The 57,671-nt window shown below is 68.5% G+C and carries 51 protein-coding genes and 1 tRNA gene (2 of these 52 cut by a window edge); 32 read left to right on the plus strand and 20 right to left on the minus strand.

Annotated elements, in window-relative coordinates; translation table 11 throughout:
* The 5 genes from R8G01_03575 to R8G01_03595 form a co-directional block, all read right to left on the minus strand.
* A protein-coding gene (locus tag R8G01_03575) for a choice-of-anchor Q domain-containing protein (GenBank protein MDW3213051.1) crosses the window boundary here: on the minus strand, positions 1–5,595 show its 5' portion. 1,743 nt of this gene lie to the left of the window's left edge; 5,595 of the gene's 7,338 nt are visible here — the first part of the coding sequence; it begins with the start codon at positions 5,593–5,595; its stop codon lies beyond the left edge, outside the window.
* A 223-nt stretch (positions 5,596–5,818) separates the two neighbouring features.
* A tRNA-Pro gene (locus tag R8G01_03580) sits at positions 5,819–5,893 on the minus strand.
* A gap of 55 nt (positions 5,894–5,948) precedes the next feature.
* Positions 5,949–6,158, minus strand: a complete 210-nt coding sequence (locus R8G01_03585; protein ID MDW3213052.1) for a hypothetical protein — start codon at positions 6,156–6,158, stop codon at positions 5,949–5,951.
* Positions 6,158–7,516, minus strand: coding sequence for a ribosome biogenesis GTPase Der (gene der / locus R8G01_03590; GenBank protein MDW3213053.1), 1,359 nt, complete (start codon positions 7,514–7,516; stop codon positions 6,158–6,160). The genes R8G01_03585 and der overlap by 1 nt, the downstream gene beginning before the upstream one ends.
* Before the next feature lie 5 nt (positions 7,517–7,521).
* On the minus strand, positions 7,522–8,904 hold the full coding sequence (locus R8G01_03595) for a DUF512 domain-containing protein (GenBank protein MDW3213054.1): 1,383 nt from the start codon (positions 8,902–8,904) through the stop codon (positions 7,522–7,524).
* 57 nt (positions 8,905–8,961) lie between these two features.
* Between R8G01_03595 and ispH the strand changes: the two genes are divergently transcribed.
* From ispH to R8G01_03610, 3 genes are all read left to right on the plus strand, one after another.
* Positions 8,962–9,996, plus strand: coding sequence for a 4-hydroxy-3-methylbut-2-enyl diphosphate reductase (gene ispH, locus R8G01_03600; GenBank protein MDW3213055.1), 1,035 nt, complete (start codon positions 8,962–8,964; stop codon positions 9,994–9,996).
* A 2-nt stretch (positions 9,997–9,998) separates the two neighbouring features.
* A complete protein-coding gene (locus R8G01_03605; GenBank protein ID MDW3213056.1) occupies positions 9,999–10,409 on the plus strand; it encodes a hypothetical protein in 411 nt (136 codons plus the stop codon).
* A gap of 61 nt (positions 10,410–10,470) precedes the next feature.
* Positions 10,471–10,692 carry a DUF2007 domain-containing protein gene (locus R8G01_03610; GenBank protein MDW3213057.1) on the plus strand — a complete coding sequence of 74 codons (222 nt, stop codon included), beginning with the start codon at positions 10,471–10,473 and terminating at the stop codon, positions 10,690–10,692.
* Positions 10,693–10,713: 21 nt separating this feature from the next.
* Here the strand turns inward: R8G01_03610 and R8G01_03615 are convergent, their stop codons facing one another.
* A complete protein-coding gene (locus R8G01_03615; GenBank protein MDW3213058.1) occupies positions 10,714–11,919 on the minus strand; it encodes an acyl-CoA dehydrogenase family protein in 1,206 nt (401 codons plus the stop codon).
* A gap of 82 nt (positions 11,920–12,001) precedes the next feature.
* Here R8G01_03615 and R8G01_03620 point away from each other — a divergent pair, with 82 nt between their 5' ends.
* Positions 12,002–12,634, plus strand: a complete 633-nt coding sequence (locus R8G01_03620) for a hypothetical protein (protein MDW3213059.1) — start codon at positions 12,002–12,004, stop codon at positions 12,632–12,634.
* Between the two features lie 5 nt (positions 12,635–12,639).
* On the opposite strand, the gene R8G01_03625 is transcribed toward R8G01_03620, so the two are convergent.
* Positions 12,640–13,329, minus strand: a complete 690-nt coding sequence (locus tag R8G01_03625) for a transglutaminase-like domain-containing protein (protein ID MDW3213060.1) — start codon at positions 13,327–13,329, stop codon at positions 12,640–12,642.
* 34 nt (positions 13,330–13,363) lie between these two features.
* Between R8G01_03625 and R8G01_03630 the strand changes: the two genes are divergently transcribed.
* From R8G01_03630 to R8G01_03650, 5 genes are all read left to right on the plus strand, one after another.
* Complete coding sequence (locus R8G01_03630; protein MDW3213061.1) at positions 13,364–14,914, plus strand: AMP-binding protein; 1,551 nt, start codon at positions 13,364–13,366, stop codon at positions 14,912–14,914.
* A gap of 15 nt (positions 14,915–14,929) precedes the next feature.
* Positions 14,930–15,670: a glycerophosphodiester phosphodiesterase gene (locus R8G01_03635; GenBank protein MDW3213062.1), complete on the plus strand. Its 741-nt coding sequence runs from the start codon at positions 14,930–14,932 to the stop codon at positions 15,668–15,670.
* 79 nt (positions 15,671–15,749) lie between these two features.
* The gene (locus R8G01_03640) at positions 15,750–16,268 is read left to right on the plus strand and encodes a (2Fe-2S)-binding protein (protein MDW3213063.1); all 519 of its coding nucleotides are present in this window, start codon (positions 15,750–15,752) and stop codon (positions 16,266–16,268) included.
* Entirely contained in the window at positions 16,265–18,529 is a 2,265-nt protein-coding gene (locus tag R8G01_03645; GenBank protein ID MDW3213064.1) for a xanthine dehydrogenase family protein molybdopterin-binding subunit, read from the plus strand. Before R8G01_03640 ends, R8G01_03645 begins: the two co-directional genes overlap by 4 nt.
* Entirely contained in the window at positions 18,529–19,479 is a 951-nt protein-coding gene (locus R8G01_03650; GenBank protein MDW3213065.1) for an FAD binding domain-containing protein, read from the plus strand. The genes R8G01_03645 and R8G01_03650 overlap by 1 nt, the downstream gene beginning before the upstream one ends.
* Positions 19,480–19,498: 19 nt before the next feature.
* On the opposite strand, the gene R8G01_03655 is transcribed toward R8G01_03650, so the two are convergent.
* Positions 19,499–20,449 carry a succinylglutamate desuccinylase/aspartoacylase family protein gene (locus R8G01_03655; GenBank protein ID MDW3213066.1) on the minus strand — a complete coding sequence of 317 codons (951 nt, stop codon included), beginning with the start codon at positions 20,447–20,449 and terminating at the stop codon, positions 19,499–19,501.
* A complete protein-coding gene (locus R8G01_03660) occupies positions 20,449–20,928 on the minus strand; it encodes an ATP-dependent zinc protease (protein ID MDW3213067.1) in 480 nt (159 codons plus the stop codon). Before R8G01_03660 ends, R8G01_03655 begins: the two co-directional genes overlap by 1 nt.
* Before the next feature lie 25 nt (positions 20,929–20,953).
* Between R8G01_03660 and R8G01_03665 the strand changes: the two genes are divergently transcribed.
* The gene (locus tag R8G01_03665) at positions 20,954–22,144 is read left to right on the plus strand and encodes a RimK family alpha-L-glutamate ligase (GenBank protein MDW3213068.1); all 1,191 of its coding nucleotides are present in this window, start codon (positions 20,954–20,956) and stop codon (positions 22,142–22,144) included.
* On the opposite strand, the gene R8G01_03670 is transcribed toward R8G01_03665, so the two are convergent.
* Complete coding sequence (locus R8G01_03670; protein ID MDW3213069.1) at positions 22,107–22,559, minus strand: hypothetical protein; 453 nt, start codon at positions 22,557–22,559, stop codon at positions 22,107–22,109. The two genes, R8G01_03665 and R8G01_03670, sit on opposite strands and share 38 nt — an antisense overlap.
* 34 nt (positions 22,560–22,593) lie before the next feature.
* Here R8G01_03670 and R8G01_03675 point away from each other — a divergent pair, with 34 nt between their 5' ends.
* Together R8G01_03675 and R8G01_03680 are read left to right on the plus strand one after the other, a co-directional pair.
* Positions 22,594–24,162: a gamma-glutamyltransferase gene (locus tag R8G01_03675; protein MDW3213070.1), complete on the plus strand. Its 1,569-nt coding sequence runs from the start codon at positions 22,594–22,596 to the stop codon at positions 24,160–24,162.
* 58 nt (positions 24,163–24,220) lie between these two features.
* A complete protein-coding gene (locus R8G01_03680; GenBank protein MDW3213071.1) occupies positions 24,221–25,915 on the plus strand; it encodes an aminotransferase class V-fold PLP-dependent enzyme in 1,695 nt (564 codons plus the stop codon).
* Between the two features lie 16 nt (positions 25,916–25,931).
* Here the strand turns inward: R8G01_03680 and R8G01_03685 are convergent, their stop codons facing one another.
* The gene (locus R8G01_03685) at positions 25,932–27,161 is read right to left on the minus strand and encodes an amidohydrolase family protein (protein ID MDW3213072.1); all 1,230 of its coding nucleotides are present in this window, start codon (positions 27,159–27,161) and stop codon (positions 25,932–25,934) included.
* 35 nt (positions 27,162–27,196) lie between these two features.
* Between R8G01_03685 and R8G01_03690 the strand changes: the two genes are divergently transcribed.
* Positions 27,197–27,967: a creatininase family protein gene (locus R8G01_03690; GenBank protein MDW3213073.1), complete on the plus strand. Its 771-nt coding sequence runs from the start codon at positions 27,197–27,199 to the stop codon at positions 27,965–27,967.
* Between the two features lie 93 nt (positions 27,968–28,060).
* On the opposite strand, the gene R8G01_03695 is transcribed toward R8G01_03690, so the two are convergent.
* The gene (locus R8G01_03695) at positions 28,061–29,215 is read right to left on the minus strand and encodes an LLM class flavin-dependent oxidoreductase (GenBank protein ID MDW3213074.1); all 1,155 of its coding nucleotides are present in this window, start codon (positions 29,213–29,215) and stop codon (positions 28,061–28,063) included.
* Between the two features lie 26 nt (positions 29,216–29,241).
* Between R8G01_03695 and R8G01_03700 the strand changes: the two genes are divergently transcribed.
* Positions 29,242–30,045, plus strand: a complete 804-nt coding sequence (locus tag R8G01_03700; GenBank protein MDW3213075.1) for an LLM class flavin-dependent oxidoreductase — start codon at positions 29,242–29,244, stop codon at positions 30,043–30,045.
* On the opposite strand, the gene R8G01_03705 is transcribed toward R8G01_03700, so the two are convergent.
* Positions 30,046–30,336, minus strand: a complete 291-nt coding sequence (locus R8G01_03705; GenBank protein MDW3213076.1) for a TIGR03792 family protein — start codon at positions 30,334–30,336, stop codon at positions 30,046–30,048. It lies immediately after the preceding gene.
* Between the two features lie 37 nt (positions 30,337–30,373).
* On the opposite strand from R8G01_03705, the gene R8G01_03710 reads away from it, so the two are divergent.
* From R8G01_03710 to R8G01_03730, 5 genes are all read left to right on the plus strand, one after another.
* A complete protein-coding gene (locus tag R8G01_03710) occupies positions 30,374–31,177 on the plus strand; it encodes a phosphodiesterase (GenBank protein ID MDW3213077.1) in 804 nt (267 codons plus the stop codon).
* Positions 31,178–31,374: 197 nt separating this feature from the next.
* Positions 31,375–32,076, plus strand: coding sequence for an ABC transporter ATP-binding protein (locus R8G01_03715; GenBank protein ID MDW3213078.1), 702 nt, complete (start codon positions 31,375–31,377; stop codon positions 32,074–32,076).
* The gene (locus R8G01_03720) at positions 32,073–33,002 is read left to right on the plus strand and encodes an ABC transporter permease subunit (GenBank protein MDW3213079.1); all 930 of its coding nucleotides are present in this window, start codon (positions 32,073–32,075) and stop codon (positions 33,000–33,002) included. The genes R8G01_03715 and R8G01_03720 overlap by 4 nt, the downstream gene beginning before the upstream one ends.
* A gap of 61 nt (positions 33,003–33,063) precedes the next feature.
* Positions 33,064–34,398, plus strand: a complete 1,335-nt coding sequence (locus R8G01_03725) for a hypothetical protein (GenBank protein ID MDW3213080.1) — start codon at positions 33,064–33,066, stop codon at positions 34,396–34,398.
* A gap of 108 nt (positions 34,399–34,506) precedes the next feature.
* Positions 34,507–35,730: a Rieske 2Fe-2S domain-containing protein gene (locus R8G01_03730; GenBank protein ID MDW3213081.1), complete on the plus strand. Its 1,224-nt coding sequence runs from the start codon at positions 34,507–34,509 to the stop codon at positions 35,728–35,730.
* A 21-nt stretch (positions 35,731–35,751) separates the two neighbouring features.
* Here the strand turns inward: R8G01_03730 and R8G01_03735 are convergent, their stop codons facing one another.
* The gene (locus R8G01_03735) at positions 35,752–37,353 is read right to left on the minus strand and encodes an NAD(P)/FAD-dependent oxidoreductase (protein MDW3213082.1); all 1,602 of its coding nucleotides are present in this window, start codon (positions 37,351–37,353) and stop codon (positions 35,752–35,754) included.
* Between the two features lie 10 nt (positions 37,354–37,363).
* A complete protein-coding gene (locus R8G01_03740; protein ID MDW3213083.1) occupies positions 37,364–38,647 on the minus strand; it encodes a Zn-dependent hydrolase in 1,284 nt (427 codons plus the stop codon).
* Between the two features lie 84 nt (positions 38,648–38,731).
* Here R8G01_03740 and R8G01_03745 point away from each other — a divergent pair, with 84 nt between their 5' ends.
* The gene (locus tag R8G01_03745) at positions 38,732–39,808 is read left to right on the plus strand and encodes a site-2 protease family protein (protein ID MDW3213084.1); all 1,077 of its coding nucleotides are present in this window, start codon (positions 38,732–38,734) and stop codon (positions 39,806–39,808) included.
* 11 nt (positions 39,809–39,819) lie between these two features.
* Here the strand turns inward: R8G01_03745 and R8G01_03750 are convergent, their stop codons facing one another.
* Genes R8G01_03750 through R8G01_03770 form a run of 5 tightly spaced genes read right to left on the minus strand, consistent with a single transcriptional unit; the run spans position 39,820 to position 44,862 of the window.
* Positions 39,820–40,317 carry a phosphoribosyltransferase gene (locus tag R8G01_03750; protein ID MDW3213085.1) on the minus strand — a complete coding sequence of 166 codons (498 nt, stop codon included), beginning with the start codon at positions 40,315–40,317 and terminating at the stop codon, positions 39,820–39,822.
* A 34-nt stretch (positions 40,318–40,351) separates the two neighbouring features.
* Positions 40,352–42,649 carry a xanthine dehydrogenase subunit D gene (gene pucD, locus R8G01_03755; GenBank protein ID MDW3213086.1) on the minus strand — a complete coding sequence of 766 codons (2,298 nt, stop codon included), beginning with the start codon at positions 42,647–42,649 and terminating at the stop codon, positions 40,352–40,354.
* Positions 42,646–43,122: a (2Fe-2S)-binding protein gene (locus tag R8G01_03760; GenBank protein MDW3213087.1), complete on the minus strand. Its 477-nt coding sequence runs from the start codon at positions 43,120–43,122 to the stop codon at positions 42,646–42,648. The genes pucD and R8G01_03760 overlap by 4 nt, the downstream gene beginning before the upstream one ends.
* The gene (locus tag R8G01_03765) at positions 43,119–43,988 is read right to left on the minus strand and encodes an FAD binding domain-containing protein (protein MDW3213088.1); all 870 of its coding nucleotides are present in this window, start codon (positions 43,986–43,988) and stop codon (positions 43,119–43,121) included. The genes R8G01_03760 and R8G01_03765 overlap by 4 nt, the downstream gene beginning before the upstream one ends.
* 55 nt (positions 43,989–44,043) lie before the next feature.
* Entirely contained in the window at positions 44,044–44,862 is an 819-nt protein-coding gene (locus R8G01_03770) for a polyphosphate kinase 2 family protein (GenBank protein MDW3213089.1), read from the minus strand.
* A 136-nt stretch (positions 44,863–44,998) separates the two neighbouring features.
* Here R8G01_03770 and R8G01_03775 point away from each other — a divergent pair, with 136 nt between their 5' ends.
* The 12 genes in view from R8G01_03775 to R8G01_03830 are tightly spaced (at most 46 nt apart) and all read left to right on the plus strand, a layout consistent with a single transcriptional unit that may run on beyond the window.
* The gene (locus tag R8G01_03775) at positions 44,999–46,873 is read left to right on the plus strand and encodes an ABC transporter substrate-binding protein (protein ID MDW3213090.1); all 1,875 of its coding nucleotides are present in this window, start codon (positions 44,999–45,001) and stop codon (positions 46,871–46,873) included.
* 46 nt (positions 46,874–46,919) lie between these two features.
* The gene (locus R8G01_03780) at positions 46,920–47,876 is read left to right on the plus strand and encodes an ABC transporter permease (protein MDW3213091.1); all 957 of its coding nucleotides are present in this window, start codon (positions 46,920–46,922) and stop codon (positions 47,874–47,876) included.
* The gene (locus R8G01_03785; GenBank protein MDW3213092.1) at positions 47,873–48,796 is read left to right on the plus strand and encodes an ABC transporter permease; all 924 of its coding nucleotides are present in this window, start codon (positions 47,873–47,875) and stop codon (positions 48,794–48,796) included. Before R8G01_03780 ends, R8G01_03785 begins: the two co-directional genes overlap by 4 nt.
* Positions 48,793–49,866 (plus strand): ABC transporter ATP-binding protein, encoded by a 1,074-nt coding sequence (locus R8G01_03790; protein ID MDW3213093.1) that lies wholly within the window; start codon positions 48,793–48,795, stop codon positions 49,864–49,866. The genes R8G01_03785 and R8G01_03790 overlap by 4 nt, the downstream gene beginning before the upstream one ends.
* The gene (locus R8G01_03795) at positions 49,866–50,870 is read left to right on the plus strand and encodes an ABC transporter ATP-binding protein (GenBank protein ID MDW3213094.1); all 1,005 of its coding nucleotides are present in this window, start codon (positions 49,866–49,868) and stop codon (positions 50,868–50,870) included. Before R8G01_03790 ends, R8G01_03795 begins: the two co-directional genes overlap by 1 nt.
* Positions 50,871–50,884: 14 nt before the next feature.
* Positions 50,885–51,823 (plus strand): hypothetical protein, encoded by a 939-nt coding sequence (locus tag R8G01_03800; protein MDW3213095.1) that lies wholly within the window; start codon positions 50,885–50,887, stop codon positions 51,821–51,823.
* Between the two features lie 30 nt (positions 51,824–51,853).
* Positions 51,854–52,228, plus strand: a complete 375-nt coding sequence (locus tag R8G01_03805; protein MDW3213096.1) for a hypothetical protein — start codon at positions 51,854–51,856, stop codon at positions 52,226–52,228.
* Positions 52,225–53,664, plus strand: coding sequence for a GMC family oxidoreductase (locus R8G01_03810; GenBank protein MDW3213097.1), 1,440 nt, complete (start codon positions 52,225–52,227; stop codon positions 53,662–53,664). Before R8G01_03805 ends, R8G01_03810 begins: the two co-directional genes overlap by 4 nt.
* Positions 53,661–54,716 (plus strand): NAD(P)-dependent oxidoreductase, encoded by a 1,056-nt coding sequence (locus R8G01_03815; protein ID MDW3213098.1) that lies wholly within the window; start codon positions 53,661–53,663, stop codon positions 54,714–54,716. The genes R8G01_03810 and R8G01_03815 overlap by 4 nt, the downstream gene beginning before the upstream one ends.
* Positions 54,717–54,727: 11 nt before the next feature.
* Positions 54,728–55,765 (plus strand): NAD-dependent epimerase/dehydratase family protein, encoded by a 1,038-nt coding sequence (locus tag R8G01_03820; GenBank protein MDW3213099.1) that lies wholly within the window; start codon positions 54,728–54,730, stop codon positions 55,763–55,765.
* Positions 55,762–57,009, plus strand: coding sequence for a glycosyltransferase family 39 protein (locus tag R8G01_03825; protein ID MDW3213100.1), 1,248 nt, complete (start codon positions 55,762–55,764; stop codon positions 57,007–57,009). Before R8G01_03820 ends, R8G01_03825 begins: the two co-directional genes overlap by 4 nt.
* Positions 57,006–57,671, plus strand: partial view of an alpha-(1->3)-arabinofuranosyltransferase family protein gene (locus R8G01_03830; GenBank protein ID MDW3213101.1) — the start only. Its footprint extends 3,588 nt past the window's final position; the window shows 666 of its 4,254 coding nt (coding positions 1–666); the start codon lies at positions 57,006–57,008; the stop codon falls past the right edge of the window. Before R8G01_03825 ends, R8G01_03830 begins: the two co-directional genes overlap by 4 nt.

The following is a 57,671-nucleotide window of genomic DNA, read 5'->3' on the forward strand; positions in this document are numbered from 1 at the left end:
CAACTCGAGCGCCGCGAATGCCCCTGTTTCGTCGAACGCCGTCACGACATGGTCGCCGGTGTCGACGATGATCGCGTTCGAGGTCGTATCCGAATCCGACAGGGTCAGCGCCATCGTGTACTCGGCGAAGGGGCCCGCGTCGACGCGATACTCGACGCGCTCGCCGCCGCCGGAAGCCGTGACGACGACGTCACCCCGGTACCAACCGTTCGATTGCGTGCCATCGGCGGTGAGGACCAGGTTCGACACATCGCCGGGGCTCGATGCGAGGAAGTAGCGGGACTTGCTGTTGCTCATCGCGACGTTGCCGGCATCGTCGACCGCTTGCACGATGTACTCGACCCGCGTCTCGGTGTCGGTGGGCTCGAACGGTCCGACGCCGGTCCATGTCCCGTCACCCAGGTCGACCAGGTCGACTCCCGACCAGATGTTCGCGCCTGCTGCGCGGTAGAGCACGTACACGCGCTCCGCCGTGGTGTCGACCTCGATGTCGAACCGGATCGCGTCGTCGTCGAACCGACCACTGCTCGTCGCGATCGCGGGAGGGGTGAAATCGTTCGACGGGCTGTAGTACACCTCGGCCACCACGCGGGTGTGGAGTCGCTGGGTGCCGCTGTCGGGTTCGTCGTCGCTCGCCCGGTACTGACCGGCGGCGACCAGGATCTGCTCGTGGCGCTCGCGGCCGAGTTGGTATCGGCGCACGGTCGACATCTCGGCGGGGAACGATCCGTCCAGGTACTCCGGGCGTGGATCGCCGAAGTTCGGCGAGGCCCGGAAGAAGACCGGGTCGAACGGGACGGGAGCGTCGACGGTCGTCAGTTCGGTGATCAGGGCGTCGCGTGCCTGCAGCCCGTCGAAGGACGGGACGTCGGCCGCGTACAGGGGTTGGATCGGATGGCCGTTCACCGTGATCGCTCGACCATCGACCTGGTAGTACGACCCGTCGGGCGTCTCGACGAGCTCGAACTGGGGAACGGAGGGATCGGTCGCCGGCGGATTCCGCCGGAACTCGACTGCCGCGATCGGCTGCCCGGTGATCGGATCGGTGTCGGGCACCGCCGCGGCAGCCGCCGTCAACGGGGCGACGGCTTCGACCGCTCGCGTCAGGTCGGGCGGCGCCGTGTTGACGTGGAACATCGGGAGGCCGTACAGCACGAACTGTTGCAGCGCCTTCTCCTGGTACGCGTCGAGCACCAGCACGTCGCGTGCCATCCGTTGCTTGGCCGCCGCCCAGGCAGCGCCGATCGAACCGTGTCCGCCGACCTCGTCGGCGAAGATCGCCGTCAGCATCTCCGTCAGCGCGATGCGGTCGGTGTCGCCGTAGCCGTAGCCGGTGTTGCCGCCGAAGACGGTCGTTCGCCCTCGCGCGAGTTCCTGCGCCCAGTCGTTGGGCGCGGCCGTCGGGGCGACGCCGATCTGGACGTCGCTCACGCTGTAGCCAGAGTGGCATCCCATGCTGTAGACGACCGACCGGTCGACGGTCACAGGCAGTTCGTCGGTGCTGAACAGCCCGTCGTCGCCGCCCTGCGGATTGAAGTTGTCGAACGCCGGCAGCGCGTTGTTCTCGTCGAAGTGGGCGTGGATGCCGATCACGTCGAGGTGCTCGCCGCCTGATGTGTCGAGCGCGTCGGCGAGATCGCCGTCGGTCCACGATGGTCCGATCAGCGAGTCGTCGACGGTGTAGCCCGCATCGGCGAGGTTGGAGGCGTTGAGTTCGGCCCCGTCGGTGAGGAACTCGTAGCCCGTCTGGAGCGCGTTCCTGCTCTCGGTGGTGGGGTCGAGGCGACCACCGAACTCGACGAAGTTCTCGAGTGCCCCGATGATCTCCGATGGGGTCTCGACCAGGCGGCCGACCGCTCGATCGGGCACGAACAGCTCATGGTCGCGGATCCGGATACCGGCGTCCGACCCGTACGGATCATCGGTGCGGTACCGCCCGGCAGCGAGCGCAGCGTTGCTCTCGTTGTCAGCGTCGGCGGCGAAATCCTGGCTGAACGTGCGCTCGTTGGCGAAGTTCGCGTCGTCGACGACATTGGCCATCGGCACCTGACGGTCGTCGCCCACGATGACGATGTACTCGATGCCGGGGCGAGCGGCGGTGTAGCGATCGATCACGTCGCCGATCGCTCGCACGATGTCGTTGGATCGCTCGGGGTCGCACGGGTCCGCGGCACGCGCCTCGTACGCGGCGCGGACTGCGCTGTCGTCGTCGACCGGCAGGACAGCCCCGACCACACCGCTGCTCGCCGCCGCGGCGACGTCTTCGGCGGCGGCGAGGACGTCGGCGGCGACGGGCCCGTACGTGAACTCGAGCAGCTGGGAGTTGGTGATGAACAGGGTGTTCAGTTCGGTCGGCAGGGTGCTGTCGATCGCCGGGAGCGGCAGTGGTGCGATCTGTTCGACGCCGGGATACGGCAACGGGTCGCACGGACCACGTGCGATCGTGGCATCGGTCCGGATCCGCAGCGCGTACGGCGTGTCGGCGACGGCACCGTTGTAGCCGGTCACCTGGATGAAGTACCGGCCGGCACGCAATGTCCCGGTGCGGATCCGCTCGCTCCCCCGGGCACGGTTGGACGAGATCGCGGTGACGGCGTAGTCCGAGGCGGTGACGCCGGCGGCGGTGAGCACCTGCGGGATGTCCTGGACGGTGTCGGTCTGGACGATGTCGTCGAACGGATTGAGGTCGAGGGTGACGTCGTCGAGGTAGGCGATCGATTCGGTCGGCGCCCCACGGAGCGGTTCCGACTTCTCGCCGTACAACACGACGTCGTAGTCGGCGGGCAGGTTGCTGAGGAAGACGTCGGCGCGGACACCACAGCGCGCGGCCTCTTCGCTGATGTCGAACTGGTACAGGTCGATGCCGTCGGTGGTCGACGACACCCAGCCGAGGTTCACGTCGCCGGGCCCGCTCGTCGCGCAGACGCCCCCGGTCTCGATCACGACCGGAACGGTGGGTCCACGGTCCGGCGCGGTGACGGTCACGTCGAACGTCGACGGTCCGGTCGTCGCCGGATCGTCGCCCGGTGACGAGGTCCCGCTCGCCGATGCGGACGCCGTGAAGGTACCGAGCTCGAAGCCGGCGCGAGTGTCGATCGCCAACGTGTGCTCGCCGCTCCCCACGTCTGCCAGCCGGTACGTGAGCGTGATCGGGGTCGGCTCACCCGCCGGATCGACGCACGAACCGCCAGGACAGCTCAGTTCCGGGTCGGCGACCGGCGTGCCGTCGAGCGATGATCCCCCGGGGACGTACGAGAAGCCGGGCGGGATCGCCACGGAGACGGTGAGTTCGGCAGCGGCGGCGGTCAGATCGACAGCGGCGAGGTACTGGAACGTCGAGTCGTTGACGGTGTCGGCGTTCTGGATGCCCGGCACCGTGAGGTCGACCTCGTTCCACGGGATCGACTCCGGCGGCATGATGCCGACGAGCAGATCGGCCGTCGAGTAGTCGCCGAGCAGTTCGAACGCCTCCGGGTGGTCGAGGAAGAGGGCCCCGAGATCTCCGAGTTCGGCGCCATCGGCGATGGCGCCGGCGAGGAAAGCGTCACCGAGGGTGCTGCCGTCACAACCACCGGGCACGAGACTGCAGTCGATGACGCTCAGGTCGTCGAAGGCGTTGAGCGGGAACGCGTTGAGCGGGAAGGCGTTGAGCGGCGACGACTGCCAACCGAAGGCGTTCAGCGGGAACGCGTTCAGCGGGAACGCGTTCAGTGGGAACGCGTTCAGTGGGAAAGCGTTGAGCGGGAAGGCATTCAGTGGGAACGCGTTGAGTGGGACCCCGGCGAGGGCAAGGGAGGCGAGTGTGTACGAATCATCGGTCGGGTCGACCCCGCCGGCCTTCGACGCACAGAAGTCGGGAACCAGGTCACACCAGGTCTCGGCGGTTCCGAACGCGTTGAGCGGGAACGCGTTGAGTGGGATCGAGCCGAGGAGGAACGCGTTGAGCGGGAACGCGTTGAGCGGGGTGCCTTCGAGATTGATGTCGCCGACGGAGATGGCTTGGACCGAGGTGAGATCGCGGACGTCGCCGAGGGTCAGCGAGTGGATCGGCACGCCCTCGAACTCGCTGTCCGCCAGCACCTCGTCCCAGGAGCTCTCGGTCAGCACGAGGTCGGACAGCGGGAACGCATTCAGCGGGAACGCGTTGAGCGGGAATGCATTCAACGGGAACGCATTCAGCGGTGCGGCGGCCGTGAAGAACGCGTTCAAGGGGAACGCATTCAACGGGAACGCGTTGAGCGGGAACGCATTCAACGGGAACGCGTTGAGCGGTGCCGCCTCGAGCGGGAACGCGTTCAGCGGGCTGGCGTCGAGCGTGCCGGCGAACAGCGTGTCGGTCTCGACGACCGACGCGGAGATCGCCGAGCTGGGAAGGAACTGTGCGCCGACCAGCGGGGTCGTGGTGCTGGCGGTGAGGGTGAGGTCGATCGCGAGTGGCGTCAACTCGTAGGCGCCGAGATCGCAGCCGGCGCCCGACGGTCGCGCCAGACCCCGCTGATCCGTGGCGACCTCGGTGTCGTTGGTGTCGAGAACACCGTCGAGCCCGACCGACCGGCACGTCGCTGCGGTGCCCCGGTCGAGCACGAGGCTGTCGGCGGTGAGCGGCATCGTGAGCGTCGGGCCGCCGAAGTCGCCGAGCGTCCCGACGCCGGCGGGTCCGTCGACGGTGCCGACCAGGGTCGCGGGCGTCGGTTGGCAACCCTGCGCATTGCCGACGAAGTTCGGTCCGATCAGGTCGGGGTTCCCCGAGCAGTCGGACCCGTCGGCACTCTGCTGATTCGCTCGTGTCAGCACCGAACCGGTGACGTACACGTTGCCACCGTTGCTGTCGACGCCGCCGCCCTTCTGGTTGTTGGACGTGTTGTCGACGAAAGTGGAGTACGAGATCGAGGCAGTGCCCGCGACCGAGATGGCACCGCCGCTCTGGGCCGTGTTCTCGTTGAACGTGCTGTTGACGAGTTCGAGGGTGCCGTCGACCCGGATCGCGCCACCCTTTCGGCCCACCTGGTTGGACACGAACGTCGACCCGGAGATCGTCGCCGAGCCTGCCACGTAGACGCCGGCGCCTTCGCGGGCAGTGTTGTTCTCGATGGAGCTCGATGCGAGGTGGAACCGCTGTGACGTCTCGGTGACGGCGATGGCGCCGCCGCTGACGTTCGGCCTGCCTGCTCCCGTGATGGTCACGCCGCGGATGGTGACGTCGTCGGCGTCGACGATGATCCCCTGCTTGCCAGCGGCGTCGATCGTGTGGTCGCTCGCCCGACCGCCACCGCTGACGCTCGCGCCGATCACGGACGTCCCGGCTCCGGTGATCGTGATCGACTTGTCGAGCCGATAGACGGCCGGACCGAGCCGCACGGTCGACCCGGGATTCGCATTGGCGAGATCGACGGCGCTGCGGAGCGAACACGTCGCGGTCGACGGGTCGGCCGAGGGACAGACGCCGGCGACATCGGCCGGATTGTCGACGATGATCTGCAGCGGTTCACCCGCCGCCGTGACCGTCGTGGTCGCTCCGAAGCAGAAGCTGGTGATCGCCAGCACTGCTGCACTCGCGCACGGCGCGAGCCGTCGTACTCCGTGGTCTGGTGACATGTCGCCCTGATTTCGCCTGTGGTCAGCAGTAGCGCTGCTGCCCGGAGCATAGGCGGTTCAGGGCAGGGCGGTCACAACGAGTTGCCGATCGGCGACTATTGCCACGGAGCGTGACGAACCGGTCACGCGGCACCCTCTGCTCGATCCGAGCGATGATGATGTCCGCGGGTGACCTCCGGGGACGAACCAGGGGCGGGAATCCCACGAGGAGATTCCCGCCCGGTCGGGCTGACAGGATTCGAACCTGCGACCCCTTGTCCCCCAGACAAGTGCGCTAACCAAGCTGCGCTACAGCCCGTGACGACATTCCTGTCGTGTTTGTGCCCGGCGATCCTATCGACCGCCGACCGTTCTCAGACCACGAGCTGGACGAAACGCCAACCGAGGTAGACGACGGTCGCCCCGACGAGCAGCTTGAAGTGCCACGGCGTCGACTCGTCGTGCGCCGCACGACCGCCCGGCCCCTGGGCCGCCCCGACCTCTCCCCCACACACGGGGCAGGTGCCGTCGTCGTTCATCGCGGTGGGTGCGTGATACTTCGCGCACTCCTCGCACCACGGCATCAATCGACCTTCTTGCGGATTCGCAACTTGATCGGTGTCGCCCCGAACCCGAACGCCTCCTTGATCTTGCGCTCGAGATAGCGGACGTGGTGCTGTGGCAGCTCACGGTTGACGAAGAGGGTGAACGTGGGTGGGTCGGTCGCACCCTGCACCGCGTACAGCACGCGAGCGCCCTGGCCGGCCGGCGACTCCTGCTGCGCCTTGATGATCACCCGGTTGACGTCGCGGGTCGGGACACGGCGGTGGTACTGCTCGATCGCCTCCTGCAGGCGGGGTCGCAACTTGTGCACGTTCTTGCCGCTGAGCGCCGAGATCTTGATGACCGGCGCATCACCGAGGAACGACAGCTTGCGGGTCAACTCGGTCTCGACCTCGTGGCGACGTTCGACATCGCCGACCAGGTCCCACTTGTTCAGCAGGATCACGATCGGGCAGCCGGAGGCGTCGACCCGCTCGGCGAGACGCTGGTCCTGCCCGGTGACACCTTCGGTGGCATCGATGATCAGGAGCGCGATGTCGGCGTCGTCGATCGCCCGGAGCGCCCGGACGAGCGAGTAGTACTCGGCCGAGTCGTCGATCTTGCCCTTCTTGCGCATGCCGGCCGTGTCGATGAAGACGATCGGGCCGTCCTCGGTCTCGACCAGCGTGTCGATCGCGTCGCGGGTCGTGCCGGCCATGTCGTGCACGACCGACCGGTCGGAACCCACCAACCGGTTGAACAAGGTGCTCTTGCCCACGTTCGGGCGACCGACGATCGCCACGCGAGGCGGGCGGGCGTCGTCGGGGGTCCAGGGTTCGGCGTCTTCATCGGACACCCAGTTGCCGTCGTCGGTGGGCTCGACGTACACGGCCTTGTCGCCGAACCGCTCGAGCACGACGTCGAGCAGGTCACCGGCCCGCCGCCCGTGGAGCGCGCTGACCGGCACCGCGTCGCCGAGACCGAGGGACAGGAACTGCCACAGGTCTTCTTCGCGGCGGTTGTTGTCGGCCTTGTTGGCCACGACCACGACGTTGTGTTCGCCGCGACGAAGCCAGTCGGCGACCGCTTCGTCGTCCTGCAGCGAACCGACGCTGGCATCGACGACGAACAGCACCAGATCGGCGCCGGCCACGGCCTGTTCGACCTGCCGCGACACCTTGTCGTCGAGGTCGGAACCCTTCGGCATCCATCCGCCCGTGTCGATCACGTTGAACGAGACCCCGAGCCAGTCGGCCTCGAGTTCCTTGCGGTCGCGGGTGACGCCCGGCTGGTTCTCGACGATCGCCGCCTGTTCACCCACGATCCGGTTGAACAGGGTGCTCTTGCCCACATTGGGGCGGCCGACGATGACCACCGTCGGCAGATCGGTGGATTCCATGGTGCTCATGCTGCCTGCTCCAACGCGTTTCTCAACGCAATACCGTCGGTCGGGACGATCTCGACCGGACGCGGGAGGTCGCCGACCGAGAGTCCGTCGAGGAATCTGCCGTCGTCGGACAGACACACGTCGGGCAGCAGATACCGGTCACCCTCCGGTTCGGCGCCGAGGACACGGGTGAGGTCGTCGCCGGTCATCAAGCCGGTCACGCCGGTGTTGCCACCGAAGAACCGGTTCTCGACCGGCAGGATCCTGACGTCGTGGCGGCCCAGTTGGTCGATCAGTGGGCCGATGACCTGGGCGCCGAATGGTCCGGTCAGCACGCCGACGCGAGCGTTGCGTCGAGGGCGCAACGACACCGACTGCACGACGTCGTTCGACGGCGACCGCAACCCGGTGTAGGCGGCGGGGTTGGAGGGGAGGTCGACCGCAGCGAAGAAGCCGCTCCGGACGCCGGTCGCCTCGTCGGTGATGCCGTGGAACTCTCGCTCGAACGTACGAGCCATCCCGATGCCGTCCTCGTGCATCGAGAACCCCTCGTAGGTGTCGGCCTCGGGGAACTCGCGGCCGGTCATCAGGTAGTACTCGTCGGCCGCGAACACCATCCGTCGACCGAGCACCTCGAGGAACCTCGCCTGCCACGCCTCGATGATGTCGACGACGCGGGCGGCTTCGTCGGGCGTGTGGAGCCGCATCGCCGACTCCTTGTTGAACTTCGACAATCCGAGTGGCACGACCGCCACCGACTCGAGCTCGGGGAATCGGTCGAGCACACCGGCGAGGGTGTCGTCGAGGACGTCGCCGTCGTTGACCCCCGGGCACACCACCACCTGGCCGCGGACCTCGATGTCGTGGTCGAGCAGCGCACGGACCCAGCGCAGGCTCATCCCACCCCTGGCGTTCTTCAACATGCGGTTGCGGACGTGGTGATCGGTGGCATGGATCGAGACGTTCAGCGGGGAGAGGCGCTCGGTGACCACGCGCTCGAGATCGGACTCCGTGAACCGGGTGAGCGTGGTGAAGTTGCCGTAGAGGAAGCTGAGCCGATAGTCGTCGTCCTTCAGGTACAGGCTGCGGCGCATGCCCTTGGGCAGCTGGTAGATGAAGCAGAACTCACAGTGGTTGTCGCACGTGCGTACCCGGTCGAACACCGCCGACTGCACCTCGACGCCCAGCGACTCGCCGGCCCGTTTCGGTACGTCGACGTCGAGTTCGAGCCCGTTGCGCAGCACGTCGAGCACGATGTCGGCCTCGTCGGTGTACATCTGCCACTCGATGACATCGCGCGGCACCTGTCCGTCGACGCGCGCGATCTCGTCGCCGGGCTGGAGCCCGGCGAGCGCGGCCGGTGAATCGGGCGCGACGGCGACGACGAGTGGTGCGGACATGGCCGGACCAGGCTATCGGCGCCGTGTCCAGGGGCTCGCCGGTACTCTGTCGGGCAGATGAACGTCGACCGTGTCCTCCTCGCCGAACCCCGCGGGTTCTGTGCCGGTGTCGAGATGGCGATCAAGGCGCTGGCCTGGATGGTCCGCTCGTTCGAGCCGCCGATCTACTGCTATCACGAGATCGTCCACAACAAGATCGTCGTCGAGCGGTTCGAGCGCCAGGGTGTGATCTTCGTCGACGACGTGTCGGAGGTGCCGGAAGGCCGCCCGATCATGTTGTCGGCGCACGGTTCGGCACCCGAGGTCGTGGCGGCCGCCCAGGCCCGTGGCAGCTTCGTCGTCGACTCGGTGTGCCCGCTCGTCACCAAGGTCCATCACGAGGTCAAGGTCCGCGCCGGCAAGGGTTTCCGGATCCTGTACGTCGGCCACGAAGGCCACGAAGAAGCGGTCGGCACGATGGCGGTCGCCCCCGAGTCGATCAGCCGGGTCGAGTCCACCGACGAGGTCGACGCACTCCCCGAGTTCGATCAGCCGGTCGCGCTGCTCGCGCAGACGACGCTGTCACATAGGGATTGGGAGGGGGTCGCGGTGCGCGTCCGCGAGCGGTTCCCCGACGTCTGGACCCCGGGACGCAGCGATCTCTGCTTCGCCACCACCAACCGGCAGTCGTCGCTCCTCGCGATGGCCGAGCGGTGCGACGCGATCATCGTGATCGGTTCGTCCAACTCGTCCAACACCCGTGCGCTCGAGCAGCTCGCACGCGAAGCGGGTTGCGAACGCGTGTATCGGGTCAACGTCGCCGAGCAGGTCCCCGACGACCTGACCGGCACGGTCGGCGTCACCGCCGGCGCATCCGCCCCGGAAGAACTCGTCGAGAGCGTGCTCGCCCGTCTGGCGCCCCGCCACGGGGTCGACGTGGTGCGCATCACCGAAGAAGACGAGTACTTCCCGCCGCCCCGGAACATCCGCGAACTCCAGGGCTCGATCGAGCAGGCCAGCACGGCCATGCTCGGCGGTTCGCTGCTCGCCCGGCCGGGGATGGACGACCGGAGCCTGCCCGCCAGCGAGGTCCTGGCCGCCCTGGCCGACTGATCATGCTCTCCCCCACCACCGACACCGTTCGCCTCTTCCTGCATGTCGTCGCCGCATCGATCTGGGTCGGCGGTCAGGTCGTGTTGGCCGGGCTCGTCCCCGGCCTGCGGCGGGTGCACCCCGACGCCACCAAGGTCGCAGCCAGGGCGTTCGCACGCGTGGCGTGGCCGGCGTTCGCCGTCGTCGTGCTGACCGGGCTCTGGAATCTGGGCGACATCGACGTCGCGAACACCACGACCACGTACCAGATCACGTTGTTCGTGAAGATCGCGCTGGCGATGGCGAGTGGTGCCGCGGCGGCGGTGCATCAGATCGGCAGCTCGAAGCTCGCTCTCGCCCTCGGCGGAGCGATCGGCTTGCTGGCTGCGCTCGGGGCGATGTTCTGCGGCTATCTCCTCACGACCGGCGTGTGAGGCTCCGGATCGAGGGTCCGTCCCGACGGTTCACGTGGTGACCGCCGGGTACTGTCGGGTCATGAGTGACATCGAGGAGCATCCCGAGCCGCTGGTCGTCGCGACCTATTCCGATCGCGGCGAGGCCGAGGTCACGAAAGCCCACCTCAGCGACAACGGCATCCGCGCCGAGATCGTCGACGAGGTCGAGGGTGGAGCGCTCCCGGTCGATGGTGAGTCAGGCGTCCGGGTCGTGGTTCCCGCCGCCGACGCCGAGTTGGCTCGCGCCATCCTCGCCGGCTGACGCCGGGGCCGAACCCGGCGATCAGTTCCGCGGGACCTGACTCCACGGCACGTCGCGATCGACCCGCACGTCTCCGGGCAGACCGAGGACGCGCTCGCCGAGGATGTTCTGCATGACCTCGGTCGTGCCGCCCTCGATCGAGTTCGCTCGCGACCTGAGGAACTTCTTCTGCAGTGAGTCGGCGCCCATGGTCATCTCTGGCCGCACCATCTCGTAGCTGCCGTACAGCATGCCGTCGGCACCCATCAGGTCGACCATCGCCTCGTAGATCGCCTTGTTGAGGTTGGCCGACTCCATCTTGCCGATCGACCCCTCGGGGCCCGGGTCGCCGAGACGACGATTCTGGTTGGCGCGGATGTTGGTGAATCGGTGCACTTCGGCGCGCACCCAGAGTGCCGTGACTCGATCTCGCGTCGAAGCGTCCTTGCGATCGTCGGGGAGACCGTTCCACACGTCGAGCAGGTCGGCGATCGTCCCCGACCCACGTGAAGGGATCGACCCACCGATCGAGGTGCGTTCGTTCATGAGCGTGGTGAGTGAGACACGCCACCCGTCGCCCGGATTGCCGAGCATCTCGGAGTGCGGGATGCGGGTGTCGGTGAAGTACACCTCGTTGAACTCGGCCTCGCCGGTCATCTGCCGCAACGGCCGGGTCTCGACCGTGTCGGCCTGCATGTCGACGACGAATGCGGTCAGGCCGGCGTGCTTGACCGCTTCCGCGTCGGTGCGGACGACGAGCAGGCCCCAGCGCGAGACGTGGGCGAGCGTGGTCCACACCTTCTGGCCGTTGACGATCCACTCGTCGCCGTCACGGACGCCCTTCGACGAGAGTCCGGCGAAGTCGGAGCCGGAACCGGGCTCGCTGAACAGCTGGCACCAGATCTCCTCGCAGGTGAACAGCGGACGGAGGTACCGCTGCTTCTGCTCGTCGCTCCCCCAGGCGTGGACCGTCGGACCACACATGCCGTAGCCGATCGGGTTGCGGGCCATCGAGAACGGGCCTCCGGCGCTGCGGACTCGCTCGTTGACCAGCCGCTGCAGCTTCGGGTTCAGGCCGAGGCCTCCGAAGCCGTCGTCGAAATGGACCCACGCCAGACCGAGGTCGTACTGGGCGCCGAGGAACTCGACGGGCGACGTGGTCGCCGGCGGATGCGTTTCGATCAGGTGCTCGACCAGGTCGCTCACCCGCTGCTCGTCGGCCGTCAACGTGCTCTCGATCACCGTCATGGCCTCAAGGTATCGACCCGTCCGCCTGCACGACGAAGCCGCGCCGAGGATGCGCGGGTACCACCTGCCACACTCTGGACCGATGACGAACTCGATGCGAGCGATCGGTGTCGGCCTGGCGGCCGCTGCGCTGCTCACGGGTTGTGTCTCCGACGGTTCGGACCCGGGATCCGACACCGGCGACGCGGCCGACCCGGCACCCGGCATCTCGGTCGAGGTGCCGCCGGATCGTCTCACGCCGTTCTGCCAGGCGATGATCGAACTCACCGACCGGGTCAGGTCGGGTGAAGCGGTCGGCGACGAGGCGATCCTCGAGACGTATCGCTCCGTCAGCGACGACGTCCCTGCCGCGATCGCCGATGATTTCGATCGTGTGCTGACCGCCCTCGAGACCGGCACTCCGAGTCCGACCGATCCGCCGCGCGACACGATCCAGACCGTGCCGCGACCCTCGCCTCCGGCGAGCGGCGAGCCGACCACGACGACGAGCGCACCACCCCCGGCTGACACCACCGTCACCAGCACCGACGCCAGCGACGGTGAGGACGAGGCATCGGTGCCGGACAGTTCGGTGGTCGACGAGCGATTCGACCGCGACGGCAGCCCCGCCGATCGGATCAACAGCTACGTGACGTTCGTCTGCCGATCGGCCGACAACAACCCCGGCCCACCGGCCACACAGCCGCTCGACGGCCCGCCGGACGACGACGGCTGAGCGGCTCAGTTCAAGGGCGCGAGGGCCTCGAGCGACGCCGCTCGCTCGGCAGCGAACTCGGGTAGCGCCTGTCGCGCCTGCATCACGATCGCGAGCCGCACCGCGTCGGAACGTCGTTCGCACGACACCTTGAGATTGTTGAGGATCCGCGCGACGACGAGGCGCGGCGGGATGGTCTCGAGGAAGCGGTCCGACCAGCGCGACACCCCCTGGATCACGAGCAGGTTCCGGCACGCATCACGGGTGAGGTCGGTGTGGCCGTGGAACGGGTCGGCGAACCAGCGCGGGTCGGTCGGGTCGCCGACCAGGAAGTGCCCCGGCATGCCGACGCCCGCCAGCCGGACACCCACCCGACGGGCGACCTCGATCGCGACCACCGACAGCGTGATCGGCATACCCCGCCGGGTCGCGAGCACGTGGTCGATGCACGAGTTCTGCCAGCGGTGATAATCGGTGCGATCGCCCTCGAAGCCTGCCTCGCCGGTGAGGAACCGCATGACCCCGTCGCGGGTCGGCGTCGGGCAGTCCGCCGCCAGCACGTCGAGTTCGGTCATCACCCCGATCACGTCGAGCTCGGGCTGGAGCGCCTTCGACAGCCAGAGAACCAGTTCGTCGAGCGTGGCGTCGGGCGACGCCACGGCGTCGGCGAACGGTGCGATCCGGTCCCCGATCTCCGATCGCTGCGTCCGACCCACACCGTGACCGTACCGTCGGCTACCGTCCGCGCCCATGTATCCCGGAGCGCACCTCGAGACCCACGCCGACCGCCCCGCCGTCATCATGGCCGAAAGCGGCTGGGTCCAGACCTTCGCCGAGCTCGACGCGGCAGCGAACCAGCTGAGCCACCTGCTCCGATCGGCCGGTCTCCGACCAGGCGACCACATCGCACTCTGCATGGAGAACCACCCGCGCTACCTCGAGATCCTGTGGGGGCTCGACTACGCGGGGTTGATCTACACGGCGGCGTCGTCACGCCTCACCACCGAGGAGTTGGCCTACATCGTCGACGACTGCGGTGCCCGCGCCTTCATCACGTCGAAGCAGCAGGCCGAGCAGGCGGCCGAGTTGATCGCCTCGACCCCTGCGGTCGAACTCCGGCTGATGCTCGACGGCACGATCGAGGGCTACGAGTCGTTCGAGTCGGCGGTCGACGCGCAACCGACCGAACCGCTCGCAGAGCGCACGGCCGGTACCGACATGCTGTACTCGTCGGGGACCACCGGACGCCCCAAGGGCGTGCTCCCGGCGTTCGTGCCCGAGCCGCTCGAGACGCGCGTCACCGGCGTGGCCGGCATGTTGAGCATCCTCTTCGGGTTGAACGACTCCAGCGTCTATCTGACACCGGCGCCGATGTACCACGCGGCGCCGCTCCGGTTCTCGATGTCGGCGCTCGCCAACGGGGCAACCGTCGTGGTCATGGAGCACTTCGACGCCGAGCGCTACCTCCAGGTCGTCGAGCGGTACTCGATCACCCACAGTCAGGTCGTGCCGACGATGTTCGTCCGCATGTTGAAGCTCCCCGACGAGACTCGCGCCCGGTACGACGTATCGTCGATCGAGTGCGTGATCCACGCCGCTGCGCCGTGCCCGGTCCCCGTCAAGCAGCAGATGATCGATTGGTGGGGGCCGGTCCTGCACGAGTACTACGCCGGCACCGAGGGGAACGGGTTCGTCTACTGCAACAGCGACATGTGGCTCGCTCACCCCGGCACCGTCGGTACGCCGATCAACTGCGTCGTCCACATCGTCGGTGACGACGGCGAGGAGGTGCCGAACGGCGAGTCGGGCACCGTGTTCTTCGAAGGTGGTGCCAGCTTCGAGTACCACAACGACCCGGAGAAGACCGCCGGCTCCCGCCATCCCGAGGGGTGGTCGACCCTCGGCGACATCGGGTACCTCGACGACGACAACTTCCTCTACCTCACCGACCGCAAGGCGTACATGATCATCTCGGGCGGGGTGAACATCTACCCGCAGGAGGCCGAGAACGTCCTGACGATGCACGACGCCGTGCTCGATGTCGCCGTGTTCGGCATTCCCAACGACGACTTCGGCGAGGAGGTCAAAGCGGTGGTGCAGCCGCGCGAGATGCCCGTCGACGACGATGCCGCTGCCGCACTCGCGAGCGAACTGATCCGGTACTGCCGCGAGCACCTCGCCGACGTCAAGTGTCCCCGATCGATCGACTTCCGTGAGGAACTCCCCCGCCACCCGACCGGGAAGCTGTACAAGCGGCTCCTCAAGGACGAGTACTGGGAGGCGGTCGAGCGTTCGATCTGAGCGTACGCTCCGGTCATGCATCCGTTTTTGGACTGGCCGGGGCCGATCCCGTTCGCACATCGGGGCGGGGCGTCCGACAATCCGGAGAACACGATGCCGGCGTTCCAGCATGCGGTCGACCTCGGCTACACGTATCTCGAGACCGACGTCCACGCGACCAGCGACGGCGTGCTCGTGGCGTTCCACGACGACTCGCTCGACCGCACCACCGATCGAACCGGCAAGATCAACGAACTGCCGTGGAGCGAGGTGCGGCGTGCCCGCGTCGACGGGCGCGAGCCGATCCCGCTGTTCGACGACCTCATGGAGCAGTTTCCCGACGCTCGGGTCAACATCGACTGCAAGGCGGGCAGCGGCGTCGAAGCCCTGATCGCTTCGCTCAAGCGCCTCGACTGCCTCGACCGGGTGCTCGTCGGCGGGTTCAGCGACGCCCGCCTGCGTCGCTTCCGCTCCGAGTTCGGCGACGCACTCTGTACGAGCTTCGGGCCTCAGCAGATCGCGGCGCTCCGCTTCACCGGACGGGTGCCGTGGGGCGGTGAGGCAGCGCAGGTGCCGGTGCGTCAGGGTCGCCTCACGATCGTGAACGAGCAGTTCGTCGAGCGCGCCCACCGACGGGGGCTGCACGTGCATGTGTGGACGATCGACGACGCGCACGACATGCACCGACTCCTCGACCTGGGCGTCGACGGCCTGATGACCGACCGCCCGCAGATCCTCAAGGACGTGCTCGTCGAACGCGACGCCTGGCACGGGTGACCCGCCGACGACGTGCAGCGGGTTTGACCGCCACCGCGACGGGTATCGAACACGCACCAACCGCTCCCCTGGAGGTCCCGTGCGTACAACCGACCCGACCGAACGGTCCTCGAACACGACCGCCCTGGTGTCGCTGCAGATCAACGGCGAGGAACGTTCCGTCGCCGTCGAACCGCGACGGGTCCTGCTCGACGTGATCCGCGACGACGTCGGTTTGACCGGCACCAAGCAGGTCTGCGAGATGGGCAACTGCGGGGCGTGCACCGTGCTGCTCGACAACGAGGCGGTCTATTCGTGTCTCGTGCTCGGCGTGGAGTGCGACGGCCGGTCGGTCGAGACGGTCGAGTCGCTGGCCGACGGCCCCGACCTCCACCCGATCCAAGCGGCGTTCGCCGACTGCGACGCGTTCCAATGCGGCTTCTGCACTCCGGGCCAGATGATGAGCATCGAAGCCCTCCGCCGTCGCCGTGCTGCCGCCGACGAGCCCGGAGACCTCGACGCCGACATCGGCAGTTCGCTCGCCGGCAACCTGTGCCGGTGCGGCGCCTACCGCCACATCCTCGACGCCGCCCGGATGGCGCTGGGAGACGACCGGTGAAGACCGAGCAGGCCACCGACCTCGCCGACTGGGACGAGGGTCGCGACATGCGCGAGCTCGGGTCGTCGTCACGCCGGCGCGAGGCCGAGGACAAATTGACCGGCTCGGCCCGGTACGCCGCCGACACCCGGCTCCCCGACCAACTGCAGCTCACGTTCGTCCGCAGCCCGCACCCGCACGCCGAGGTGACCTCGATCGACGCGTCCGAGGCGCTGAACGTGCCCGGTGTCGTCGCCGTGATCACCAACGACGACCTACCCGACGACCTGACCTGGTACGAGGAGGAGCTGCCCTTCTTCGCGGAGATCGCGCGTTTCGTCGGCGACGAGGTGGCCGCCGTGGTGGCACGCACGCTCGACGCCGCACGAGACGGCGCTGCCGCCGTCCACGTGGAGTACGCGCTGCTCGATCACGTGACCGATCCGGTCACAGCACTCGGCGCCGACGCACCGTCGATCCACGGTGATTCCAACCTCGTCGCCGAGCCCGAGGTCACCGAGCGAGGAGACGTCGAGACGGCACTCGACACCGCTGCGTTCGTCGTCGAGTCCGAGTACCGCACTCCCACCGCGATCCACAATGCACTCGAACCGCACGGCGCCGTCGCCCACTGGCACGGTGACCAACTCGACCTCTGGGCCTCGACGCAGGGGGTCAACGACGTGCGCGAGATGGTCGCCGAGGCACTCGGCCTCCATCATCAGCAGGTGCGGGTCGTCGCCGATCACATCGGCGGTGGGTTCGGGGCCAAGCAGGTCCCGTGGAAGCCGACGGTGGCGGCCGCGCTCGCGTCGCGTCTCACCGGTCACCCGGTCCAGGCGATGAACGACCGACGCGGCGAGAACCTCGCCGCCGGCAAACGGAACGGCACGGTCCAGCGCCTCCGTCTCGGCGCCGACGCCGACGGACGGCTCGTCGGCATCGACGCCGACCTGATCGCCGACAACGGCGCGTACGGCGTCGCCGGCGAGGCCAGCAACGTCGCCGGCAGTTACCGGCACCTCTACCGCTGTGACGCCGTCAGGACCCGCTCCAGGCGGGTCTACACGAACACCGGCCCGGCGGTGGCGTTCCGAGCCCCCGGGTACGTCGAGGCGGCGTTCGCGTTGGAGTCGGCGATGGACGAGCTGGCGCACCTGGTCGGCATCGATCCGCTCGAGTTCCGGCGACTCAACCGAGCCGAGACCGACCAGGTCGCGGATCTGCCGTGGTCGTCGCCGTCGGGGCTGCCGACCGCGATCGACCGCATCGACGAACACCGCATCGAGAGCGGGTCGGCGCCTCCGTCCGGCATGGTGCGCGGACACGGGATCGCCGTCAACGAATGGATGGCCGCCACGGCGATGCCGCCGGGCTACGCCTGGGCGGAGTTCAACAACGACGGGTCGGTCCACATCGCCACCAGCACCCAGGACATCGGCACCGGCACCCGTACCGCACTCGCCCAGGTCGCCGCCGAGGAGCTCGGCATCGCGCCGAACCGGATACGCGTGTCGATGGGTGACACCGCCGCCGGTCCCCCGGCACCGACCAGCGCCGGGAGTACGACGATCCCGACGATGGCCCCGGCCGTTCGCGCCGCCGCGAGCGCACTCAGAACGCGAGCGCTGGCCGTCGCCGCGCAGCACCTGCACGTTCCGGCCGACGAACTCCGGCTCGACGACGAGATGGTCCGTGCCGTCGACGACCCCGACACGTCGATACGCTTGGCCGACCTGCTCGAAGCGCTCGCTCCCGAGGGCATCCACGCCGAGGGAGGGAGGACCGAGACCGCCACCGACGTCAGCCCGAGAACGCACAGCGCCGCGCTGGCCGACGTGCTCGTCGACCGCGACACCGGCGAGATCCGGGTCGAGCGGCTCGTCGTGGCGCCCGACTGCGGCCGCATCATCGACCGGAAGCTGGCCGACAGCCAGGTGATCGGCGGTGCAACGCAAGGCATCGGCTTCGCCCTGTGCGAGGAGCAGCTGATCGACCACCGACTCGGTCATGTGGTCAACGCGAACCTCGAGGACTACCTCGTACCGACGATCGGCGACACGTGCGAGATCGTGCACGCCGAGGTCGGCGTGCCCGATCTCGCCGCGAATCCGCTCGGCGTCAAGGGGCTCGGCGAACTGCCGCTGATCCCCGTCCCGGCGGCAATCGCCAACGCGGTGTACGACGCGATCGGTGTGCGATTCCGAGAGCTCCCACTCACCCGCCGGCGTGTCCTCGAAGCGCTCGCCCTCGACCCCGCCGACCACGGCGAGGAGGCGTGATGCAACCGTTCGCCTACCACCGAGCCGACGACTCGTCACGACCCGACGGGCCGGGTACCGAACTCCTCGCCGGGGGCACCGACCTGCTCCCGGCGATGAAGGTCGGCCTCGTGACCCCCGTGTCGGTGATCGATCTGAAGCACTCCGACCTGAACGACACGATCGAACGCACGGCGACCGGCTGGCGTCTCGACGCACTCGCAACCCTCGCCGACGTCGAAGACCACGCGGGGCTGCGTGCCTCGATCCCGGCGATCGGCGAGGCGGCCGCATCGGCGGCGACCCGACAGCTCCGCACGAGGGCGACGATCGCCGGCAACCTGCTGCAACGCTCACGGTGCAGCTACTACCGGAATCCCGACCTGACCTGCTGGCTGGAGGGTGGGACCACGTGCTTCGCCCGAGAAGGCCGACACGAACACCACGCCACCGTCGACACCGGCCCGTGCATCTCGACCCAACCGTCCGATCTCCCCGGCGTGCTCGTCGCCCTCGATGCACTCGTCGAGGTCCGGGTGGGCGACCAGACGACGACCCGCCCGATCGGCGAGCACTTCTCGTCACCCACCGACGAGCGACGGTCGTTGAACACCCTGGCAGCCGGCGAGATCGTGACCGCGGTCATCGTCCCTGCCGCCGACCGTGCCTCGGTCTATCTCAAGGCGATGGACCGGGCCGCCTGGCAGTTCGCCCTGGTCGGGGTCGCCGCAGTGATCGCCGACGGTGGCGTCCGCCTCACCGCCGGCGGCGTGGCCCCGGTGCCGTGGCGCCTCGACGCGGTCGAGCAGCACCTGGCCGGCGTGGCCCCCGATGAGCTGACCGACGAGATCATCGACCTCGCGGCGGCGCTCGCCGGAACCGGCATGGATCCCCTCCCCGACAACCGGTACAAGGTCACCCTGCTCGCCGGACTCGTCCGACAGGCGCTTCGCCGACTCCGCTCGATGTGACGACCGCCGGCCGGCGACGTCAGACGATCTCGGCGATGTGGACCACGGCGTCGCCGCGGTTCACCAGCGGGGCCTCGAGGCGCCCGATGACGACACCGGTTCGCGCCGCCTTGATCGTCGCCAGGCGGCGACCGAAGGAGTTGGAGATCACGCCCAACCGGTCGCCGGCGTCGACCTCGGCCCCGAGCGCGCACTCGATCCGAGCGATCCCGGAGGCACCGGCGCGGACCCAGCCGGTCTTGCGTGACTCGACGGACGACCGGTCGGGTGAGGTCTCGCCCTCGATCATGCCGAGCGACGCGAGGACGCGGTTGACACCGGCGACACCGGCGTCGATCGCCCAATCGTCGAACCGCAGTGCCTCGCCGCCCTCGTAGAGCAGCACCGTGGCGCCGTGCTCACGGGCGGCATGGCGAAGGGACCCGTCGCGGGTCCGAGCATGGATCATCACCGGTGCCCCGAAGGTCTCGGCCAATGACCGTGTGGCCGGATCGTCGAGATCGGCGCGGATCTGCGGGAGGTTCGTGCGGTGGTCGGAACCGGTGTGGAGGTCGATGCCGACGTCGCTCGGTGCGACGATCTCGGTCATCATCAGATGCGCCACGCGACCGGCCAGGGAACCTCGTGCCGTTCCGGGGAAGGAGCGGTTGAGGTCGCGCCGGTCCGGCAGGTAGCGGTCGCCGGCCATGAAACCGTGCACGTTGACGATCGGCACCGCGATCAAGGTGCCGTGCAACGTCTTCGGGTCGATGTCGGCCAGCACACGTCGGATGATGTCGACCCCGCCGACCTCGTCGCCGTGGATCGCGGCGTCGACCCACACCGTGGGGCCGTCCTCGCGACCGTGGAGCACGAGCACCGGGAGCGTCACGTCTTCTCCGGTGACGAGCTTCGCGATCGGGAGCCCGACCTCCTGTCGGAACCCCGGGCGGACCCGGTTCTGCCCGATCGCGAACGACGGACGGGCCATCAGGCCTTGCCCCGGTTCTTGCGACGGGTCGAACGCTTGGGGCGGCCGCCCAGGTACGAACGTCCGGGGTCGACCAGCAGCACGCCGCGCATCGCCTCTCGGCCGACGAGCATCCGGAACCCCATGTCGTCGCGGTTCGCCAGCGTCAGCTCCGCGTCGAGATCGTGACCGACCACCCTGATCGTGGTGCGGACGACGAGCCGCTCGTCCTCGTGCCCGGTCGAGCTCCTGATCGCCCGTCGATCGACGACGGGCAACTCGGAGCGGACCGTATCGACCTCGGATCGCTGCCACGGGTGGACGGCGAACGACACCCATGGAGCGCCGTCGCGTTCGAACTCCTCGATGTCGAACGCATGGATCGACGACGACCTGGCCCCGGTGTCGAGTTTGGCCTTGACCCAGGGCACGTCGAGGTCGGGAAGCGCCACCCATTCGCGCCAGCCGGCAACGGTGTCCGAAGGGCCGTCGTGATTCACCCTGGTAGTTTCGCTGATCTTGACGATGAAACTCGCAATCCTCTCCCGAGCACCCCGTTCGTACAGCACGCAGCGGCTCCGGTCGGCGGCGATCGAACGTGGTCACGACGTGAAGGTGCTGAACACGCTCCGGTTCTCGATCGACCTCTCGGGCCGCGAGCCGGATCTCCAGTTCCGTGGCAAACAGCTCTCGAGCTACGACGCGATCCTGCCGCGGATCGGCAACTCGATCACGTACTTCGGCACCGCGGTCGTGCGGCAGTTCGAGCAGATGGACGTGTACACGCCCAACACAGCGAACGGCATCTCGAACTCGCGCGACAAGCTGCGCGCGATCCAGATCCTGTCGCGGCACAACATCGGGATGCCGGCGACCACGTTCGCCCGTGACCGTGCCGACGTGTTGCCGGCGATCGAACGCGTGGGTGGTGCGCCCGTCGTGATCAAGCTCCTCGAGGGCACCCAGGGGATCGGCGTGATCCTGGCACCCGACACGAAGGTCGCCGAGGCGATCATCGAGACCCTGCAGAGCACCAAGCAGAACGTGCTGATCCAGCGCTTCGTCGCCGAGAGCAAGGGTCGTGACATCCGAGCCCTGGTCGTCGGCGATCGTGTCGTCGCCGCCATGCGTCGCGTCGCGCAGGGTGAGGAGTTCCGGTCCAACGTCCACCGTGGTGGTCGGGTCGAGGCGGTCGAGCTCGACCCGGCGTACGAGGAGACGGCGGTGCGCTCCGCTCAGATCATGGGTCTGCGAGTGGCGGGCGTCGACATGCTGGAGAGCGATCACGGTCCCTCGGTGATGGAGGTCAACTCGTCACCAGGTCTCGAGGGCATCGAGACCGCGACGAAGCTCGACGTGGCCGGAGCGATCATCGACTACATCGACAATCAGGTCGCGTTCCCCGACATCGACGTGCGTCAGCGGTTGACCGTGAGCACCGGGTACGGCGTCGCCGAGCTCCTGGTGCACGAGGGTGCCGACCTGATCGGTTCGACCATCGCCGAGTCGGGTCTGCGAGATCGTGACATCGCGGTCCTGACCCTGCATCGCGGTACCACCGTGATCCCCAACCCCAAGGGTTCGCGCGAGCTCGAGGCGGGCGACCGTCTGCTCTGCTTCGGCAAGCTGGAGGAGATGCGGGGCATGATCCCCGAGCGTCGCCGCAAGCGGGCGCGCGTCAAGAAGCTCCCGAAGCAGCCGATCCCCGAGGCCTGAGCCACACCACGCCGAGCACGATGACGGCGACGCCCGAGAGACACACGCCGGGACCGCTCCCGATGCGGAACAGGCCGGCCTCCGGCGCGAACACCAGCGCGGTCGCGGTGCCGCCGACCCAGCAGGCCGCGAGGGCGGCCGCGCCCGCTGCCACGCGTACGCGGACGTGGCCGGTTGCGGCGGCCCAGCTCGCGATGGTCGTCGCGACGAGGAGGAGCGGAACGAGCGGCCACAGCCGGAGCGACCAGGCGACGACGCCGCTCGGGGCGAAGCCGAGCCGCTCCACCAGATCGAAGATCGTGTAGCTCGAACGGTCCCGGGATCCCGACCGCAGCCAGGGCATGAAGGTCCCGGTCAGGGCGACGGCGGCTCCGGCCGTGACCGTCACGGCACCACGGATCGCTCGGTCCACCACGGTACGAGCGTAGGCGGCGGCGTACCGTGCTCACATGACGTCGTTGCCGCACAGCAGTGTCCGAGGCACCAGGCACATGGTTGCCGCAGCCGATCAACTCGCATCCCGCGCCGGTGACCTGATCTTCGAGCGCGGCGGCAACGCCGTCGACGCGGCGATCGCGACGAACGCCGCGATCGCCGTCACCGGACCGCACCTCTGCGGCATGGGCGGCGATCTGTTCGCGCTCGTGCACACACCCGACGGTGTGGTCGCACTCAACAGCAGCGGCCGAGCCGGGTCGGGCAGCGACGCTGCAGCACTGCGCGACGAGGGAGCGACCTCGATGCCCTTCCGGCACGACGTCCGTGCCGTGACCGTGCCGGGCTGTGTCGACGGCTGGATCGCCCTCCACACCCGGTTCGGGTCGATGCCGTTGGAGGACCTGCTGGCACCGGCGATCGACCTGGCCGAGATCGGCTTCCCCGCGAGCCCCCTGCTCGCCGGGTCGGTGCAGCGCCTCGACGACGCCGGACGTGCACAGTTGGACGAACTCGCAGCGCAGGCGACCCGAACCGGTGCCGTGGTGCGACGCCTCGGAGCCGGTCGTGCGTTGCGCGCGATCGCCGCGACCGGTCGTGACGGCTTCTACGGCGGCGAGTTCGGCGATGGGCTGATACGACTCGGGGACGGTCTCTTCTCCCAGGCCGACCTCGACCGGGATCAGGCCGACTGGGTCGAACCGTTGACGGCTCCGGCGTTCGGGGTGGACCTCCACACGATCGGGCCCAACTCGCAGGGCTACCTCACCCTCGGCGGTGCGCTCCTCGCCGAGGGTCTCGACCTTCCCGACGACCCCGACGACGAGCGGTGGGCGCACCTGCTGATCGAGGCGGCCAAGTTGGCGGGCTACGACCGCCCGGCAGCGCTGCACGAACACGCCGACGGCGCAGCGCTCCTCGACGCCATCCGGTCGCGGGCCGACCGGCTCGACACCGAGCGCGCCGGCGACTACGCCGTGGCGACCGGGGCCGGCGACACGACCTACCTGTGCACCGCAGAGGCCGACGGCCTCGCCGTGTCGTTGATCCAGTCGAACGCCTCGGGGTTCGGCTCGTGGCTCGCCGAGCCCAACACCGGCATCAACCTGCACAATCGCGGTCTCGGCTTCAACCTGATCGAGGGGCACGGCGCCGAGCTCGGACCGGGGCGACGTCCGCCGCACACCCTGTCGCCGGCGCTGGCGACATCGGGCGGCGCGCTCCGATCGGTGTTCGGCACGATGGGTGGTGACGCCCAGCCGCAGATCCTGTTGCAGGTTGCCGCTCGCCTGTTCCGCCACGGTCAGTCACCCGCGGCGGCGATCGGTGCCCCGCGGTGGGCGCTCGCCGGACCCGCGACCGGGTTCGACACCTGGAGTGAGCCGAACGCCCAGGTCGTCGACCTCGAGGGTCACGCTCCCGCGACCTGGACCGAGCTGACGGCCAGGGGGCACCGCACCAATGCGTGTCCGCCTTACGACAGCGGCTTCGGGCACGCCCACGCGATCACGCTCGACGACGAAGGGGTGTTGGCAGGCGCCGCCGACCCGCGGGCCAGGGTGTCTGCCACGATCGGCCGCTAGTTCAAGGACGCCGCAAGATCGGGGCGGTCATCACCCTGATGGGGCTACGGTTCGTCCCGTGTCGGACAGGCTGATCGAGACGATTCGGGATTCGGTGATCGGTGCCGACGAGATGGTCGAGGGACCATTCGGCGCACGCCCTGTGGTGTACGCCGACTACACGGCGTCGGGACGATCGCTCCGCTTCATCGAGGACTACATCGCCGATGTCGTCCTGCCGCTGTACGCGAACACGCACACCGAGTCGTCGGGGACCGGACTCCAGACCAGCCGCTTCCGCGAGGACGCGCGTCGCATCATCGCCGACTGCGTCGGTGCGACCGACGAACACGCCGTGCTGTTCTGCGGCAGCGGATCGACCGCTGCGATCGCGAAACTCGTCGGCGTGTTGGGCATCCGGGTGCCGTCCAACCTCGACGACTCGCACCATCTGACGACGCACATCCCGCTCCACGATCGACCGGTCGTGTTCATCGGTCCGTACGAGCACCACTCGAACGAACTGCCGTGGCGTGAGTCGATCGCCGAGGTCGTCACGATCGACGAGGACGTCGACGGTCACGTCGACCTCGCCCAACTCGAGGCCGAGCTCGAGCGCTACCGGTACCGGCCGCGCCTGATCGGGTCGTTCTCGGCGGCGTCGAACGTCACCGGCATCACCACCGACGTGCGGGCGGTGTCGAGCCTGCTCCACCGGTACGGCGCGATCGCCCTGTGGGACTACGCCGCCGCCGCACCGTACGTGCAGATCGACATGGGCTCACCCGACGATGGCGACGACTATCTCGATGCGATCTTCGTGTCACCGCACAAGCTGATCGGCGGGCCGGGCACACCTGGGCTGCTCGTGGCCCGCCGCAATCTGTTCACCAACCGTGTCCCCGACGTGCCCGGCGGCGGCACGGTCGCCTTCGTCAACCCCGAGGAACACGGCTACCTCGATCGGATCGAGCATCGCGAGGAAGGCGGAACCCCCGACATCATCGGGTCGATCCGTGCCGGCCTCGTGTTCCAGTTGAAGGAGGCCGTCGGGATCGAGTGCATCGTCGAACGTGAGGAACGGTTCCTCCGCCGCGCGATCGAACGCTGGGACGAGCACCCCAACCTCATGATCCTGGGCAGCCACGATGCCGAACGCCTCTCGATCGTGTCGTTCGTCGTCCGTGACGTGCCACCCGGTACCGAACCGGTGCCCGGTCGGTACCTCCATCACAACTTCGTCGTCAGCGTGCTCAACGACCTGTTCGGTATCCAGTCGCGCGGCGGTTGCTCGTGCGCCGGCCCGTACGGTCACCGACTCCTCGGCATCGACCTCGAGCGTTCGCACGAGTTCGAACGCGAGATCACCCGAGGGTGCGAGGGCATCAAGCCGGGCTGGGTCCGGGTGAACTTCAACTACTTCATCGACGACGACACCTTCGACTACGTCGTCGATGCGGTGTCGCTGCTCGCGGACGAGGGTCGCAAACTCCTCCCCTACTACCGCTTCGAGCCCGACACCGGCCTGTGGAAGCATCGCGACGGCCTCGCCGGTGCTCCGCTGTCGCTGAGCGATGTCGACTACGGCACCGGTGAGATGACGTACCACCGCCGGCCGCAGTTCCTGCCCGACGGCGGGCTCGCCGAATACCTCGATCGGGCTCGGACGCTGCTGGGTGAGCTGTCGGATGCCGCCCCGACGCCGCTCGGGCTGCCCGACACCACGCAGGACTTCGAGCATCTGCGCTGGTTCCCCTACCCCGACGAGGCCTGAGGCCCGCCGGCGACCGTCAGCGGTGGATGGCGCGGTCGGTCGACGATGCCGCGACCAACCGCCCACGGTGGAACACCTTGCGATCAGCGGGCGCGTCCGCGATCGCCTCTCTGATCGACGCCGCGTCGATCGCCACGAAGTCGGCGGGATCTCCCACATCGAACCGGACGGTCGGCAGCCGCATGGCACGTCGTACGTTGTTGCTCACCATGTCGTAGGCGTCGTCCGGCAGCACGTGGCCCGCCATCACCAACAGGGCGGCGGTCTCGAGCGGGTCGGATCGACCGACGAGGTTGAACGGGTCCTGCACGTTGTCGCCGCCGGCCGCGATCAGCACTCCCGCGTCGCGTAGCGCCGCGATCGCGGTGAGCCCGCGCGGCGTGGCCTGAACGTGGTCCCGGCCCTGGAGGAACAGGTTGGTCTGGGGCAGCGGGACGATGGCGATTCCGGCCGCGGCGACCTCGCCGGCGACCGCGGCCTGCACCTCGGGCGTCTGCATCCCCAGGCTGACACAGTGGCTGGCGGCCACGCGCCCTTCGAGGCCACGATCGATCACCGCACGCGCGAGGTCGCGCAGCGTCAGCATCGTCGGATCGAGCGTCTCGTCGACGTGCAAGTCGACCGGGACACCGCCGGACTCGGCCGCGTCGAGCGCCACCTGGATCGAACCGACCCCGTCGGGTTCGAGATGGGGACAGCCACCGACGAGGTCGACGCCGCGGTCGAGCGCCTGACGCAACGCTGCACGGTTGGCATCGCTCCCCTCGCCCGACATCGGCGAATGTGTCAGCGCGACGAACTCGACGTGCATGAGTCCCTCGAAGTCGGCGACCGCCTCCTGGGCGGCGAGCAGGTGCGTGATACCCGAACCCGAGCCGCAGTTGATGTGACTCCGCACCGCGGTCACGCCGTTCAGCAGCAGCTTGTCGAGTGCAGCACGCACCCGGACGACCATGTCGTCGTGCGTGAAGAGTCCGGCTTCCGCTGCCGCGACCCAGGCCTCGATCGCTCCCCGCAGGTCGCCGGTGGGGTTCGGAACGGCCTCGGCGGTCAGGGCCTTGTCGAGGTGAGCGTGCGGCTCCGCCATCGCCGGCAGGAGCAGCCAACCGCCGAGATCGTGGACCTCGGCATCCGCCGCTGCCTCAGGGGCGGGTGAGCCGCTGGGCGTCACGGCGACGATGACACCGTCACGGGTCTCGATGTCGACGTGGCGGCCGTCGGCGAGTCGGGCATTTCGGATCAGCATCGTGTCGCAGCGTAGATGTCACTAACGTCGAACCCATGAGTCGTCGCTACGAGGAACTGTCCGGACCCGAGATCCTCGATCGCATCACCCCGTCGTCCACGTTGCTGCTGCCGATCGGGGCGGTCGAACAGCACGGCCCGCACCTCCCGCTCGCCGTCGACCACGTGATCGCCCACGAGACCGCCACGGCGGTGGTCGACGAGGTCGGCGCCGACCTCGATATCTGGCAACTCCCGACACTGTCGGTGAGCAAGTCGAACGAGCACGCGTGGTCGCCCGGCACGCTCTGGTACTCGGCCGAGACGATGATGTCGATCCTCCGCGATCTCGGGCGTGGCATCGCGAGCACGGGTGCCGAGCGGCTGGTGCTGCTCAACGGGCACGGCGGCAACACCACGCTGCTGAACACGGCACTCCGTGAGCTGCGCTTGCAGTTCGGCCTCAAGACCTTCCTCGTCCACCCCTCGGTGCCTCCCGCGTACGGCGGGTCGTCGACGGCCGACGAACTCGGCATGGGCATCCACGGTGGCCGCAACGAGACCTCGGTGTTCATGCATCTCCGTCCCGACCTGGTCGATCTCTCCAAGGCCGAACGCAAGGTGCCCGAGGCGCTCGCCGAGAACGAGTTCGTCAAGTTCGGCGGCGCGGTCATGTTCGGCTGGCTGTCGAACGACTTCGATCCCGACGGCTACATCGGCGACCCGACCGGAGCGAACGCCGATCTCGGCAAACAGCTCTTCGAGGCCAACGTCGCGCACCTCGGCCGTCAGATGGCCGAGATCGTGAAGTTCGACTTCGGTCGATAGATCGCGAGTTGTGCCTGGAGGATCAGCGGATAGGTCGCTCCGCTCCTTTTTGTTCCGCTGATTCCTCCCCGTATCCATTGGGACAACTCGCGATCAGTCGAGCTTGGGGAGGACCTCTTCGGCGAGGCGGTGGAGCTGCGTCTCGACCTTGCTGTACGGGTCGCCGGGCATGGCGGGGAACACCATGAGGTCCTCGATGCCGAGTTCGTCGCGGTACCAGGCAATCGTCTCGGCGACCTCGTCGGGCGAGCCGACGACCCAGGTGCGCTGACGGTCCATCGAGTCCTCCAACGTGGGGATCAGCCCGGGCGGCGCCGGCTTGCCGTCGTCACCCATGTACCCCTTGCTCCACCCGTACGGGCCGAGGAACTTCCAGAACTCGTCGTGCCCGTTGCGCACCGACTCGATCGCCTGTTCGCGGGTGTCCTCGATGCAGGTGTTGAGCACGAGCATCCGCTTCTCTCCACGCTCGAGCGCTCGTCCGTGCGTCTGCTCGTAGGTTTCGGCGAACTGCTCCCACCGCATCTTGATGAACGAGTGGTGGCAGTTCCAGAACACGCCGCCCCACCCGGCCTTCGGCACCTGCTGGAGCGACGGCGGCGACGTGATCGCCTGCCAGATCTCGTACGGGTACAGCGGCTGCGGCAACAGCGTCAACTCCTCGACGAAGCCGCCGCGATCGGGGATCCCCGGCGGCGGGAAGTCGTGGATGTCGCCGTGGAACGAGAAGGATTCGTTGTCGAGTGCGAGTCGGATGACCTCCATCGCCTCGTCGAACATCTTGCGGTTGACGTCGTCGGCGGCGATCTGGTCGGGGTTGTCGAAGCTGCCGATCTTGGTCCCGAGCGGCTCGGCCTCTCGCGGCACCGTGCCGCGACCGACGCCGAGGATCCCGCGCCCGCCGGAGATGTTGTGGAGCGTCGCGAAGTCCTCCGCCAGCTTGAGCGGATGCCACTGCGGCACGATGTTGAAGGCCATGCCGATCCGGATCCGCTCGGTCCGCTCGGCGAGGATCGAGCCGATCAGGAGGCCGTTCGGGATGACCTCGTATCCCTCGTACTGGAAATGGTGCTCGGTGAGCCAGAACGAGTCGAACCCCAATCGATCGCTGAGGACGCCCATGTCGAGGATCTGCTCGGTCGCCCGCCACACCTCGTGCTTGTCGTATCGGCGGTCGGTCGGAGCAGGGGCACCGGCACCTGCGTCCGGCATCTCGACACCACCGAAGAGGAAGATTCCCGTGCGCATCGCGCCACTGTAGGAAACTGGAGCACGTGCCTCCAGATGCTGCCACCACCGCCTCACCCCGGCGCGGGGTCTGGATGTTCCCCGGCACCTCGGCCGAGGCGTTGGTCGATGCCGTCGTCGCCGCGGAGGAACTCGGTCTCGATGAGGTGTGGATCGCCGACGAAGGTGTGGCGCGTGATCCCTTCGTGGTGTTGGCGGCCGGCGCCGTGCGGACGAGCCGCATCCGGCTGGCCACCGGCATCACCTCGCCGCTACTGCGGCATCCGGGAGCGATCGCGGCGTCGATCGCCACGATCGACGAGCTGAGCCACGGGCGCGCGGTGCTGGGGCTGGGGGTGGGTGGACAGCTGTCCCTGGCGCCGTTCGGGATCGAGGCCGACCGGCCGGTGGGGACGTTGCGCGACGCGATCGAGACGGTTCGAGCGGTGCACTCGCATACGGCGACCGATCGCTACGAACCCCCGGCGCACGCGTCGCCGGCACGATCGGTGCCGATCTGGATCGGTGCCAGAGGACCGCAGCTGGTCCGGCTCACGGCACGCCTCGCGGACGGGCTGTTCCTCTCGGGCTGCACCCCTCGCGAGCTCGAGACGATCATCGAAGGAGCGTCCGACGCCGGCGGGACCGATCTCGCCGTCTACCAGTCGGCGGTCGATCGGCCCGACGACGCGAAGGAGATGACGTGGGACGCTGCGGCCGTATCGCTGGCCGCTGCCGCCCGTCTGCACGCGCCGGCGGCGATCGGCATCAACCTGGTCGAACTCGCCGAGGACGGGACCGACCCGGTTCCGCTGGTCGAGCGAGCGGCTCAGGTCCTGCTCGGCGTGTGATCAGTTCGATCGGATGACGTCGTACGCCACGCACTCGGCGTGCCGCTCGTGTGGACCCATCGCCTCGATGACGGCGTCGAGATCGCGCTGCGGGATCGCCTGCCACTGCTGCATCGATTCCCACCAGATGACGGCGTGAACCGACGTCGGCGCATCGGCAGTCCGCCACATCTCCTTCTTGACGAACCCGTCCTGACGCTCGAGGAAGCGTGACCAGTGGCGCTCCTCGACGTCGAGCCAACTCTCGAGTTCGTCGGGCGGGACCTGGAACGTGAGGAACTCGATCACCATGTCCGTCAGAGTAGGGGCCGGTTCCTACAGTGTCGCGATGCTGATCGCGCAGATCTCCGACTGTCACATCGTCGATCCCGGCGAACTGTTCGCCGAGCGGACCGACAGCGCCGAGGGCCTCCGCCTGGCGATCGAGACGATCCGCGGTCTGCCGATCGCTCCCGATCTGGTGTTGCTGACGGGCGACCTCGTCAACGACGGGACACCGTCGCAGTACGACCATCTGCTCGAGCTGCTCGGTGGTCTCGAGATACCGCTGCTGCCGATTCCCGGCAACCACGACGATCGGCAGGAGCTCCGAACTCGCTTCTCCGAGGTGCTGCCACCCGGCGGGGCCGACGATCCGATCGACCTCGTCCACGAGTCCGGGCCGGTTCGGATCGTGGCGCTCGACACGACGATCCCGGGTCGTCACGACGGTGACCTCTCCGACCGTCAGCTCCGGTGGCTCGACGTCGAACTCGGCCGCGAGCCCGACCGTCCGACGATCGTCGCCCAGCACCATCCGCCGGTCAGCAGCGGTGTCGTGGCGATGGACCAGGCCTGCGGAGTCGGCGCCGGCGACCGCGAGGCGGTGGTGATCGGCCGGCATCGGCACGTCGAAGCGGTGGTGTCGGGGCACCTGCACCGCTCGCTGCAGCGGAGGTACGCGGGCACGATCTCGATCACGTGCCCGAGCACGGCCGGCAGTCTCGCGCTCGGTCTCGACGGCGGACCGGTCGGGTACACGACCGAGCCCACCGGCGTTGTGCTGCATCATTGGCGCGAGGGCGCCGGGGTCGTGTCGCATCTGGTCCCGGTCGGCAGGTTCGAGTCGTGGTCGCCCTCGTGGGCGACGTGAGATCCTCGCTGGGCTCGTTTGTTTCGTGCTCGTGAAACCTCCTGGCACGGCGAGGCGGGCTGCTCCCCGGTCGGCGTCACCGGCTACGGTGTCGCCGAGCAGTTGGTCTGCCGGACGCAGGTCCGGAGCTGGAGGAACACATGTCGGCCGCCCCTACGGCACGCGGAACAGAATCACTCACATTCGAACACATCGGAATGATTTTTCCGGACGGCACCGAGGCCGTCCGGGATGTCTCGTTCACCATCCGCAAGGGTGAGTTCGTGACGGTCGTCGGACCGTCCGGGTGTGGCAAGTCGACGTTGCTGAAGATCGCGTCCGGCCTGCTCGACCCGACCGCCGGACAGGTGATCGTCGACCGTGACCGGCTCGGTTACGTGTTCCAGGACGCGACCCTGCTGCCGTGGCGCACCGTCAAGGGCAACGTCGAGCTCCTGGCCGAACTGCACGACGTGCCGGAGGACGAGCGAGCTCGCGTCGCCGAGGACGCGATCCAGATGGTCGGCCTCGACGGATTCCAGAACCACTACCCCAAGTCGTTGTCGGGCGGCATGAAGATGCGGGCATCGCTGGCGCGCACCCTCACGCTCCGACCGCCGATCTTCCTGTTCGACGAGCCGTTCGGCGCGGTCGACGAGATCACCCGCGAGCACCTCAACGAAGAGACCCAGCAGCTGTTCCAGCGCGAGGGGTTCGCCGGCCTGTTCATCACCCACTCGATCAGTGAGGCCGTGTTCATGTCGACACGGGTGCTCGTCATGTCCGCACGGCCCGGCCGGATCGTCGCCGAGTTCGAAGTTCCGTTCGACTATCCCCGCTCGCCCGACCTCCGGTTCGACCCGGAGTTCGCGAAGCTGAGCGGCGAGGTCTCCCACGAGTTGCGAGGTTCCCACTCATGAGCGATGTCGATCAGAACACACAGGTCGCCCCGAACACCGACCACGATGTCATCGCGTCGATCGGCGGGACACCGAGTTCTGCCACGCCTCGTCTCAAACGGTCACGGAGCGCCAACGCTGTAGCGTCGATCCTGCCGCCGATCGTCATGGGCATCGCCGTGCTCGGCGGATGGTACCTCGTGTCGTACGGGCTGCTCGATGCGAGTCGTCGCTTTCTGCTCCGCCCACCGCATCAGGTGGTGCAGGTCGGTTTCCTCGAGTGGGAGAACCTGTCCGAGATGCTCAGCGGACTCTGGTCGAGCACCCGCATCGCGATCATCGGGCTCGCGATCTCGATCGTGCTCGGGTTCCTGCTCGCGACCATCATGAGCCAGGCCAAGATCGCCGAGCGGGCGATGTTCCCGTATCTCGTGATGCTGCAGGCGATCCCGATCCTCGCGATCATCCCGCTGATCCAGTTCTGGTGGGGCTCGGGCGAGCCGATCTGGGACTACCCGATCGTCTCGTACCTGAACTCCCGCGTCATCGTGTGCGTGATCATCTCGATCTTCCCGATCATCGTGAACACGTTGTTCGGGCTCCAGTCGGCCGAGCGCGGGATGCACGATCTCTTCACGCTCCACCACGCGAGTCGATTGACCCGCCTGCGCAAGCTCATGTTCCCGGCCGCCATGCCGGCGATCTTCGCCGGCTTGCGGATCTCGGCCGGCCTGTCGGTGATCGGTGCGATCGTCGGCGACTTCTTCCTCGGTCGCGGTGAGGTCGGCATCGGCCAGCTGCTCAAGAAGTACGCCAACAACCTCCAGGGCGAGGAGCTCCTCGCCGCGGTGATCCTGTCGTCCGCGCTCGGCGTCGCCGTGTTCTTGTTCTTCGGTTGGTTGCAGACCTTCTCGATCGGCAAGTGGCACGAGGCCGGCTCCGACTGACCGTCGCTCCACAGTCTCAACACCAACAAACACCTGAACCATCAGGGGGAGAACCACCACCATGAAACAGCGCAGAAGTATCCGGCTCGTGGCCGGCGTCATGGCGCTCGGACTCGTCGTCGCCGCGTGCGGCGGCGACGACGACGACACGCCCGCCGACTCGGGTGACACCCCGACCGCCGAGGAGACCGCCGACTCCGGCGACATGACCGAAGATTCGGGCGACATGACCGAAGATTCGGGCGACATGTCCGAGGACTCGGGCGACATGTCCGAAGATTCGGGCGACATGTCCGAGGATTCGGGCGACATGTCCGAGGACTCCGGTGACATGTCCGAGGATTCGGGCGACATGTCCGAAGACGCAGCGGGGGTCGACCTGTCGGGCGTGTGCCCGTCGCCGATCGTGATCCAGACCGACTGGTTCCCCGAGGCCGAGCACGGCTCGCTCTACGAGATGGTCGGCGAGGGCTACGAGATCAATGCGGAACTCATGACCGTCACCGGGCCGCTGATGGCCTCCGGCGTCGACACCGGCGTCGAGATCGAGGTCCGCACCGGTGGTCCGGCGATCGGCTTCAACTCGCCGCGCGTCAACGCCTACACCGACGACTCGATCCACCTCGCCTACTCGTCGTTCGACGCGCAGGCGGCAGCGTGGGCCGACCTGCCGATGGTGACCGTCCTCGCCCCGCTCGAGATCAACCCGCAGATCATCATGTGGGATGCCGACGAGTGGCCGGACGTCGACACGATCGCCGACGTCGGCGAAGCCGGCATGACGATCAACGTGTTCGGCGGCGGCGGCTTTGCGCCGTACTTCGTGGCCGCCGGCATCTGGGACGAGTCGCAGGTCGATCCGTCGTACGATGGCTCGCCGGCACGGTTCATCGCCGAGGGCAACATCGCTCAGCAGGGGTTCGCATCGGCCGAGCCGTACAACTACGAGAACGTGTTCGAGGAGTACGGCAAGGCGCCGAAGTACCAGCTCCTGCACGATGCCGGCTACCAGTCGTACTCGCAGACGCTGGCCGTCAAGCCGGCCGACGTCGAGGCGCTCGCCCCGTGTCTCGAGTTGTTCGTGCCGATCGTCCAGCAGGCCGTCGTCGACTTCGCGAACGCTCCTGAGCGGGCCAACGCGATCATCATCGACGCCGTCGCCACGTTCGACTCGTTCTGGGTCTACGACGAGGGCGTCGCCGCCTACGCCGTCGAGACGATGACCGAGCTCGGTCTCCACGGCAACGGCCCTGACGACATCGTCGGCAACATCGACGAGGCCCGAGTCCAGAAGGTCATCGACGACGCCCGCCTCGCCGGCGTCGACGTGCCCGACGACCTGGTCGCGGCCGACATGTTCACGAACGAGTTCGTGGACGAGTCGATCGGATTCTGAGTCGTCAGGTCATCGACCTGACGACTCCGTGAACGCCTTCGGGGGTTCGGCGCCCGGCGCCGGGCCCCCGAATCGCGTCCGGGGCCACGTGGGTGCGATCATGGGACCATGACGACGATCGACGACGGACGGGCCTACGGATTCCAGGCGGGCACCGCGGATCCCGATCTCGTCGAGGTCGACGCCGGCACCCCAGCCGGTGAGCTCCTCCGGCGCTACTGGCACCCCGTCGCCCGCTCGGAGGAGGCCACGTCGATCCCCCGCAACATCCGGGTACTCGGCGAGGATCTGGTGCTGTACCGCAGCCTGACGGGGACGCCCGGTCTGATGCTCCCCCGCTGCTGCCACCGAGGCACGACGCTCTACTACGGGCGGGTGGAAGACGAGGGAATCCGCTGTCCGTACCACGGCTGGCTGTTCGCCGCCGACGGCCGATGTCTCGACCAGCCGTGCGAACCCGACCGGGGCCGCAACAAGGCGTCGTACCGGCAGCCGTGGTACCCCGTGCAGGAGTACCACGGGTTGATCTTCGCCTACCTCGGCCCGGCCGAGAAGCAGCCGGTGTTCCCGCGCTACGACATCTTCGAGGACCTCGACGAGGAGACCGAGGACATCGTGATCATCGACCACTTCGCATTCGGCGGCCCATCCGACGCACCGTGCAACTGGTTCCAGACGCACGAGAACGCCATGGACCCGTACCACGTGTTCATCCTCCACAACGCGATCAGCGGGCACCAGTTCGACCCGCAGCTCGAGATCTGGCCGAGCATCGCGTTCCAACGCAGCGACATCGGCGTCACGGCGACGCAGGACCGCCAGCTCGCGGACGGCACCACCCTGCACCGGGTCACCGAGGTCCGTGTGCCGACGATCCGCGTCATCCCCACGCCGACGCTCACGGTGCTCGGCAAGACGAACAACATGTCGTGGGCGCTCCCGATCGACGCCACCAACACCCGGGTGTACGCGATGGTCCGCAAACCGAAGGATCGCCCGCCGCAGGGGCTGCCGGTGTACGACGGCAACCGGAGTTGGTTCGATCTCACCGAGGAGGAGCATCAGCGCTTCCCCGGCGACTACGAGACACAGACGGGCCAGGGCCCGATCACGTTGCACAGCGAGGAGCACCTCTCGTCGAGCGATCGTGGTGTGTCGATCGTGCGGCGCCAGTTCAAAGAACAGCTGGCGCGCATGGCCGACGGACTCGACCCGGTCGGCGTGCACTTCGACGAGTCGGAGGCGGTGCAGAGCGTCATTGCGGGCAACTACATCGTCGGGCCCGACACCGACCGCTCGACCATCCCGCTCGTCGAGTCGCTCGACGACTGACGGATGGTGGCCGTCGTCGGCTCAGCGCCGAACGTTCTGGAGCGACCGGCGGACCGCGGTGGCACCGAACCGTGATCCGCTCAGGTCGGTGATGACCGCGTCGGCGCTGTTGCGCCCGGAGGCGCCGAACACGCCCGCGCCGGGGAACGTCCCGGCGCCGGACAGGTACAACCCGTCGATCGCCGTGCGGTAGCGCGTCGCCTCGCGGTGCCGACCGACGAGTGCCGACAGCGGCGGTCCGGAGTACGAGGGCGTGTGGCCCCGGTGCATCTGGAACTCGGCCTCGTACCGGTCGGGGGTCATCGCACGCCAGCGATCGACAGTGAGGGTGCCGGGTTCCATGAAGCCGTCGAGCACATCGAGCCAGCGTTGCGGCTCGTCGGAGTCGGGCCACCCACCCCGGAGGGAGTAGGGCGTGAAGAGCACCTCGAGGCTGAGCACGTGCTGGCCGGGCTTCGGCTGCATGTCGGGATCGAGCACGGTCGGCACGTTGACCAGGAACGTCGGTCGCGTGGCGACCCGACCCTGTTCGCGGAGCTCGTGGGCCTCGGCCAGCTCGGCAGGGCTGGGCGAGATCACCGTGGTGGGCGCGAGGTCGTCGGCGCCGGGGACGAGCGCATCGACGACCGGCGCATCGCGGTAGCGCGGCAACCCGTCGAGCACGGCGTCGACCTTCGATTCGTAGCCTTCGTGGACGGGCATCGACCGGTACCGGTCGACCAGCCGTCGAGCCGCCGCCGGCACCGTGTCGAGCCAGTCGACGAAGACCCGCTGCGGGTCGCACGCCGCGACGATCCGCGAGGCGTGCAGCTCGGTGCCGTCGGTGAGTCGCACGCCGGCGACCGCGCCGTCGCGGACGAGCAGCCGCTCGACCATGCTGTCGCAGCGGACGCGACCACCGGCCGCCTCGAAGCTCGCCCGGACCGCGTCGGTCAGGGCACCGCTGCCGCCGGCCGGTCGGCCGGTCTTGATCAGGTGGCGGGTCGCGTAGATCGCCGCCGCCATGCCGGTGCCCGGCGTCGTGGGCGGTACACCCCACACGGTCGGCCCGCTGCTGACCCCCGGCATCGTGATGTGCCAGTCGTCGAAGTACTGCCCCATCACGTCGGAGACGCTCGACCGGCTCCACTTCAGGAGGCGAGCGGCACCCGCGCCGCGCTTGGCGCCGACGACGCCGAGCATCCGGGGCAGCGACGGCGTCGTCCGGGCCATCTCGAGTGCGAGCTCGGCGACGGGCAGGGCGTCGTCGAGGTAGCGGCGGTAGCCCGGCACCTGTTCGGGATACGAGGCCGCGAGCGCGTCGAGCTGCGCATCGACGTCGTGCAGGAACACCCAGGGCGCAGCGCCGTCGTGGAATCGGTGGATACCGCTGATCTGCGATTCGACGTAGCGCAGGCCGTACGAGGCGAGGTCGAGCTCGTCGGCGACCGGCATCCCGCGCACCATCGTGTGGTCGCAGTTGCAGATGTTGAACCGCGCCTCGAGATCGGTCACCGTCGAAGCACACCCGCCGACGTCGGAGCGGGCCTCGACCAGCAGCGTGTCGACGCCGGCGCGAGCGAGGTACGCAGCGCAGATCAACCCGTTGTGTCCACCACCGACGACGATGACATCTGCGTCCATCGCGTCGACGCTAGACGTCGGAGCCGGCCGAACCCAGATCCGCGTGGTGCACCATCACCTGTAGCAGCACGTTCGCACCGGCGACCAGGTCGTCGGGCTCGGTGAACTCGGCGATGTTGTGGCTCAAGCCGCCGACGCTCGGCGTGAAGATCATCGAGGTCGGACACACGCGCGACAGCATCTGCGCGTCGTGGCCGGCACCGCTGCTCATCCGGCGGGTGCTGTAGCCGAGCGTCGTCGCCGTGGTCTCGACGAGTCGGATCATGTCGGCGTCGAACGACACCGGGGCGAACCGCGCCAGCGACCGATGTTCGACCGTCACGCCCTCGTCGGCGGCCGCCGCCGACAGGAACTCGCCGAGGCGCCGCTCGGCGTCGCGCAGGATCGCATCGTCGGTGTTGCGCAGGTCGATGGTCATGGTCACGGTCGAGGGGACGACGTTGACGAGGTCGGGATGGACGTCGAGCCGGCCGACCGTGGCGACCTGATCGCCGCCGAGCCCGGTCGCGAGATCGCGCACGAACGTCGTCACCCGGGCCGCGACGACGAGCGGATCGTGACGCAGCCGCATCGGGGTGGTGCCCGCATGCGCCGACTGGCCCGAGATGGTGAGCTCGGTCCACGAGATCCCCTGCACACCTTCGACGACGCCGATGGTCACCCCGGCAGCTTCGAGGACGGGCCCCTGCTCGATGTGGAGTTCGACGAACCGGTGCGGGAAGTCGGCGGCCGGAACCGGCAACGAACCGCCGTAGCCGATCCGTTCGAGCTCGTCGCCGAGTCGAGCACCGTCGTCGGTCGCCCGGATGTCGAGTGCGTCCTCGATGCCGAGCCCACCGACGTAGACGAGGCTCCCGAGCATGTCGGGAGCGAAGCGGGCGCCCTCCTCGTCGGTGAAGAACGCCACCGTGATGCTCCGGTCGAGCGTCACGCCGTTGGACAGCAACGTCTCGACGACCTCGAGCCCGGCGAGCACGCCCAGGTTGCCGTCGAACCGTCCGCCGGTCCGCACGGTGTCGATGTGCGAACCCGTCATGACCGGCGCCAGCGCCGGGTCGGCGCCCACCAGCGTGGCGAACACGTTCCCGATCTGGTCGATCTCGACCGACAGGCCGAGGTCGCGCATCCAGGTGACGACCAGGTCGCGCCCCGCTCGGTCGGCGTCGGTGAGCGCCAACCTGGCGCATCCCCGTTCGCCGTCGGGGCCGAGCACCGCCCCGATCTCGCCGAGGGCCTCGATCCGGCGCAGCAGACGGTCGCCATCGATGCGGAGATCTGCGACCGTGGTGCTCATGAGCAGGGAAGATACCGGAATATGCTGCCACCGACGGTGGTTGCAGTCATCGACACCACCTGGGTGTCGGAAAGTGTGTGATACATGAACTCGGGTTCGTTGCAGCTCGGCACCGTGTCGGGCATCTCGGTCAAGGTCCACTGGAGCGTCGGCCTGATCTCCATGCTGCTCGGCGTCAGCCTGGCCCAGGAGATCGGCCTGTTCCCCGGTGCGATCGCGGTCGTCGCGTTCATGGCGTCGATCCTCGTCCACGAGTTCGCCCACGCTCTGACGGCCCAGCGGTTCGGCGTCGGCACCGAGTCGATCCAGCTCTGGGCCCTCGGCGGTGTCGCCCGTCTCGACCGCGAATCACCGTCGGCCAAGGCCGAGGGTTGGATCGCAGCGGCTGGCCCGATCGCCAGCATCGCCGTCGCACTCGGCAGCCTCGGGGCATGGACCCTCCTCGGTGGCGCCGACAGCGGCAGCCGATACGTCGCCGTCCTCGGCTGGTTGGGCGTGATCAACGCGCTGCTGTCGGTGTTCAACCTCCTGCCGGGTGCCCCGCTCGACGGCGGCCGCATCGTCAAGGCGGTTCGCTGGGCGATGCACGGAGATCGTCATCGTGCCGCGCGCGAGGCGGGGCGGGCCGGCATCGCGATCGGCTGGGCGACCGCAGCCCTCGGCTTCTTCCTGATCATGCGTGAGCAGAGCGGCATCTGGCTGATCATCACCGGAGCGTTCATCGCGGTCAACGCCCACGTCGAGATCGCCGCCGCGACCATCGCCGGCCACCTCAGCGGTTCCAAGGTCCGCGACCTCACCTGGTTCGGCCTCGCGGAGGCCGGCGAGGACATGGACGCCGACTCGATGCTGTGGCAGCGGGGGCGACTGGGTTCGGCCGGCGCCGTGACGATCACCGACGCTGCGGGCAACGCGCAGGGCCTGGCGTTCGAGGACGACATGTGGGCGGTACCCGCCGACGAGCGGCCGTGGGTGATGCTCACGCAGATGATGGTGCCGTTCGATCGCACCGCGCAGGCCGGTCCCGACGACGACCTCGCGTCGGTCCTGCCCAAGATCAATCCCGCTCGGCCGATCGTGACCGTCTGGCAAGACGGTCGACTGGTCGGCCTGGTGCCGCCACGTCGGCTCCGCGAACGCCTCGCGGCCGCCGGACTGTGACCGCCTGACCGTCAGGCGTCGGCGACGCTCCAGTCGCGCTTGGCGACCGGCGGCTGATCCGACCACGGGAAGTTGATCCACAGGTCGGTGCGCTTCCACACGTAGTCACACTTGACGACCGAGTGCGACTTCTCGTAGATCACCGCGGTGCGGACCTCGCCGACCTTGCCTTCGCAGAAGTCGTCGACGCTCTTGAGCGTGTGACCGGTGTCGGCGACGTCGTCGACGATGAGGATCTTCGCATCGTGCAGGTCGACGAAGTCAGGCGCCGGCGGCAGGATCCGCGGGACCTCGAGTCGTTCGTCGACGCCGGTGTAGAACTCGACGTTCATCGTGTAGGTGTTCTTGACCGACAGGGCGTACCCCATCGCTCCGCCGATGAGCAGGCCGCCCCGTGCGATCGAGAGCACCATGTCGGGCTCGAAATCGTCGTCGGCGACCATCTGCGCGAGCTCTCTCGACGCCGTTCCGAACAGTTCCCACGTCAAGATCTCACGCTCTTCAGACATGTGCGTGCACGCTACAGGCTCTGTGCTGGTGCGGTCACAAACCGATGATGTCGATCGGCCGGACCGGCACGCGATCGATGGTGTGGGTGCGGCCGGCCTGACGCACGGCGTCGCGGATCGCAGCGGCGATCGCCGGCGTGACCGAGATGCACGGCGGCTCGCCGACTCCCTTGGCGCCCAGCGGCGACAGCGGCTCGTACTGCTCGATCAGCGTCGTCACGACCGGCGGCATGTCGAGCATGGTCGGCAACAGGTAGTCGGTGAAGCTCGCGTTGCGGATCACCCCGTCGATCTGGACGATCTCCTCCATCACCGCGAGACCAAGGCCCTGAGCGATGCCGCCCTCGATCTGGCCGGTCACCGAGAGCGGGTTGAGCGCCCGCCCGATGTCCTGGGCGGTCGCGACCTGTACCACCTTGACCAGCCCGAGCTCGACGTCGACGTCGACCACCGCCCGGTGGGCGACGAACGCGAACGCGACGTGACAGTTGCCCTGACCACGCTCGTCGAGTTCTTCGGTGGCGCGGTGACGGTACACGGCGGTCTCGTCGAGTTCGCCGGTGCTCGTGGCGTCGACCACCGGCATCCGGAAGCTCCCGGTCGTCTCGACGACGTCGCGACCGTCGATCGCGAGGGTCGACGCGTCGAGGCCGTGTTCGTCGGCCAGGCGCTCGAACAACCGTTGACGAACGGCTTCGCAGGCTGCCTGCACCGCTCCCCCGCTCATCCACGTCTGACGCGACGCCGACGTCGAACCTGCCGAACCGACGCCGGTGTCGATCCGATCGAGCACGACCTCGTCGACGCCGAGCACGGTTCGCGCGATCTGGCTCGCGAGCGTGACGAACCCCTGCCCGACCTCGGCCGTGGCGAACTTGAGGGTGGCGACGCCGTCGACGAGCCGACAGCGTGCGGTGGCGTAATCGTCGAACCCCTCGGAGTACATGAGGTTCTTCATCGCCACGCCGTAGCCGATGCCGCGCACCACGTGCTGTGCATCGGCGGTGCGTCCCGCCCCACCGGGCAGTCGCATGACGTCGCCGTCGTGTCCGCCGACCGGTTCGTCGGGGAACGGCAGAGCGACCGTCTCACGGATGCACTCCTCGACCGGCGCCACGCTGTCCATCACCTGCCCGGTGATCATGACGTCGCCCGTGCGCATCGCATTGCGCAACCGCACCTCGATCGGGTCGAGGCCCGCTGCGGCGGCCAGCTTGTCCATCTGCGACTCGTGCGCGTAACAGGCCTGCACCACGCCGAACCCGCGCATGGCGCCGCACGGCAGGTGGTTGGTGCGAACCGCGAAACCCTCGACGACCGCATTCGGGCAGCGGTACGGGCCCTGCGTGTGCGTGATCGCATTGAGCAGCACGGCCGACGAGGTCGACGAGTAGGCGCCGCCGTCGAACACGAAACGAGCCTCGATCTTGACGATCTCCCCATCGGCGGTCGCGTGGTGCCGCATCCAGATGGTCGCCGGATGCCGATGGACGTGACCGAGGAAGCTCTCGGCTCGGGTGTAGTGCATGCGCACCGGGCGCCCGAGACGGAGGGCGAGCAGGCAGGTGTGGACTTGCAGGGAGATGTCTTCGCGGGCACCGAACGCGCCGCCGACACCACCGAGCACGAGCCGGACCTGTTCTTCCGGCAACCCGAGACACGCCGCGATCTGCCCGCGGTCTTCGTGCAGCCACTGCGTGGCGACGTGGAGTTCGACGCCTCCGCCCCCGCTGTCGGGGATCGCGAGCGCTGCCTCGAGACCCAGGAACGCCTGGTCCTGCATGCCGATGTCGTAGGTGCCCTCGACGACGACGGCACCGGTCGCGGTCGCGTCGCCGTGTTCGACCCGTTGTTCGCGGAGCATGTTGCCGGCGGGGTGGATCGCCGGCGCACGCCCGGCGATCACCTCGTCGGGATCGAGCACCGGTTCCAAGAGTTCGTACTCGACGACGATCGCCTCGAGTGCCCGACGGCACGTCTCCGGATGATCGGCGGCCACTGCGGCGACGGGTTCGCCCACGTATCGGACGACGTCGGAAGCGAAGACCGGTTGGTCCTGGTCGATCAGCCCGTAGTGCATGACGCCGGGCACGTCGTCGGCGGTGATGACGGTCTCGACGCCGTCGATCTGCCATGCGGCCGACGGGTCGACCCGGATGATCCGCGCGTGCGGGTGCGGTGATCGCAGGGTGGCGCCCCAGAGCACGCCGTCGCCGCCGAGATCACTCGAGAACTCGAATGTGCCCATCACCTTGGCGATCCCGTCGGGGCGGGTCGGCGACGTGCCGAGCCCGAGGTGGCCGGCCCACGTGGCGGCGTCGGTGAGGCTCATCGTGCACCCTCGCGTCGTGTGACCGCGACCTGTTGCACGGCTTCGATGATCCGGCCGTACCCGGTGCACCGGCACACGTTGCCGGAGAGCTCCTCCCGGATCTGCATCTCGGTCGGCTCCGAGTGCTGTTCGAGCAGATGGTGGGCGGCGATGATGAGGCCGGGCGTGCAGAACCCGCACTGAACGGCGCCGGTGTCGACGAAGGCCCGTTGGACGTCGGTCGGCGCGTCGCCCAGCCCCTCGACGGTCACGATCGGCTCGTCGACCGCCGCTGCGGCCATGACGAGGCAGGCGCACACGAGTTCGCCGCCGACTTGGACCGAGCACGAGCCACATTCCCCCTGCTCACAGGCACCCTTGGCGGCCATCAGGCCCAGGCGCTCCCTGAGGACGTAGAGCAGGTTCTCGCCGATCCAGGCATCGCGGACCTCGCGCTCCTGGCCGTTGACGTGCAGGGTGTAGATCTCGCTCATGCTGCTCCTCCCGGGAAGGCTCTCCGGACGAGTCGCCGGACCATCACGCCGACCGCGTGCCGTCGGTAGTCCGCGGTCGACCGGTGGTCGTCGATCGGACGGCTGGCGGCGGCGGCGAGCCGTCCGGCCTCGTCGGCCGCGGCGACGTCGATCGTGCCGCCCGCCCAGTCGACGGCCTCGCCGACGACCTGTTCGGCGTCGTGGCAGCGCACGATCGTCGGCCCGACCGATCCGAGCGCGATCCGGACCGTGCGGCCGGGCGTGTCGGTCGCGACGCAGGCGCTCGCGGTGGCGATCACCATCGCGTTGCGAACCCCGACCTTGCTGTAGCCCTGCCAGCCGTCGAGGACCGGGACCGTGATCGCCTCGATGAGTTCGCCGGGCTCGAGGGCCGTGCGCTTCACGCCGAGCATGAACTCCGCGACGGGCATCGAACGCCGCCCACCGGACGCGACGAGGTGGATCTCGGCGTCGAGCGCGACCAGGACCGGGAGGCCGTCCCCGGCGGGAGAGCACGTCGCGAGGTTGCCGCCGATCGTGCCGGCATTGCGGATCTGCGGGCTGCCGACGGTCCGCGCGGCTTCGGCGAGCGCCGGCACCATCGACTGCAGCGGGTCACGTTCGATCTCGGCCCATCGGATGCCGGCACCGAGTCGGAGCCGCCGCGTCTCGGGGTCGAGGGTCCACGAGGTGAGCTCCGGGACCCGACCGAGCGAGATCACGGAGGTGTCTCCCCACGGCAGCGTGCGGTGCCGTTCGTTCACCTCGACCATCAGGTCGGTGCCACCGGCGAGGAACAGCGCCTCGGGGGCGGCAGCGGCCGCGGCCACGGCGTCGGCGAGGGAGGTCGGGACGACGACGGGCATCACGCGACTGTACAAAACGTTCGGTCGAGAACCCGGTCAATCGCAGGGCGGTCGGTCACACCACGACGACACCCGCGACCTCGTCGGCGGCCGCCGGATACGTCGGTCCGATCGCTTCGAGGTGATGACGCAGGATGCCGGCCACGACGCGGTTGCGCACCCACTTGCGGTCGGCGGGTACCACGTACCAGGGGGCGTCGTCGGTCGTGGTTTCCCGGATCGCGTCGCGGAAGGCGGTCTGGTAGTCGTCCCAGAGTGCACGGTCGTCGAGGTCGCCGCTGCGGAACTTCCAACGCTCGTCCGGATCGTCGACGCGGTCCTGGAGGCGTTCGCGCTGCTCCTCGTTCGAAACGTTGAGGAAGATCTTCACGACATGGGTGCCCTCGTCGACGAGCATCCGCTCGAAGTTGCGGATGTGGTCGTACCGGCGCTTCCAGACCCGTTCGGGCACCAGCTCCTTCACCCGGACGACCAGGACGTCCTCGTAGTGGCTCCGGTTGAACACGCCGATCATGCCCTTCGACGGGGTGTGGTGGTGGACCCGCCACAGGTAGTCGTGGGCTCGCTCCTCCTCGGTGGGCACGCCGAACGAGTTCACGTCGATCCCGGCGGGGTTGACACCGGTCAGCACCGACCGGATCGTGCCGTCCTTGCCGCCGGCGTCCATCGCCTGGAGGACGACGAGCACGGCGGTCTCCTCGGCCGCGAAGAGGCGACGTTGGAGATCGGCGACCTCACCGATCTCCGTGACGAAATCGGCCTTGGCCTGGTCTTTCTCCCACCCGAAGGTCTCGCGGGGGTCGTGGTCGTCGAGGTCGATGTCGTCGTCGGCGCGACAGTGTGCGACGGCGTCGGCGAGGTCGTGTGCAGCCATGGTCGGACGGTACACGCCCGACCATCACGAATCCGTGAAGATGCCCCTGCTTGATGCCGATCGACCCAAGGGCATGATGTAGCGTCCGTCACATCTCAGGGCGAGGAGCGCCCCGAACCTCCAGGGGGAACTTTTGATGACAGCAGTGACACGACCGACCCGACGGTGGCATCGCCGCCTCGCAGTTCTCACGATCGGCGGTCTTCTCGTCGCCGCGTGTGGTGGCGGCGACGACGACACCGCGGAGCCGGACGACGGCACCACGCAGGACGACGGCGGCGACTCCGACGGCGCAGACGACGGCGACGGTGGTGACGGTGGTGACGACGGTGACGGCGACTCCGACGGCGACGGTGGTGACGGCGACTCCGGTGGTGACGGTGGCGATGAGCCGGCGAGCGGCGGTGACGACGACGACACCTCCGACGGTTCGCCGGTCGTGGAGACCCTGCCGCCCGAGGCGAACGTCGATCCCGTGGTCGGCGGCACGCTGCGGTACGGCCTCACGGCCGACACCAACGGCATCAACCCCGCCGCGTCGTCGATGTCGGTCAACGGTCTGATGATGGGCAACGCCGTGTTCGACACGCTCTCGGCCCTCACGCCCGACGGCCAGTGGGTCCCGTTCCTGGCGGAGTCGTTCACCCCGAGCGACGACCTGACCCAGTGGACGGTCAAGCTGCGCGAGGGCATCACGTTCCACGACGGGACGCCGCTCAACGCCGAAGCGGTGCTGACCAACTTCGAGTCGCAGCGGGCGCATCCGCTCGTGGGCTTGGCGGTCAAGCCGTTCTACCCCGAGACCGACGCGGTCACGATCGTCGACGACCTCACGCTGACCTTCAACCTGCTCGACCCCGACGCGAAGTGGCCGACCTCGGTCGCCGGACAGCTCGGCATGATCGCATCGCCGACCTGGCTGGCAGCGGCTGCCGACGACGGCTCGCTGAACCAGGAGCCGATCGGCACCGGCCCGTTCAAGTTCGAGAGTCGAAGCGAAGACTCGGTCACCCGGTTCGTCCGGAACGACGACTGGTGGAACGGTGACGTCTACCTCGACGCCGTCGAGTTCTTCCCGGTCCCCGATCCCGACGCCCGCAACGACCTCCTCTTCGGTGGCGACCTCGATGCGCTGCACACCACGAACCAGGCCTCGATCCTCGACCTCACCGACGACGAGGCGATCCAGAACGTGCTCAACGACGCCTCCGAGGAGTCGTTCGCGATGATCAACTCGGCGCAGCCACCCTTCGACGACATCCGGGCCCGCAAGGCCCTGACGCTCGCGACACCGGTCGACCTGTACAACGAGCTGATCGCGCTGGGCGTCAACCGCCCAGCGGAGCAGATGTTCATCCCCGAGAGCCCGTTCTACAACCCCGACGTCACCCAGGAGCACGACGACCCCGACGCCGCTGCCGCGCTGGCAGCCGAGTACTGCGCCGAGCGCGGCTCCGAGTCGAACGATCTGCTCGGCACGCCGACGTGCACCGACGGCAAGATCAACATGGAGTTCCAGTTCTCCGGCCCGTCGGTGGTCCAGACCCGCATCGCCGAACTGCTCGACGAGGGCTGGAGCGTCGCGTTCAACGTCACGTTCAACGAACTGCTCGAAGACGAGCACATCCAGCAGACCGCGTTCGGTCAGTACAACGTCAACACCTGGCGTCAGTTCGGTGCGGCCAACCCGACCAACGACAACGTCTGGCTGCTGTGCCGCACGATCGGTGGCATCTCGCTCAACTGGCCTCGCTACTGCGACGACGAGCGTGACGCCATCATCTTCGAGGCGATGGCGACCGCCGACGACGCCGAGCGCGTCCCGCTGATGCAGGAGCTGGTCCGGAAGATGAACGAGGACTACCTCTACATCTTCTTCAACCACACCCTGTGGAACAACGCCTTCACCGAGAACGTGCACGGCATCTGCGACCGCACCGCACCCGACGGCACCGTGCTCGAGTGCTCCAGCAACGGGCGCACCTGGTTCAGTTCGGTCTGGATCGACTGATCCGGATGCCCGTAGACCGCCCGTCACATCGCCGGACCGAGACTCGATGAACTATTGGATGCAGCGCCTCGGCATGGCCGTCCTGCTGCTGTTCGCCGTGAGCGCGCTCACCTTCGGAGCGATGAACACGCTCGGCGACCCGCTGTTCAACATCCTCGGTCCGGCTGCGGACGACCGTGACAACCCCGAGAGCCTGAAGCAGATCGAAGCCGCCGAGGCCGAGTTCCACCTCGACAAGCCGCTCCCCGAGCGGTACGTGAGGTGGCTCGGCGACTTCGTCACGGGCGACATGGGACCACAGTTCAGCAAGACCGGTGAACCGCCCGTCACCGATCTGATCAAGGAGCGGTTGCCCCGTTCGGTGATGCTGCTGGTGATGGCGCAGTTGCTGGCCACGATGATCGCGATCCCGTGGTCGCTGTGGTCGGCGTCGAAGGCCAACCGACCTGCCGACAAGATCTCGACGTTCTCGACGTTCCTGATCATCGCGCTCCCCAACTTCGCGCTCGGGGTGATCCTGAAGTACGTCTTCGCGATCAAGCTGAGTTGGTTCCCGCAAACGTTCAACGCGACCGACCCGTTCCTGTCGCGCGTCTGGCAGATGTTCCTGCCGGCGCTCACGATCGCCCTCCCGGCAGCGGCCGTCTACCAACGGCTGCTGCGCACCGACCTCATCACGACGCTCCAGGAGGACTTCATCCTGATGGCACGGAGCAAGGGTGTGTCCAAGAACTCCGTGCTCTTCCGGCATGCACTTCGGCCGTCGCTGTTCTCGTTCGTGACCGTGTTCGGCATCAACACCGGGGCCCTGATCGGCGGGTCGCTCATCGCCGAGACGATCTTCCGGGTCCCGGGCCTCGGCTCAGCGATCGTCGAGGCGGTCGCCACCGAGGACTTCCCGGTCGTGCTCGCGATCGTGATGATCATCGCGACGGCGTTCGTGCTCGTCAACGTGGTCGTCGACGTGGTCTATTCGATCATCGACCCGAGGGTCCGGCGATGAGCGACGGTCTCGGATTCGAACAGGCGCCCGCGGCATTCACCGGCGCAGGGGCGATCGCCGAGGACGCCGCGCCCGAGGGCGACACCGTCTCGCGCCGCCTCGGTTGGGCCTTCTGGCTCTGTGTCGCCTGGCTCGTGCTGATCATCGGTGCGGCGATCCTCGCTCCGTGGCTCCCGCTCAAAGATCCGAAGGCCAACCTGATCAACCGCGATCTCGGCCGACCGCCGTACTCCCCCTCCGGCGAGTTCTGGTTCGGTTCCGACCAGGACGCGCGCGACGTGTTCTCCCGCACGATCTTCGGCGCCCGGGTGTCGCTGACGGTCGGGTTCGTCGCGATCGCGTTCGGCATGCTGATCGGCGGCACGCTCGGCGTCGTCGCCGGCTACTTCCGTGGCTGGTGGGACCGTGTCGTGTCGTTCCTGTTCGTCGTGCTCCTCTCGTTCCCGGCCCTCGTGCTGGCGATCCTGATCACCTCGCTCCTCGATCGCGGCCTCGTCACGATCTCGCTCACGCTCGGTTTCCTGGCGATCGCCCCGGTGGGGCGTCTCGCCCGGGCGACCACGATCCAGTACGCCGATCGTGAGTTCGTCGTCGCGGCTCGCACGTTGGGAGCCAAGCATCCGCGCATCATCGTCCGTGAGCTGCTCCCCAACGTCGTGATCCCGATGGGTGCGCTCGCACTGCTCGGCATGGCGGTCGCGATCGTCGCCGAAGGTGGTCTCGCCTTCCTGGGCCTCTCGGTCCAGAAGGAGGAGACCTGGGGCAAGCTGATCCTCATCGGGGCCGGTTCGCGCGACCTCGAGCAGGCGCCGTGGATCTCGATGGCGCCGATCTTCATCCTGTTCCTCACCGTGCTGGCCCTCAACTACGCCGGCGACAAGGTTCGGGCCTACTTCGATGTCAGGGAGTCGAGCCTGTGAGCGACCACATCCAGACCGCGGGTCGGGTGACCGAGGGCAACCTGCTCGAGGTCGACGATCTGCGCACCCACTTCCGCACCGACCGTGGGCTCGTTCGTGCCGTCGACGGGGTGACGTTCTCCCTCGAACGTGGCAAGTCCCTCGGGATCGTCGGCGAGTCCGGGTCCGGCAAGACCGTGCTCAGTCGCACGATCATGGGGCTGCTCCCCTCCAACGCCGTGCTCCACGGCTCGGTCAAGTTCGCCGGCCAGGAGACGCTCGGGCTCGACGCCAAGCAGATGCGGCACCTCTGGGGCCGTGAGATGTCGATGGTCTTCCAGAACCCGATGGTCTCGCTCAACCCGCTGATGAAGATCGGTCGTCAGATCGCCGAACCGCTGATGATCCATCTCGACATGGACAAGCAGAACGCCCGTGAGACCGCACTCGCGCTGTTGCGCGACGTCCGGATCCCCGAACCCGAGAAGCGGCTCGACCAGTTGCCGCACGAGCTGTCGGGCGGTATGCGCCAGCGCGTCATGATCGCGATCGCGCTCGCCTGTGGACCGACGCTGCTCTTCGCCGACGAGCCGACCACGGCGCTCGACGTCACCGTGCAGGCGCAGATCCTCGAGCTGATCGGTGAGCAGCGCCGTGATCGCAACATGTCGGTCATCCTCGTCACGCACGACCTCGGCGTCGTCGCCGGCCACACCGACGAGATCGCGGTCATGTACGGGGGACGCCTCGTCGAGAAGGCACCGACCAAGCAGCTCTTCGCGAACATGAAGATGCCGTACACGAAGTCGCTGATGCGCAGCATCCCGAAGCTCGAAGATCCGAGCCACACCCGGCTGCTCACGATTCCCGGTCGGCCACCCGACCTCGTCAACCCGCCCAAGGGGTGCGGCTTCGCCCCTCGCTGTGCGTACGCGCGCGAACGTTGCCTCGACGAGCGCCCCGTGCTCGAACCGACCGCCGAGTCCGACCAGCACGTGTTCGCGTGCTGGTACCCGGTGGGTTCACCCGAGTTCGAAGCCCGTGACGTCGAGATCATGGCCCAGGTCAGCGTCGCCGGGCGGGCCGGCTGATGGCGGGTACCGGCAAGGCCCACCTGCGCGACGGCGATGCCGTCCTGCGCGTCGAGGACCTGGTGGTCGAGTTCCCGATCGGACGGCGCGGCGTCGTCAGCGCGGTCGCCGGCATCAGCTTCGACGTGCTGCGCGGCGAGACGCTCGGCATCGTCGGCGAATCCGGCTGCGGCAAATCGACCACCGGTCGGGCCATCATGCAGATCGAGAAGCCGACGGCCGGGTCGGTCGTGTTCGAGGGCAGCGATCTGACCACCCTGCCATTCGAGCAACTCCGCGAGGCCCGCACGAAGATCCAGATGATCTTCCAGGATCCGATCTCGTCGCTGAACCCACGGCGTCGCGTGCGCGACAGCGTCAAGGACCCGCTCGACATCTGGGATCGCGGCACCGAGTCCGAACGCAGCCGGTTGGTCGACGCGGTGCTCGAGAACGTGGGCATCGACCCCGACCGCGCCGCCGAGAGCCGACCCCACCAGTTCTCGGGTGGTCAGTGCCAGCGCATCTCGATCGCCCGCTCGCTCGTGCTCGACCCGACCCTGATCATCTGTGACGAGCCCGTCTCGGCGCTCGACGTCAGCGTGCAGGCGCAGGTCCTCAACCTGCTCGAAGACCTCAAGGCCGAATACGGCCTGACCCTGATGTTCATCGCCCACGACCTCGCCGTGGTCAAGAACATCAGCGACCGGGTCGCGGTGATGTACCTCGGCAAGCTGTGCGAGATCGCGAGCAGCGACGACCTCTACTCCCGACCGGCGCACCCGTACACCAACGTGCTGCTCGAGTCGATCCCGGTCCCCGACCCGGAGGTGGCGGTCACCGGCACCACGATCACCGGCGAACCGCCGTCGCCGGTGAACCCACCGACCGGCTGTCGCTTCCACCCGCGCTGCCCCAACGCCGACGAGGTCTGCGTGAGCACCGAACCCGTGATCCGCCCGATCGGCGACGGGCACTACGTGGCGTGCCACCACCCCCTCGAAACGCCGGTCACGATCGGCTGATACCGTCGGCGGCGATGTCGCCGACGGCGCCCGTGTGGACCGAGATCGAGGCGCCGCGTTCGCTGCGCCGCACCCTCGGCGTCCAACGGATCGGCGTCGCCGATCCCACGACCCGTCTCACCGACCGTTCGTTCCTGCGTGCGACGATCACGCCCGACGGACCCGGCACCCTGCTGATCCGTTGGTCGCACGACCCGGCGGGCGCCGACGACAGCGGCCTCGACGCCGAGGCCTGGGGTCCGGGTGCCGAGTGGCTGCTCGCCCGGGTCGACGACCTCACCGGCGCACACGACCGCGTCGGCGTGTTCGAGCACGCCCATCCGGTCGTCGAACGTTCACTGCGGTTGACCCGAGCCGGCCGGATCGGGGCGTCGCACCTGCTGTACCACCACCTGCTGCCGACGATCATCGGGCAGCGGATCACCGGGGGCGAAGCGATTCGCCAGTGGGCCCGGCTCTGTCGCGAGCTCGGTGAACCTGCGCCCGGCCCGAACGACGTCGTCGGGACGATGCGTCTGCCGCCGGCACCCGAGACGCTGGTTCGGCGACCGGCGTGGTGGTTCCATCCGCTCGGGATCGAGACCAAGCGGGCACGCCCCTTGACCGAGGTGGCTCGCCACGCCGACAAGCTCTGGCGCTGGACGGAGGCAGGACCCGACATCGCCGCGTCGAAGTTGCGGTTGTTGCCGGGCGTCGGACCCTGGACGATCGGGTCGGCGCTCGGTCCGGTGCTCGGCGACCCCGACGCCGTGCCGGTCGGCGACTATCACCACCCGAACACCGTCGCCTGGGCGCTCGCCGGCGAACCGCGCGCCGATGACGACCGGATGCTCGAGCTGCTCGAGCCCTACCGGGGGCAGCGCGGCCGGGTGCTGTGGGCGTTGACGTCGGCGGCGGGCCCTGCCCCGAAGCACGGGCCCCGTCAGCGAATCCTGCCGATGGCCCGCTGGTGACCTGGTCGGCGTCGATACGATCGCGCCATCGTGTCGACCCAGCAGCCACCGTCCCCGATCACGATCCCGAGTCCGCTCCGACCGTCCGGCCCGTTCGGCCGGTTCGCCGACGACCTGCTGTCGACCGAGTTGCCCGATCTGCCGGCCGACCGACGCGCCGAGACCGTGTCGTTCGTGTGCCGACGGGCGGCTCAGGTCCCGACGCCGCTCCAGCTCGGTGTGATCACGCTGTCGGTCGGCGTCGGTGGCATGCAGCGGGTCCTGGGCCATCCGCGGACCGTGGGCTTCCTGCGCGGGACGTCGCTCCCCTTCGTCGGCGAGCTGGCACGCCTCGTCCGGTCGCTCGGCTTCACGTACGTGTGGGAGACCTGGCCGACGACGACCGAGTCCGGGGCCCCGTCGTGATCAGCCCCGCACGCCACCACGACGCCGACGTGCTCGTGATCGGCTCCGGCGCCGGCGGGGCGACGACCGCGGCGCTGCTCGCCGAGGCCGGACGCGACGTCCTCATCGTCGAGGAGGGCCCGTGGGTCGAGCAGGGCTCGGTGGTGCCGTTCTCGCTCGAGCAGATGGATCGCCAGTACCGGTCCGGCGGCGTCACCGTCGCGCTCGGTCGGCCATCGATCGCCTACACCGAAGGACGTTGTGCAGGCGGCGGCACCGAGGTCAACAGCGGCCTGTATCGCCGCCCGTCGGAGGAGACGCTCGTCCGATGGCAGCGCACCCACCGGATCGCCGACTTCGGTCCGGAGGCGTTCTTCGAGACGTGCGAGGAGGTCGAGCAGACGCTGAGCGTCTCGACCGTGCCCGGCCGCCACACGCCGGCCAGCGAGCGGCTGCGGTCGGGTGCCGCCGCGCTCGGCTGGCAGCACGACGAGATCCCGCGCTGGATGACGTATCCGGACGGCGGCGACGCCGACAGCGGTCGACGCCAGAGCATGACCCGCACCTACCTGCCGCGGGCCACCGCACGACACGCCCGGCTGCTGTGCGACCATCGGGTCGACCGGCTCGTGTGGGACGGCCCACGTGCATTCCGTGCCGAGCTCACCGGCCCCGACGGGGGTCCGGTCACGATCGACTTCGGCGATGTCTTCGTGTGCGCCGGAGCGATCCAGACGCCGGCGCTGCTGCAGCGGTCGGGTCGACGCGGCCTGGTCGGGCGCTCGCTCGCCGTGCACCCGACCGTCAAGCTCGCCGCCCGGTTCGACGAACCGGTCAACGTGAGTGCCGACGTCCCGGTCCACCAGGTGAAGGAGTTCTCCCCCGACCTGTCGTTCGGCGGGTCGGCCAGCCACCCGGGTCTCGTCGCCCTCGCGCTCACCGACAACTGGGCCGAGATGCGCCGCTCGGTCACCGCGTGGCCCGAGATCGCGGTGTACTACGCGGCGATCACCAGCGAGGGCCGGGGCCGCGTGACCGCACTTCCCGGCATGCGCGATCCCCTCGTCACCTACCGGTTGAACCGCCGCGACCGGGCGCTGCTCGGTCAGGGTCTCGCCCGGCTGGCCCTGGTCATGCTCGAAGCCGGTGCCCGCGAGGTGTTCCCGTCGTTCGCCTCCGCCCCGATCGTCCGCACCCGGGCCGACCTGGCCGAGGTCACCGAACGGTTCGCGGCGACGGCCGCGAGCGTGATGACCGTGCACCTGTGCTCGACGGTGCCGATGGGCGAGGACCGCGACGTGGCGGCGGCCGACAGCTTCGGGCGTCTCCACGGTGCCGACAACGTGTACGTCAACGACGCCTCGCTGCTCCCCGATGCCCCGGGCGTCAACCCGCAGGCGTCGGTGATGGCGGTCGCGATCCGCAACGCACGACGGTTCCTCGAGGTGGCCTCGTGACCGAGATCGATTCGATCGAGCGTCCCGACGTCACGATCGTCACCGGCGCCGGTGGCTGGCTGGGCACGGCGTTGATGGCGGCGCTCACCGACCCCGCCGGCCGGGCCCGTCGCGACACCGAGATCCGCCCGTTCGTGCGGACACGCGTCGAGGCCGACGCCATGGCGGCGTTGGGCTCGCAGGTCCGCCCGGTCGTCGGCGACCTCCGACGTGCGACCGACCTCGACCGGCTGTTCGACGGTCTGACCGGTGATGTCGATGTGATCCACACCGCCGGCATCATCCATCCGGCCACCGTCGCCGAGTTCACGACCGTCAACGTCGACGGCACACGGAACATGCTGGCTCGCGCCGACGGCAACGGCATACGGCGGTTCGTGCACGTGTCGTCGAACAGCCCGTTCGGGACCAACGCCCACCCTGGTGATCGATTCCGCAACGACGAGCCCTACCACCCGTACTATGGGTACGGCCGCTCGAAGATGGAAGCCGAGTTGGCGGTCCACGAGGCGGTCGACGGTGGTCTCGACGCAGTGATCGTCCGCCCGCCCTGGTTCTACGGACCGCACCAGCCGCCCCGTCAGACGACGTTCTTCACGATGGTCCGCACGGGGCTGTTCCCGGTGTTCGGCGGTGGCGCCCAGTCACGATCGATGGTGTACGTCGAGAACCTGGTCGACGGTGTGCTGCTCGCCGAGCTCGTGGCGACGCCGGCCGGCCGTGGCTGGTGGATCGCCGACGAACGGCCCTACACGGTGTCCGAGATCGTCGAGACCGTCGGTCGGGCACTCCGCGACGAGGGGTACGAGGTCCGCCCGAATCGGGCACGACTCCCCGATCTCGTCGCCCGGCTCGCCGAGCGCGCCGACGGCATCATCCAGCGGGCCGGCCGCTATCACCAGCAGATCCACGTCCTGGGTGAGATGAACAAGAACATCGCCTGCAGCATCGACGTCGCTCGCGACGAGCTCGGCTACGAGCCGGCGGTCGAACTGTACGAAGGTATGCGCCGCAGCATCCGCTGGTGTCGAGAGCAAGGAATCGAACTGTGACACGAAGCCTGGTGACCGGAGGCAGTGGCTACTTCGGCTCGCTCCTGGTCGCTCGCCTCCTCGACGCCGGCCACGACGTGCGCGTGCTCGACATCTCCGACGACACCGACCGCCGTGACGACGTCGACCTCGTGCTCGGCGACATCCGGGATCGTGCGGTGGTCGAACGGGCGGTGGTCGGCGTCGACACCGTGTTCCACAACGTGGCGCAGGTGCCGCTGGCGAGGGATCAGCACCTCCTGCGGTCCGTCAACGTCGACGGCACCCGGATCCTCCTCGAGTCGGCGCGCGACGCCGGCGTCGGCAAGGTGGTCCACACGTCGTCGAGCGCGGTGTTCGGGGTGCCCGACGTGAACCCGGTCCTCCCCACGACCGTGCCCAAGCCCGAGGAGGCCTACGGGCACGCCAAGCTCGCTGCCGAATGGGCCTGCCTCGATGCGGCGCGCGACGGGCTCGACGTCTCGATCGTCCGGCCGCGGACGATCCTCGGCCACGGCCGGCTCGGCATCTTCGGCATCCTGTTCGACTGGATCGCCGACGGCGCCGACCCGATCGTGCTTGGAGACGGCTCGAATCGGTACCAGTTCGTCCACGCCGACGACCTCGCCGACGCCTGCATCGCTGCGGGTCTCGTCGCCGGGCCCGGCGTGTTCAACATCGGCACCGACCGGTTCGGCACGATGTTCGAGACCCTCGACGCGCTCTGCCGTCACGCCGACACCGGGGCTCGGGTTCGACGTGTGCCCGCCGGTCCCGCCGGGCTCGCGATGCACCTCACCGCGCGACTCGGGGTGACCCCGTTCGCGCCGTACCACTGGCTCATGTACGCCAAGTCGATGTGGTTCGACCTGGAGCATGCGCGCGCCGGGCTCGACTGGGAGCCACGATGGTCGACCGATGACATGTTCGCTCAGAGCTACGACTGGTTCGTGGCCAACCGGTCGGCCACACACGACGCCGGGGCCAGCCATCACCGTCGGTCCGCTCGACAGGGTGTGCTCGGCGTGATCAAGCACGCGACCCGAGTGCTGCCGCGGGCCGGAGCATGAGCGTGACCGACGACCTCGAGGTCGCCTCCCCCCTGCGTCGGATGACGGGCACCACGTGGTGGCGCCTGCTGCGTCACACGCTCCCGATCTACATCCTGTCGCGGTGCTGTGTGCTCGCCGGCGCTTCGGTCGTCGCGGCCGAACTGCGCGTCGACGCCAACCTGGCCGACGAGCGAAACCTCCCCATCGCGGACCCACATGGGACGACCAACGCCGGGAGCGCGATCCGACCGATCCTCGACGTGCTGACGTCGTGGGACGGGCTCTGGTACATGGACATCGTGCGCAACGGCTATCCACGTACGATCCCGCCCGACGTCACGTACTTCGTCGACGAGGCCCGCGCCGCGTTCTTCCCGCTGTTCCCCCTCGTCGGTCGGGCGTTCGACCGCGTGCTCCCCGGTGGCGACTCGTTGGCCGTGCTCGTCCTGAACATGCTGCTCGGCCTGATCGCCGTCGTCCTGTTCGCCCTGATCGCCGAACACCTGTACGGCGAGCGAGTCGGCCGCACCACGGCGACGCTCGCCGCGCTCTTCCCGGGCAGTTTCGTGCTCTCGTTCGCCTACAGCGAGGCGCTGATGCTCGCCCTCGCCGCCGGCTGCCTGCTGATGCTGCTGTACCAGGAGTGGACGGCTGCGGGCGTGCTCGCTGCGCTCGCCACCGCCACGCGACCGAACGGGCTCGCCCTGGTGGTCGCGTGCCTCGTCGCTGCCGGGTTCGCCATCCACGAGCGCCGCGACTGGAGCTCGCTGACCGCCGTCCTGCTCGCACCGGTCGGATTCATCACGTTCCAGGTCTGGCTCGGACAGCACACGGGCGAACCCGGCGCCTGGTTCCGGGTCCAGCGCGAAGCGTGGGACGAGGGGGCCAGCTTCGGGTGGACCGCGATCAGGAACACCGTCGAGGCGATCTGGCAGCCGATGACCTCACCGACCGACACGATCACCGCGCTCAGCTTCCTGGCCACGATCGTCCTGGTCGTCCTGGCATGGAAGGCGAAACTGCCGTGGGTGCTCCACGCCTATTCCTGGGCGATCATCGTGTTGATGCTCGTTCCCGCCACGGTGACGGCGCGACCTCGTTTCGTGTTCACCGCCTTCCCGCTCCTGATCGGCGCCGCCAAGTGGTACGACGAGCATCGCCGCGACCGTGACGAGACCCTGTGGCCCATGACCATGGCCGCGTGCGGCGCCGGCCTCGCCGCACTCACCGGGCTCTACGGATCGTTCGGCGCGATCCCGTGACCGAGGCGCGAGCCGCCTGGTACGCGCGCCCCCCGGCTCGCACCGCCGCCGTCCTCGCCCTGCTCGCGTATCTCCCCTCGCTCACCGCTGCGCCCGGCCGCATGCCGAGCGACAGCAAGCTCTACCTGTATCTCGATCCCGGCCGCTTCCTGGCCGACGCCGCGTCGACGTTCGACGGTCGGCAGTTCGCCGGTTGGGTGCCGCACCAACACGTCGCCTACCTCTGGCCGAGCGGCCCGTGGTTCTGGTTCTTCGAGACGATCGGTGTACCCGACTGGATCGCCCACCGGCTCTGGATCGGTTCGATCATGCTCGCCGCCGGCCTGGGTGTGCGATGGTGCGGCCGACTGCTCGGCGTCGGCCCGATGGCCGCCTTCGCGGCGGCGATCGCCTACCAGTTGTCGGTGTACGTGTTGCCGTACGTGTCGCGGACCTCGGTGATGCTGCTCCCATGGGCCGGTCTCGGTTGGATCGTCGCGTTCACGATTCGAGCGACGCGGCAGCGCGGCTGGGCCGACCCCGCGGCGGTCGCGCTGGTCGTGTTGACGGTCGGCGCGGTCAATGCCACCGCGCTCGCCATGATCATCCCCGCGCCCGCATGGTGGCTCGTCCACGCCGCCTGGAGGCGGTCGATCGCCTGGCGGGACGCCGCCCTGGTCGCC

Source organism: Ilumatobacteraceae bacterium (assembly GCA_033344875.1).
Taxonomy (GTDB): Bacteria; Actinomycetota; Acidimicrobiia; order Acidimicrobiales; family Ilumatobacteraceae; genus Ilumatobacter.

Bases quoted from the DNA above. Each gene is read 5' to 3' on its own strand.
- R8G01_03630 (MDW3213061.1), top strand. From the start codon at position 13,364: ATGTATCCCGGAGCGCACCTCGAGACCCACGCCGACCGCCCCGCCGTC.
- R8G01_03740 (MDW3213083.1), bottom strand. From the start codon at position 38,647: ATGAGCACCACGGTCGCAGATCTCCGCATCGATGGCGACCGTCTGCTG.
- R8G01_03595 (MDW3213054.1), bottom strand. From the start codon at position 8,904: ATGTCCGCACCACTCGTCGTCGCCGTCGCGCCCGATTCACCGGCCGCG.
- R8G01_03785 (MDW3213092.1), top strand. From the start codon at position 47,873: ATGAGCGACGGTCTCGGATTCGAACAGGCGCCCGCGGCATTCACCGGC.
- R8G01_03730 (MDW3213081.1), top strand. From the start codon at position 34,507: ATGACGACGATCGACGACGGACGGGCCTACGGATTCCAGGCGGGCACC.
- R8G01_03795 (MDW3213094.1), top strand. From the start codon at position 49,866: ATGGCGGGTACCGGCAAGGCCCACCTGCGCGACGGCGATGCCGTCCTG.
- R8G01_03690 (MDW3213073.1), top strand. From the start codon at position 27,197: ATGAGTCGTCGCTACGAGGAACTGTCCGGACCCGAGATCCTCGATCGC.
- ispH (MDW3213055.1), top strand. From the start codon at position 8,962: ATGAACGTCGACCGTGTCCTCCTCGCCGAACCCCGCGGGTTCTGTGCC.
- R8G01_03765 (MDW3213088.1), bottom strand. From the start codon at position 43,988: ATGCCCGTCGTCGTCCCGACCTCCCTCGCCGACGCCGTGGCCGCGGCC.
- R8G01_03780 (MDW3213091.1), top strand. From the start codon at position 46,920: ATGAACTATTGGATGCAGCGCCTCGGCATGGCCGTCCTGCTGCTGTTC.
- R8G01_03720 (MDW3213079.1), top strand. From the start codon at position 32,073: ATGAGCGATGTCGATCAGAACACACAGGTCGCCCCGAACACCGACCAC.
- R8G01_03775 (MDW3213090.1), top strand. From the start codon at position 44,999: ATGACAGCAGTGACACGACCGACCCGACGGTGGCATCGCCGCCTCGCA.
- R8G01_03675 (MDW3213070.1), top strand. From the start codon at position 22,594: ATGACGTCGTTGCCGCACAGCAGTGTCCGAGGCACCAGGCACATGGTT.
- R8G01_03760 (MDW3213087.1), bottom strand. From the start codon at position 43,122: ATGAGCGAGATCTACACCCTGCACGTCAACGGCCAGGAGCGCGAGGTC.
- R8G01_03735 (MDW3213082.1), bottom strand. From the start codon at position 37,353: ATGGACGCAGATGTCATCGTCGTCGGTGGTGGACACAACGGGTTGATC.
- R8G01_03610 (MDW3213057.1), top strand. From the start codon at position 10,471: ATGAGTGACATCGAGGAGCATCCCGAGCCGCTGGTCGTCGCGACCTAT.
- R8G01_03635 (MDW3213062.1), top strand. From the start codon at position 14,930: ATGCATCCGTTTTTGGACTGGCCGGGGCCGATCCCGTTCGCACATCGG.
- R8G01_03685 (MDW3213072.1), bottom strand. From the start codon at position 27,161: ATGCTGATCCGAAATGCCCGACTCGCCGACGGCCGCCACGTCGACATC.
- R8G01_03655 (MDW3213066.1), bottom strand. From the start codon at position 20,449: ATGGCCCGTCCGTCGTTCGCGATCGGGCAGAACCGGGTCCGCCCGGGG.
- R8G01_03585 (MDW3213052.1), bottom strand. From the start codon at position 6,158: ATGCCGTGGTGCGAGGAGTGCGCGAAGTATCACGCACCCACCGCGATG.
- R8G01_03825 (MDW3213100.1), top strand. From the start codon at position 55,762: ATGAGCGTGACCGACGACCTCGAGGTCGCCTCCCCCCTGCGTCGGATG.
- R8G01_03710 (MDW3213077.1), top strand. From the start codon at position 30,374: ATGCTGATCGCGCAGATCTCCGACTGTCACATCGTCGATCCCGGCGAA.
- R8G01_03800 (MDW3213095.1), top strand. From the start codon at position 50,885: ATGTCGCCGACGGCGCCCGTGTGGACCGAGATCGAGGCGCCGCGTTCG.
- R8G01_03745 (MDW3213084.1), top strand. From the start codon at position 38,732: ATGAACTCGGGTTCGTTGCAGCTCGGCACCGTGTCGGGCATCTCGGTC.
- pucD (MDW3213086.1), bottom strand. From the start codon at position 42,649: ATGAGCCTCACCGACGCCGCCACGTGGGCCGGCCACCTCGGGCTCGGC.
- R8G01_03650 (MDW3213065.1), top strand. From the start codon at position 18,529: ATGCAACCGTTCGCCTACCACCGAGCCGACGACTCGTCACGACCCGAC.
- R8G01_03725 (MDW3213080.1), top strand. From the start codon at position 33,064: ATGAAACAGCGCAGAAGTATCCGGCTCGTGGCCGGCGTCATGGCGCTC.
- R8G01_03620 (MDW3213059.1), top strand. From the start codon at position 12,002: ATGACGAACTCGATGCGAGCGATCGGTGTCGGCCTGGCGGCCGCTGCG.
- R8G01_03705 (MDW3213076.1), bottom strand. From the start codon at position 30,336: ATGGTGATCGAGTTCCTCACGTTCCAGGTCCCGCCCGACGAACTCGAG.
- R8G01_03750 (MDW3213085.1), bottom strand. From the start codon at position 40,317: ATGTCTGAAGAGCGTGAGATCTTGACGTGGGAACTGTTCGGAACGGCG.
- R8G01_03770 (MDW3213089.1), bottom strand. From the start codon at position 44,862: ATGGCTGCACACGACCTCGCCGACGCCGTCGCACACTGTCGCGCCGAC.
- R8G01_03715 (MDW3213078.1), top strand. From the start codon at position 31,375: ATGATTTTTCCGGACGGCACCGAGGCCGTCCGGGATGTCTCGTTCACC.
- R8G01_03605 (MDW3213056.1), top strand. From the start codon at position 9,999: ATGCTCTCCCCCACCACCGACACCGTTCGCCTCTTCCTGCATGTCGTC.
- der (MDW3213053.1), bottom strand. From the start codon at position 7,516: ATGGAATCCACCGATCTGCCGACGGTGGTCATCGTCGGCCGCCCCAAT.
- R8G01_03615 (MDW3213058.1), bottom strand. From the start codon at position 11,919: ATGACGGTGATCGAGAGCACGTTGACGGCCGACGAGCAGCGGGTGAGC.
- R8G01_03665 (MDW3213068.1), top strand. From the start codon at position 20,954: ATGAAACTCGCAATCCTCTCCCGAGCACCCCGTTCGTACAGCACGCAG.
- R8G01_03695 (MDW3213074.1), bottom strand. From the start codon at position 29,215: ATGCGCACGGGAATCTTCCTCTTCGGTGGTGTCGAGATGCCGGACGCA.